49 protein-coding genes (1 of these 49 cut by a window edge) are annotated in these 55,771 nt (G+C 66.7%); 31 read left to right on the forward strand and 18 right to left on the reverse strand.

The genetic code is table 11. The features are described 5' to 3' along the window. Nucleotides 1–278: 278 nt before the first annotated feature. The gene (locus AB7E35_RS03510; protein WP_428167086.1) at nt 279–920 is read right to left on the reverse strand and encodes a phosphoribosyltransferase; all 642 of its coding nucleotides are present in this window, start codon (nt 918–920) and stop codon (nt 279–281) included. After that, on the reverse strand, nt 917–1,483 hold the full coding sequence (locus AB7E35_RS03515; RefSeq protein WP_428167087.1) for a bifunctional pyr operon transcriptional regulator/uracil phosphoribosyltransferase PyrR: 567 nt from the start codon (nt 1,481–1,483) through the stop codon (nt 917–919). The genes AB7E35_RS03510 and AB7E35_RS03515 overlap by 4 nt, the downstream gene beginning before the upstream one ends. A gap of 201 nt (nt 1,484–1,684) precedes the next feature. Here AB7E35_RS03515 and AB7E35_RS03520 point away from each other — a divergent pair, with 201 nt between their 5' ends. Further along, nucleotides 1,685–2,485 (forward strand): MetQ/NlpA family ABC transporter substrate-binding protein, encoded by an 801-nt coding sequence (locus AB7E35_RS03520; RefSeq protein WP_428167088.1) that lies wholly within the window; start codon nt 1,685–1,687, stop codon nt 2,483–2,485. A 105-nt stretch (nt 2,486–2,590) separates the two neighbouring features. On the opposite strand, the gene AB7E35_RS03525 is transcribed toward AB7E35_RS03520, so the two are convergent. After that, a complete protein-coding gene (locus AB7E35_RS03525; RefSeq protein WP_428162938.1) occupies nt 2,591–3,241 on the reverse strand; it encodes an FMN-dependent NADH-azoreductase in 651 nt (216 codons plus the stop codon). A 281-nt stretch (nt 3,242–3,522) separates the two neighbouring features. On the opposite strand from AB7E35_RS03525, the gene AB7E35_RS03530 reads away from it, so the two are divergent. The 8 genes from AB7E35_RS03530 (at nt 3,523) to AB7E35_RS03565 (ending at nt 11,481) form a co-directional block, all read left to right on the forward strand. Continuing rightward, nucleotides 3,523–4,389: an HDOD domain-containing protein gene (locus AB7E35_RS03530; protein ID WP_428167089.1), complete on the forward strand. Its 867-nt coding sequence runs from the start codon at nt 3,523–3,525 to the stop codon at nt 4,387–4,389. A 213-nt stretch (nt 4,390–4,602) separates the two neighbouring features. Next, on the forward strand, nt 4,603–5,610 hold the full coding sequence (locus AB7E35_RS03535; protein ID WP_428162940.1) for a sulfate ABC transporter substrate-binding protein: 1,008 nt from the start codon (nt 4,603–4,605) through the stop codon (nt 5,608–5,610). Nucleotides 5,611–5,625: 15 nt separating this feature from the next. Next, the gene (gene cysT / locus AB7E35_RS03540) at nt 5,626–6,507 is read left to right on the forward strand and encodes a sulfate ABC transporter permease subunit CysT (protein WP_428162941.1); all 882 of its coding nucleotides are present in this window, start codon (nt 5,626–5,628) and stop codon (nt 6,505–6,507) included. Continuing rightward, entirely contained in the window at nt 6,504–7,415 is a 912-nt protein-coding gene (gene cysW, locus AB7E35_RS03545) for a sulfate ABC transporter permease subunit CysW (protein ID WP_428162942.1), read from the forward strand. The genes cysT and cysW overlap by 4 nt, the downstream gene beginning before the upstream one ends. 13 nt (nt 7,416–7,428) lie before the next feature. Continuing rightward, entirely contained in the window at nt 7,429–8,556 is a 1,128-nt protein-coding gene (locus tag AB7E35_RS03550) for a sulfate/molybdate ABC transporter ATP-binding protein (protein WP_428162943.1), read from the forward strand. A 51-nt stretch (nt 8,557–8,607) separates the two neighbouring features. Further along, a complete protein-coding gene (locus AB7E35_RS03555; RefSeq protein ID WP_428167090.1) occupies nt 8,608–9,120 on the forward strand; it encodes a disulfide bond formation protein B in 513 nt (170 codons plus the stop codon). A 454-nt stretch (nt 9,121–9,574) separates the two neighbouring features. After that, on the forward strand, nt 9,575–10,621 hold the full coding sequence (locus tag AB7E35_RS03560) for a ParA family protein (RefSeq protein WP_428162945.1): 1,047 nt from the start codon (nt 9,575–9,577) through the stop codon (nt 10,619–10,621). Further along, entirely contained in the window at nt 10,621–11,481 is an 861-nt protein-coding gene (locus tag AB7E35_RS03565; protein ID WP_428162946.1) for an SIR2 family protein, read from the forward strand. Before AB7E35_RS03560 ends, AB7E35_RS03565 begins: the two co-directional genes overlap by 1 nt. Nucleotides 11,482–11,554: 73 nt before the next feature. Here the strand turns inward: AB7E35_RS03565 and AB7E35_RS03570 are convergent, their stop codons facing one another. Both AB7E35_RS03570 and argA read right to left on the reverse strand, forming a co-directional pair. Continuing rightward, a complete protein-coding gene (locus AB7E35_RS03570) occupies nt 11,555–12,274 on the reverse strand; it encodes a glutathione S-transferase (RefSeq protein ID WP_428162947.1) in 720 nt (239 codons plus the stop codon). An 8-nt stretch (nt 12,275–12,282) separates the two neighbouring features. After that, nucleotides 12,283–13,629, reverse strand: coding sequence for an amino-acid N-acetyltransferase (argA, locus tag AB7E35_RS03575; protein WP_428162948.1), 1,347 nt, complete (start codon nt 13,627–13,629; stop codon nt 12,283–12,285). Between the two features lie 439 nt (nt 13,630–14,068). Between argA and AB7E35_RS03580 the strand changes: the two genes are divergently transcribed. Then, nucleotides 14,069–15,991, forward strand: coding sequence for a diguanylate cyclase domain-containing protein (locus tag AB7E35_RS03580; RefSeq protein WP_428162949.1), 1,923 nt, complete (start codon nt 14,069–14,071; stop codon nt 15,989–15,991). Between the two features lie 22 nt (nt 15,992–16,013). On the opposite strand, the gene AB7E35_RS03585 is transcribed toward AB7E35_RS03580, so the two are convergent. Next, complete coding sequence (locus AB7E35_RS03585; protein ID WP_428162950.1) at nt 16,014–16,514, reverse strand: arsenate reductase ArsC; 501 nt, start codon at nt 16,512–16,514, stop codon at nt 16,014–16,016. Nucleotides 16,515–16,772: 258 nt separating this feature from the next. Between AB7E35_RS03585 and AB7E35_RS03590 the strand changes: the two genes are divergently transcribed. Then, nucleotides 16,773–17,747 (forward strand): Bug family tripartite tricarboxylate transporter substrate binding protein, encoded by a 975-nt coding sequence (locus AB7E35_RS03590; RefSeq protein ID WP_428167091.1) that lies wholly within the window; start codon nt 16,773–16,775, stop codon nt 17,745–17,747. A gap of 112 nt (nt 17,748–17,859) precedes the next feature. Here AB7E35_RS03590 and AB7E35_RS03595 read toward each other — a convergent pair whose 3' ends face one another. After that, nucleotides 17,860–18,465: a class I SAM-dependent methyltransferase gene (locus AB7E35_RS03595; RefSeq protein WP_428167092.1), complete on the reverse strand. Its 606-nt coding sequence runs from the start codon at nt 18,463–18,465 to the stop codon at nt 17,860–17,862. 85 nt (nt 18,466–18,550) lie between these two features. Continuing rightward, nucleotides 18,551–19,753 (reverse strand): MFS transporter, encoded by a 1,203-nt coding sequence (locus tag AB7E35_RS03600; protein WP_428167093.1) that lies wholly within the window; start codon nt 19,751–19,753, stop codon nt 18,551–18,553. A gap of 384 nt (nt 19,754–20,137) precedes the next feature. Here AB7E35_RS03600 and AB7E35_RS03605 point away from each other — a divergent pair, with 384 nt between their 5' ends. The 3 genes from AB7E35_RS03605 to AB7E35_RS03615 are packed head-to-tail and all read left to right on the forward strand — an operon-like array spanning nt 20,138 to nt 22,201. Further along, nucleotides 20,138–20,965 (forward strand): energy-coupling factor ABC transporter ATP-binding protein, encoded by an 828-nt coding sequence (locus AB7E35_RS03605; protein WP_428167094.1) that lies wholly within the window; start codon nt 20,138–20,140, stop codon nt 20,963–20,965. A gap of 15 nt (nt 20,966–20,980) precedes the next feature. Next, entirely contained in the window at nt 20,981–21,574 is a 594-nt protein-coding gene (locus AB7E35_RS03610; protein ID WP_428167095.1) for a CbiQ family ECF transporter T component, read from the forward strand. Between the two features lie 42 nt (nt 21,575–21,616). After that, entirely contained in the window at nt 21,617–22,201 is a 585-nt protein-coding gene (locus tag AB7E35_RS03615; protein WP_428167096.1) for a biotin transporter BioY, read from the forward strand. An 81-nt stretch (nt 22,202–22,282) separates the two neighbouring features. On the opposite strand, the gene AB7E35_RS03620 is transcribed toward AB7E35_RS03615, so the two are convergent. Next, nucleotides 22,283–23,467, reverse strand: coding sequence for a metallophosphoesterase (locus tag AB7E35_RS03620; RefSeq protein ID WP_428162957.1), 1,185 nt, complete (start codon nt 23,465–23,467; stop codon nt 22,283–22,285). A 182-nt stretch (nt 23,468–23,649) separates the two neighbouring features. Between AB7E35_RS03620 and hrpA the strand changes: the two genes are divergently transcribed. Next, the gene (gene hrpA / locus AB7E35_RS03625) at nt 23,650–27,696 is read left to right on the forward strand and encodes an ATP-dependent RNA helicase HrpA (RefSeq protein ID WP_428167097.1); all 4,047 of its coding nucleotides are present in this window, start codon (nt 23,650–23,652) and stop codon (nt 27,694–27,696) included. A 154-nt stretch (nt 27,697–27,850) separates the two neighbouring features. On the opposite strand, the gene AB7E35_RS03630 is transcribed toward hrpA, so the two are convergent. Together AB7E35_RS03630 and lexA are read right to left on the reverse strand one after the other, a co-directional pair. Next, entirely contained in the window at nt 27,851–28,219 is a 369-nt protein-coding gene (locus AB7E35_RS03630; RefSeq protein WP_428162959.1) for a hypothetical protein, read from the reverse strand. A 160-nt stretch (nt 28,220–28,379) separates the two neighbouring features. Then, entirely contained in the window at nt 28,380–29,054 is a 675-nt protein-coding gene (gene lexA / locus AB7E35_RS03635; protein ID WP_428162960.1) for a transcriptional repressor LexA, read from the reverse strand. A gap of 76 nt (nt 29,055–29,130) precedes the next feature. Between lexA and AB7E35_RS03640 the strand changes: the two genes are divergently transcribed. Continuing rightward, nucleotides 29,131–30,144: an asparaginase gene (locus AB7E35_RS03640; RefSeq protein WP_428162961.1), complete on the forward strand. Its 1,014-nt coding sequence runs from the start codon at nt 29,131–29,133 to the stop codon at nt 30,142–30,144. Nucleotides 30,145–30,215: 71 nt separating this feature from the next. On the opposite strand, the gene AB7E35_RS03645 is transcribed toward AB7E35_RS03640, so the two are convergent. Continuing rightward, nucleotides 30,216–30,890, reverse strand: a complete 675-nt coding sequence (locus tag AB7E35_RS03645) for a DUF1566 domain-containing protein (protein ID WP_428167098.1) — start codon at nt 30,888–30,890, stop codon at nt 30,216–30,218. A 245-nt stretch (nt 30,891–31,135) separates the two neighbouring features. Here AB7E35_RS03645 and AB7E35_RS03650 point away from each other — a divergent pair, with 245 nt between their 5' ends. Further along, nucleotides 31,136–32,560 (forward strand): MFS transporter, encoded by a 1,425-nt coding sequence (locus AB7E35_RS03650; protein ID WP_428167124.1) that lies wholly within the window; start codon nt 31,136–31,138, stop codon nt 32,558–32,560. Next, entirely contained in the window at nt 32,557–34,041 is a 1,485-nt protein-coding gene (locus AB7E35_RS03655; RefSeq protein WP_428162964.1) for a cryptochrome/photolyase family protein, read from the forward strand. Before AB7E35_RS03650 ends, AB7E35_RS03655 begins: the two co-directional genes overlap by 4 nt. A gap of 73 nt (nt 34,042–34,114) precedes the next feature. Here the strand turns inward: AB7E35_RS03655 and AB7E35_RS03660 are convergent, their stop codons facing one another. Both AB7E35_RS03660 and AB7E35_RS03665 read right to left on the reverse strand, forming a co-directional pair. Then, nucleotides 34,115–35,167, reverse strand: a complete 1,053-nt coding sequence (locus AB7E35_RS03660) for a DUF72 domain-containing protein (RefSeq protein ID WP_428167099.1) — start codon at nt 35,165–35,167, stop codon at nt 34,115–34,117. A gap of 3 nt (nt 35,168–35,170) precedes the next feature. Further along, nucleotides 35,171–35,575: a hypothetical protein gene (locus tag AB7E35_RS03665; RefSeq protein WP_428167100.1), complete on the reverse strand. Its 405-nt coding sequence runs from the start codon at nt 35,573–35,575 to the stop codon at nt 35,171–35,173. Between the two features lie 76 nt (nt 35,576–35,651). Between AB7E35_RS03665 and AB7E35_RS03670 the strand changes: the two genes are divergently transcribed. Both AB7E35_RS03670 and AB7E35_RS03675 read left to right on the forward strand, forming a co-directional pair. Further along, complete coding sequence (locus AB7E35_RS03670; protein ID WP_428167101.1) at nt 35,652–38,057, forward strand: Tex family protein; 2,406 nt, start codon at nt 35,652–35,654, stop codon at nt 38,055–38,057. A gap of 91 nt (nt 38,058–38,148) precedes the next feature. Then, on the forward strand, nt 38,149–38,973 hold the full coding sequence (locus AB7E35_RS03675; protein WP_428162968.1) for an HDOD domain-containing protein: 825 nt from the start codon (nt 38,149–38,151) through the stop codon (nt 38,971–38,973). A 69-nt stretch (nt 38,974–39,042) separates the two neighbouring features. Here AB7E35_RS03675 and AB7E35_RS03680 read toward each other — a convergent pair whose 3' ends face one another. Beyond that, nucleotides 39,043–40,179: an iron-containing alcohol dehydrogenase gene (locus tag AB7E35_RS03680; RefSeq protein ID WP_428167102.1), complete on the reverse strand. Its 1,137-nt coding sequence runs from the start codon at nt 40,177–40,179 to the stop codon at nt 39,043–39,045. 51 nt (nt 40,180–40,230) lie between these two features. Here AB7E35_RS03680 and AB7E35_RS03685 point away from each other — a divergent pair, with 51 nt between their 5' ends. The 3 genes from AB7E35_RS03685 to AB7E35_RS03695 all read left to right on the forward strand — a co-directional run bounded on the left by AB7E35_RS03685 (nt 40,231) and on the right by AB7E35_RS03695 (nt 43,238). Further along, nucleotides 40,231–41,106 carry a 2-keto-4-pentenoate hydratase gene (locus AB7E35_RS03685; protein ID WP_428167103.1) on the forward strand — a complete coding sequence of 292 codons (876 nt, stop codon included), beginning with the start codon at nt 40,231–40,233 and terminating at the stop codon, nt 41,104–41,106. A 251-nt stretch (nt 41,107–41,357) separates the two neighbouring features. Then, on the forward strand, nt 41,358–42,350 hold the full coding sequence (locus AB7E35_RS03690; RefSeq protein ID WP_428167104.1) for an alpha/beta hydrolase: 993 nt from the start codon (nt 41,358–41,360) through the stop codon (nt 42,348–42,350). A gap of 21 nt (nt 42,351–42,371) precedes the next feature. Then, on the forward strand, nt 42,372–43,238 hold the full coding sequence (locus AB7E35_RS03695) for a YbgC/FadM family acyl-CoA thioesterase (RefSeq protein ID WP_428167105.1): 867 nt from the start codon (nt 42,372–42,374) through the stop codon (nt 43,236–43,238). A gap of 72 nt (nt 43,239–43,310) precedes the next feature. Here AB7E35_RS03695 and AB7E35_RS03700 read toward each other — a convergent pair whose 3' ends face one another. Next, nucleotides 43,311–44,258: a YgfZ/GcvT domain-containing protein gene (locus AB7E35_RS03700; protein WP_428167106.1), complete on the reverse strand. Its 948-nt coding sequence runs from the start codon at nt 44,256–44,258 to the stop codon at nt 43,311–43,313. Between the two features lie 45 nt (nt 44,259–44,303). Between AB7E35_RS03700 and mltG the strand changes: the two genes are divergently transcribed. From mltG to AB7E35_RS03730, 6 genes are all read left to right on the forward strand, one after another. Beyond that, on the forward strand, nt 44,304–45,305 hold the full coding sequence (gene mltG / locus AB7E35_RS03705) for an endolytic transglycosylase MltG (RefSeq protein ID WP_428167107.1): 1,002 nt from the start codon (nt 44,304–44,306) through the stop codon (nt 45,303–45,305). A gap of 4 nt (nt 45,306–45,309) precedes the next feature. Next, a complete protein-coding gene (tmk, locus tag AB7E35_RS03710) occupies nt 45,310–45,966 on the forward strand; it encodes a dTMP kinase (RefSeq protein ID WP_428167108.1) in 657 nt (218 codons plus the stop codon). Beyond that, nucleotides 45,963–46,961, forward strand: coding sequence for a DNA polymerase III subunit delta' (locus tag AB7E35_RS03715; protein ID WP_428167109.1), 999 nt, complete (start codon nt 45,963–45,965; stop codon nt 46,959–46,961). The genes tmk and AB7E35_RS03715 overlap by 4 nt, the downstream gene beginning before the upstream one ends. 32 nt (nt 46,962–46,993) lie before the next feature. Next, nucleotides 46,994–47,353, forward strand: coding sequence for a PilZ domain-containing protein (locus AB7E35_RS03720; protein ID WP_428162976.1), 360 nt, complete (start codon nt 46,994–46,996; stop codon nt 47,351–47,353). A gap of 78 nt (nt 47,354–47,431) precedes the next feature. Beyond that, nucleotides 47,432–48,238, forward strand: a complete 807-nt coding sequence (locus tag AB7E35_RS03725) for a TatD family hydrolase (RefSeq protein ID WP_428162977.1) — start codon at nt 47,432–47,434, stop codon at nt 48,236–48,238. Then, nucleotides 48,235–48,912: an ankyrin repeat domain-containing protein gene (locus AB7E35_RS03730; protein ID WP_428162978.1), complete on the forward strand. Its 678-nt coding sequence runs from the start codon at nt 48,235–48,237 to the stop codon at nt 48,910–48,912. The genes AB7E35_RS03725 and AB7E35_RS03730 overlap by 4 nt, the downstream gene beginning before the upstream one ends. A gap of 58 nt (nt 48,913–48,970) precedes the next feature. Here the strand turns inward: AB7E35_RS03730 and AB7E35_RS03735 are convergent, their stop codons facing one another. Next, nucleotides 48,971–50,914, reverse strand: a complete 1,944-nt coding sequence (locus AB7E35_RS03735; protein ID WP_428162979.1) for a diguanylate cyclase domain-containing protein — start codon at nt 50,912–50,914, stop codon at nt 48,971–48,973. Nucleotides 50,915–51,119: 205 nt separating this feature from the next. Here AB7E35_RS03735 and AB7E35_RS03740 point away from each other — a divergent pair, with 205 nt between their 5' ends. After that, nucleotides 51,120–52,622, forward strand: a complete 1,503-nt coding sequence (locus AB7E35_RS03740; protein WP_428167110.1) for an ABC transporter substrate-binding protein — start codon at nt 51,120–51,122, stop codon at nt 52,620–52,622. Between the two features lie 50 nt (nt 52,623–52,672). Here the strand turns inward: AB7E35_RS03740 and msbA are convergent, their stop codons facing one another. After that, on the reverse strand, nt 52,673–54,469 hold the full coding sequence (gene msbA, locus AB7E35_RS03745) for a lipid A export permease/ATP-binding protein MsbA (protein WP_428162981.1): 1,797 nt from the start codon (nt 54,467–54,469) through the stop codon (nt 52,673–52,675). A gap of 122 nt (nt 54,470–54,591) precedes the next feature. Here msbA and tolB point away from each other — a divergent pair, with 122 nt between their 5' ends. Continuing rightward, a protein-coding gene (tolB, locus tag AB7E35_RS03750) for a Tol-Pal system beta propeller repeat protein TolB (protein ID WP_428162982.1) crosses the window boundary here: on the forward strand, nt 54,592–55,771 show its 5' portion. Its footprint extends 152 nt past the window's final position; the window shows 1,180 of its 1,332 coding nt (coding positions 1–1,180); the start codon lies at nt 54,592–54,594; its stop codon lies off the right edge, out of view.

Below are 55,771 nucleotides of genomic sequence, written 5' to 3' on the forward strand. Positions count from 1 at the left end.
CCAACCCGTTCCTGGGGGACTTGCTGGGCCATTTGGACGATGCCAGCCGTAAGCTGGTCTCGGCCAGTCATCCGCTGGACTTGACCAGCCTGCCCCTGCCCGAGCTTGTCCAGCGCATGCACGGCGATTTCGGGGTGTGACCCGGTCTTGGCGGGGTAGCGGTGCTGACAAGGAAGGCCGTGGCCCGGCACACCGCCGACTGGTTCGTGAACTATCTGCCGCCTGTTGCGGCCAAGGACAAGCCATGAACACGCCGTTGGGGCACGGTGGTTGCTTTCTCACCGGAGCAGGGCAATCACCTCATCGTCCTCGACCTGCTCAAAGTCCCGGTAGAACTGGCCCACGGCCCGAAAGTCGGCGGGCGCCTGCAGGCACAGCACTTCGTCGGCCAGAGGCCGCACCATGGTGAGCGCTTGCGGCGAGGACACGGGCACGGCGCAGATCAGCCTGGCGGGATGGCGCTGGCGCAGGCCGTGCAGCGCGGCCACCATGGTGGCCCCGGTGGCCAGGCCGTCGTCCACCACGATGACGGTGCGGCCTGCGGGGTCCAGGGGCTGGCGGATGGGCGTGTACTGCGCGCGCCGCTGGCGGATGAGTTCCAGCTGGCGGCTTTTTTCGGCGGCGATGTAGTCCGCGTCCGCGCCGGCTGCCGCGGCGTGCGGCGACAGGTAGGTCCAGCCGCTTTCATCGACTGAGCCGATGGCGAACTCGGGCTGGAAGGGCGCGCGCAGCTTGCGCACCAGAACCACGTCCAGGTCGCCCTGCAGTGCCGCCGCCAGTGCTTTGGCCATGGGCACCGCGCCGCGCGGGATGGCCAGCACCAGCGGCTGCCTGCCGCGATAGGCGATCAGTCCGTCCGCCAGTCGGCGGGCGGCGTCCAGGCGGTCGCGAAACACGATGGGCTGGCTGGCGGGCTTCATGATGCGTGCCCGGGTTGCACCAGATCGATCTGAAAGTCGGATTCGTACGGCGGCACATGGCAGTCGATGATGCTGCCAGGGGCCATTTGCAGCCGCGCGCCCACCACGTCGGCATGCACCGGCAGGCGGGCCACGCAGCGGTCCACCAGCACGGCCACCCGGATTTGCTCGGGCTGCTTGAGGGCCAGGTACTGCAGCACGCGCAGCAGCGAGTGACCGTGGTAGAGCACATCGTCCACCACTAGCAGCTGGTGGCCGCGCAGGTCCAGGTCGGCATGGCTGGCGGGTTCATCCAGCCGTGTCTCGGGGTGCAGCAGCGTCAGGTCGTCGGCGTAGCGTTTGACGGCCAGGTCCAGCCGCAGTGGCGGCGCGATGCCGTGGCGCTGTACCAGCAGATCGGTCAGGCGCTGGGCCAGCGGCGCGCCGCGCCGCAATATGCCGATGATGGCCAGGGGCTGCTGCGGTTGCAGCAGGGCGGCCGCTTGGCTGGCCATGGCCTGGAGTACCGCCTCCAGTTCGGCGCTGTCGTACAGACGGCTTCGCACTTGTGCGGGTGGATGCATGGCAACCTCCGGGTGGGTGGCCGTCGGGGCGCGGCCAGCGGGCCAGTGTCGGCAAGCGTGGGGCGCAAGTCAATGCACTGTTCTGGACCTTCTGCAGCATGCCACTGGGTTGTTTGGATATGGATAAATCTTTGTTCTGGTTATGAGGCAGCAGGCCTACCATCCGGCATGTTTATCCGTCTTTGAAAGAAAGGTTTTTTCATGATTTCTAAACGTGCCGTGCTGCGATTGCCCTTGGCCCTGTCACTGGCCGCCGGATTGCTGGGGAGCGCCCTGGCGCAAGACAAGCCGCTGAAGATCGGCGTGACGGCTGGCCCGCACGCGCAGATTTTTGAGCAGGTCAAGAAGCTGGCCGATCAGCAGGGCCTGAAGCTGCAGATCGTCGAGTTCAGCGACTATGTGCAGCCCAACGCCGCCTTGCATGCGGGTGACCTGGACGCCAACAGCTACCAGCACAAGCCTTACCTGGACGCGCAGATCAAAGACCGCGGCTACAAATTTGCGGTGGCGGCCAACACGGTCAACTTTCCTATCGGGCTGTATTCCAAGAAGGTCAAGAAGCTGGCCGACCTGAAGGAGGGCGCGCGCTTTGGCATTCCCAACGACCCCACCAATGGCGGGCGCGTGTTGCTCTTGCTGCAGGCCCAGGGCCTCGTCAAACTGAAAGACGGCGCGGGCCTGAAGGCCACGCCGCTTGACGTGGTGAGCAATCCCAAGAAGCTGCGGTTCGTGGAGCTGGACGCGGCGCAGCTGCCGCGCTCGCTCGATGACCTGGACGCGTCGGCCATCAACACCAACTTTGCCATTTCGGCGGGGCTCAACCCCAAGTCTGACGCCATCGTGCTGGAGGCGGCCGATAGCCCTTACGTGAATCTGCTGGTGGTGCGCGAGGCCGACAAGAACAAGCCCTGGGTGGCGCAGCTGGTCAAGGTGTATCAGAGCGAGGAAATCCGCCGATTTATCGACACGCAGTTCAAGGGGTCGGTGCTGGCGGGCTGGTGATGCCGGTTTGCCCCCGGTAGTGACGGCCGGGGGGGTTGCGAGCTGAAAAAAACCCGCTGCGGCAGGCACCGCAGCGGGTTTTGTTGTGACGCGCAGCGCCGGGGCTTATGCAGCCTGGCTGACGCTGGCCTGGTTGGCGGCGCCAGCGCGCACTTCGGCCTGGATGGCCTGGGCGGCGCTTGCCAGTGCCTGGGCCTTGGCGTCGCCGCCCATGGCCACGCCTTCAGCGCGCACGAAGCGCACATCGGTCACGCCGAAAAATCCCAGCACGGTCTGCAGGTAGCTTTCCTGGTGCTCCATGGCGCGGCCGCCCTCGCTGGTGGAGTACACACCGCCGCGGGTGGAGGCCACGATCACCGTCTTTCCCTTGGCCAGGCCTTCGGGGCCATTGGCGGTGTAGCGGAAGGTGCGGCCGGGCTGGGCGAGGCGATCGATCCAGGCCTTGAGCTGCGTGGGAATGGCGAAGTTGTAGAACGGCGCACCGATGACCACCACGTCAGCAGCCAGGAACTGGCTCACCAGACGCTCGGACACGGCGTTCTCGCGCTGCTGCGCTTCGCTCAGGCCGTCGGTCTGGCCGGTGCGCGGTGCCATGGCGTCCATGGTGAAGTGGGCTGGCGCGTCGGCCACCAGATCCAGGTAGCTCACCTGGGTGCCGGGGTGGCTGGCCTTCCAGGCCTCGACGATCTGGGCGGTAAGCTGGCGAGAAACGGACTGGTCGCCAGTGATGGCGGAATCGATGTGCAGCAGTTGCATGAAGAATCTCCTGTGTCAGTAAAAACCCTGAATGAGGGCGGCTTGAGTATTGTCGTTTTGTATTGAATCTTTGATAAGACCGCCTATTCGCGATAGATTGTCCTGAATTTGTGATGAAAGTTGCTGCCGCGCAGCGCCACTGCTCGCTACAGGCGCGCGGTGTGGTTGTGCGGCTGTATTGCAGGGCCTTGACGGTCGGCCAAGGCATTTGCCGCCACAATGCAACAGATTGAAACATTGCGGTGCAATGCGGGGTTGCACTTCTTGCGTTGGAGCCAGCCTTGACCACTCATCCCATCGACCAAGACATCCAGCAAGCCCGCGTGGCGCCGGCCGTGCGGGCCATCGTGATTCCGCCGTGCCCCGAGGCGCTGCAGCGCCTGCAGGCCATCATGGCTGCGCCTGAACTGGACACGGGCGCCATTGACCAGCTGGCCAGCTCTGATGTGGCCATGGCCGCGGCGCTGATACGCCAGGCCAACAGCCCCTTGCACGCCCTGGCCCAGCCGGTGCAGACGGTGGGCATGGCGCTGACGGTGCTGGGCCTGCGCCCGGCGGTGCAGCTGCTGTCGGCCTTCATCACGCGCCATGCGCTGCAGGTGCGATCGCCGCTGCTGGAGCATTTTTGGGAAAGCTCGCACAGACGCGCCATTGCCTGCGAGCACGTCGGGCGCCTGCTCTACAGCTTTGACCCCGGCCTGGGCTACAGCTTCGGCCTGTTTTTGCATGTGGGCATGCCGGTGCTGGTGAAGGCGGTGCGCGGCTATGCCGGCACCGTCACCGAGGCGTTGGCGCGTCAGGATCGCACCTTCACCCAGACCGAAAACGCCAGCCACCGCACTGACCACGCCGTGGTGGGCGCCATCGTGGCGCGCACCTGGCATCTGCCGGGCGATGTGGCGCAGGCCATCTGGCTGCACCACGACTTCAGCTGCCTGCAGGATGAAAAGTTCAGTCCCACGGTGCGCCAGCTGGTCGCGCTGGGCCTGCTGGCCGAGTACCTGGTGCACCATCACGAGGGCCTGGCGCCATCGCGCGAGTGGGGTCAGCACGGCGCGGCGTGCATGGAGTTTTTGCAGGTCTCGCATGACGAGCTCAACCACTGGGTGGACGAGCTGTACCCGGCATTAGAGGCGGCGGGCTTCTGAGTTTCAGGGCTGCTGGGCTGCTGGGCGTCAGCGGGGCCAGTGCGGCGTAGGCGCTTTGGCATATGGGCGCCGGATAGTCACGAAAACCGGCTGATCCAGCCGGTCAAGTCTTCTTTATAACGAAATCACGATATTTTTAAAAAAATATATTGGTTTGAGTTTTAAGTGACATTTCGCAGAATGCTGCTTCTTTTGATCAATCCGGCTACGACCATGACCTCGCTGACCCTCAAGACCCTTTTGGCCTCGCTGGCCCTGGCTGCCAGCGGTCTGGCCTCGGCCCAGGCCAATTCGCTGCTCAATGTTTCCTACGACGTGGCGCGCGAGTTCTACAAGGACTACAACCAGGCTTTCGTGGCCCACTACAAAAAGACCAAGGGCGTGGACGTCAAGGTGGATCAGTCCCACGGCGGCTCCAGCGCCCAGGCGCGCGCCGTGAACGACGGGCTGGCCGCGGACGTGGTGACCTTCAACACCACGACCGACGTGCAGTTTCTGGCCGACAACGGCGCCGTGGCCAAGGACTGGGCCAAAAAATTCCCGCACGACGCGTCGCCCACCACGTCCACCATGCTGTTTCTGGTGCGCAACGGCAACCCCAAGAACATCAAGGATTGGGATGACTTGATCAAGCCCGGTGTGCAGGTCATCGTGGTCAATCCCAAAACCGGCGGCAACGGCCGCTACGCCTATCTGGCGGCCTGGGGCAGCGTGCGCGAAAAAGGCGGCACCGATGCCCAGGCGGCTGAATTTGTGAAACAGCTGTACAAAAACGTGCCAGTGCTGGGCAAGGGCGGGCGCGATGCCACGGCCATCTTCTTGCAACGCAACATTGGCGACGTGCTGATCACTTTCGAATCTGAAGTGCTGTCGATCGACCGCGAGTTTGGCAAGGGCAAGGTCGATGCGGTGTACCCATCGTCCAGCGTCGTGGCCGAGAACCCTGTTGCCGTGGTCGAGCGCACCGTCGCCAAAAAGGGCACGGGCGAACTGGCCAAGGCCTACCTGGACTATCTGTACTCTGAAGAAGCGCAAGAGATTGCGGCCAAACACGCGCTGCGCCCGCGCTCGGAAACCGTGCTGAAAAGGCATGCCGCCACCTTCAAGCCGTTGCAGCAGTTCACCGTGGCCAAGTACTTCGGCTCGCTGGGTGAGGCGCAAAAAGTCCACTTCAACGACGGCGGTCAGTTCGACAAGCTCTACACCCCGGGCGCCAGGTAATTCATGAGCACTGCCATGTCTTCCGCGCCGCTGGCTGCGGTGGGCGCTACGGTGCCCCGGCGTGCGCCCGGCAAGGCCAAGCGGGTGCTGCCCGGCTTTGGCCTGACGCTGGGCTACACGCTGTTTTACGTGAGCATCATCGTGCTGATCCCGCTGCTGGCACTGCTGCTCAAGACGTTCACGATGACCTGGCCCCAGTTCTGGGACGCGGTGACTGCCCCGCGCGTGATGGCCTCGTACCGCCTCACATTTGGCGCATCCTTCATCGCAGCCTGCGTGAACGTGGTGTTTGGCCTGCTGATTGCCTGGGTGCTGGTGCGCTACCGGTTTCCTGGCAAGAAGATTGTCGATGCGCTGGTGGACTTGCCCTTTGCGCTGCCCACGGCCGTGGCGGGCATCTCGCTGACGGCGCTGCTGGCGGGTAACGGCTGGATCGGCCAGTATTTCGAGCCGCTGGGCATCCAGCTGGCCTTCAACCCCAACGGCATCGTGATCGCCCTGATTTTCATTGGCCTGCCTTTTGTGGTGCGCACGGTGCAGCCGGTGCTGGAAGACAGCGAGAAAGAACTGGAAGAAGCCGCCACCAGCCTGGGCGCCACGCGCTGGCAGATTTTTCGCCACGTCATCCTGCCCGCCATCACGCCCGCGCTGCTCACCGGCTTTGCCATGGCGTTTGCGCGTGCGGTGGGCGAGTATGGCTCGGTCATCTTCATCGCCGGCAACATGCCCATGATTTCCGAGATCACGCCGCTCATCATCATCGGCAAGCTGGAGCAGTACGACTACGCGGGCGCCACCGCCGTGGCCGTGGTGATGCTGGTGATCTCGTTCATCCTGCTGCTGGTCATCAACGCGCTGCAGGCCTGGCAGCGCCGCAGTGCAGGAGCACTTGCATGAGCGCCGCCGTGTCTCAACGCACCGCGCGACGCGCACAGGCGGGCACCACCGAGGCGCCCTGGGTCAAGTGGACGCTGATCGCCATTGCCATGGCGTTCATGGTGCTGTTTCTGGTGTTGCCGCTGGCTGCAGTGTTTGCCGAAGCGCTGCGCAAGGGCTTTGCTGCCTATCTGGAGGGCCTGCGCGAGCCCGATGCCTGGTCGGCCATCCGGCTCACGCTGATCACTGCGGCCATTGCCGTGCCCCTGAACCTGGTGTTTGGCGTGGCGGCGGCGTGGTGCATTGCCAAGTACGAATTCAAGGGCAAGGCGTTTTTGACCACGCTGATCGACCTGCCGTTTTCCATCTCGCCGGTGGTGGCGGGGCTGATGTACGTGCTGGTGTTTGGCGCCCAGGGCTGGCTGGGCCCGTGGCTGGCGGCGCACGACATCAAGATCATCTTTGCCGTGCCGGGCATCGTGCTGGCCACCATTTTTGTCACCTTCCCGTTCATTGCCCGCGAGCTGATTCCGCTGATGCAGGCCCAGGGCAACGACGAGGAGCAGGCGGCCATCGTGCTGGGCGCCAGCGGCTGGCAGACCTTCTGGCACGTGACGCTGCCCAACATCAAGTGGGGCCTGCTGTACGGCGTGATCTTGTGCAACGCCCGGGCGATGGGCGAATTTGGCGCGGTGTCGGTGGTGTCGGGCCACATCCGCGGGCAGACCAACACCATCCCGCTGCACGTCGAGATTTTGTACAACGAATACCAGTCGGTCGCCTCGTTTGCCGCGGCATCGCTGCTGGCCTTGCTGGCGCTGGTCACGCTGGTCATCAAGTCGGTCGCCGAATGGCAGAGCGACAAACAGGCCAAAGCCGCGGCTGCCATGCCTCCAGAACGGCCCCAGGGCACACCCAGCAAGCGCTGAAAGCTATAGATTTATGAGCATTGAAATTCGCAACGTCAGCAAGCAGTTCGGCAGCTTCCAGGCGCTGCGCGACGTGAGCCTGGACATCCAGTCCGGCGAGCTCATCGCGCTGCTGGGGCCATCGGGCTGCGGCAAGACCACGCTGCTGCGCATCATCGCCGGGCTGGAGACTCCCGACGTGGGCAGCATCCACTTCAGCGGCGAAGACACCACCGACGTGCACGTGCGCGAGCGCGGCGTGGGCTTTGTCTTCCAGCACTACGCGCTGTTCAGGCATATGACGGTCTTTGACAACGTGGCCTTTGGCCTGCGCATGAAGCCGCGCAAGGAGCGCCCGTCCGAGGCAGTGATCAAGGACAAGGTGATGCGCCTGCTGCAACTGGTGCAGCTGGACTGGATTGCCGACCGCTACCCCTCGCAACTGTCGGGCGGCCAGCGCCAGCGCATTGCCCTGGCGCGCGCGCTGGCCGTGGAGCCCAAGGTGCTGCTGCTCGACGAGCCCTTTGGCGCGCTGGACGCCAAGGTGCGCAAAGAGTTGCGCCGCTGGCTGCGCCGCCTGCACGACGAACTGCACGTGACCAGCATTTTCGTCACCCACGACCAGGAAGAAGCGCTGGAAGTGGCCGACCGCGTGGTCGTCATCAACCAGGGCAAGATCGAGCAGCAGGGCACGCCCCAGCAGGTGTGGGACAACCCGGCCAGCCCGTTTGTCTATGGCTTCCTGGGCGACGTGAACCTGTTTCACGGCCGCGCCAACGACGGGCGGGTGTATCTGGACGGCGGCACGCAGATCGACAGCCCCGACGCGCAGCATGCCGACGATGCGCGCGCGTTTGCCTACGTGCGCCCGCACGACCTGGACGTGGAGCGCTATTCACCCGGCCAGGCGCTGGACGCGCAGGGCCGCCCGCGCGGCATCGTGGTGCAGCTGGCGCGCTCCATCGTGGTGGGGCCGATCGCGCGGCTGGAACTAATCCCCGAAGGAGACACCCAATCGGCGGACAATGCGGCTTCGGACGCGTTGATCGAAGCGCAGATCCCGGCGCAGCAATTTCATGACATGGGGCTGCGTGACGGCGAGACGCTGGTGGTGACACCGCGGCGCGCCAAGGTGTTTCTGGACGAAGCCGCCGGCATCTGAGCGCCGCCCTTGCAGGGCACGCCGGGCGTCGGCCCTGCAAGGACGACAAAAGTGTTTTTACTGAACTGGATTGATACCGCCCCGCGCCGCATTTTGGCGCTCATCAGTGCCGCCTGTCTGGCCATGCTGGTGTTTGGCATTTTTCTGCAGCATATCGTGGGGCTGGAGCCATGCCCGATGTGCATCGTGCAGCGCTATGCACTCATAGGTGTAGCGGTCTTCACAGGACTGGCGGCGGTTCGCAGCCAAAAAGGCTGGTGGATGAGCTGGACCGCGCTGGCCCTTGTGACCGCGGGCTTTGGCGCCTTCACGGCTGCGCGCCAAAGCTGGCTGCAGTGGTACCCGCCCGAGGTGGCCACTTGCGGGCGCGACTTCTACGGAATGATCGAAAGCTACCCCATCAGCCGAGCCCTCCCCATGATCTTTCGCGGCTCGGGCGACTGCTCCGTCGTTGACTGGACCTTTCTGGGCGGCTCGATTGCCAACTGGTCCTTCCTGTGTTTCAGCGCCCTGGCCGTGCTGATGGTGCTGCTGCTGGTGCATACGCTGAGAGGCGGCCGGTAACGTTGGAGTTGCGGAATGGTTTGAAGATCCCAGGCTCGCCCCGGACTGTGCAAAAGGCGCTTTTTGAAGCGCCTTTTGTTTTTCAAGCGATGGATGACCGGCGGGTCTTCGCGCCAAACTGTTGGGATGACTGCTATTTGGTTGCTTTGGGCGGCAGGAACCGACCCAACGCGGAATTCCGGCAAGGTGCGTTTGAATCCTGAAAGCGGTCAATCATCGCATGCCCAACAGGAGGGTACGACGTAGAGACGGATTGCAGCGGGAGTCGGCCCTCAAGCTGTGGTGGCCGGGTTGTCGCTCTCTGCCCAGAGCCAACAGCGCCAACGCGCAAGCAACCACAATAGACTGAAGGCCCTACCCTGACGCAGGGCTCAACCGGGGAGACGCTGTGGTTGCCGTCCAAGCGACGGGGCTGGTGCTCTGTAAGAATGCGAAATAGCTTCTAGGAAGACACATGAAAGTTTTGAGCTTCTTCAACAACAAGGGCGGCGTAGGCAAGACAACTCTGACCTGTAACCTGGCTGCGCATCTGGCACGGCAGGGGCTTCGAATTATTGTGTTGGACGTCGATCCTCAGTGCAATGCAACTATCCTGACGTTAGGGGAAGACCGAGCTGCACCTCTCTACTGGGCAGAGGAGCCCAGCGAAGAGCGTGCTCAGACTACCAACCTCTGGTCTATTCTTGAACCCATTGAGCTTGGCGAAGCAACAGTGATGTCGAATGTGGCGCCAATCCCCGCTTCCACTAATCGCTTTAGCTATGACTTGGTACCAGGACACCCGCGCGTCTCGATCATCGAGGATCGCCTGAGCCAAGCTTGGCGTGATGCTATCGGCGGTGATGTTGGTGGATTGCGCCGTACCAATTGGGTTGTGATGCTGGCTGCTCAACTGGCTCCGCGCTACGACCTCATGATTCTCGATCTGGGTCCCAGTCTCGGCTCACTGAATCGAACTGCGCTCTTAGGGTCTGACTACTTCGTAACGCCCATGGGGGCCGATGTCTTCAGCATCTTGGGGCTACGTAACATTTCCAACTGGCTGCGCGAGTGGACCGACGCCTATTCGCGCGGCGTCGAAAATTGCGAGCGAACTAGTCCTGGAGCATCGGCGCGCTTCGGACTCGCGACGAACCTGCCAATCCTGCACGGCTTTGCGGGTTACACAGTTCAGGCGTATATCGCCAAGTTCAAGAAAGGTGAGAAGCGGCCAACTAAGGCGTTTGAGAGAGTGACGTCCAGTTTCGCGGGCGAGATTCAGGGCAACCTCGAAGGCTTCTTTGTGCCAGGGATGACCATGGAACAGTCCCTGTTGGGAGAGGTTCCCAACATGTACAGCCTGATTCCCTTGGCGCAAACAGCGAATGCTCCAATCATCGACTTGCGGTCGTCGGATGGCCTCGTGGGTTCCCATTACAACCAGGCCAAGCGGTACGTCGGGATTCTTAGTGAAGTCGCCGCCGCCCTTTCTCGTAACCTCGGCTTGGAGGTGCAGAGCTGATGGACTGGCCCGAATCACTAGTAGCGGAGATTGCTGAGCGCCGATGCATCATCTTTTTGGGGGCGGGCGCGTCTGCCGGGTGCGTCGACCCTGCAACAGGAAACCGCCCACCGGGTTGGGAGCAATTGTTGCGGGATGCTCTGGCGACAGTGCGAGATCCAGACATCAACCCGCTTGTGGAGGCCATGCTGACTAAGGAGCAGTACCTGGACGCAGCGGAGGTGGTTTTCTCTCGTATAGAGCCGGCAGACGCACGGAACTTTTTCCGCAGCCGTTTCTACACTCCTCACTATGAGAAGTCCGAGATTCATGAGCTGGTCTTGGAGCTGGACCCGAAAATCGTCATCACTACGAACTACGACGAGATTTATGACGACTACTGCGCTGGCGGCGCAGCTCGCGATGGCTACAGCGTGCGGCGGTACTACGAAGACAACGTGCTCGACGAAATCCGATCAACGGCACGCCTTGTTTTAAAGGCTCATGGGTGTATCACTGACACGAGCAGGATGGTGCTCACCCGGTCACAGTATTTCCACGCTAGAGCCAAGCACCAAGGCTTCTTCTCGATCCTTGAGAGCTTGTTCTTAGTCAACACGCTGCTCTTTGTCGGCTATGGCCTTGCTGATCCAGACATTTCACTGGTGTTGGAATCAGCGCAGCTTTCAATGCCGTCTAGACACCCGCATTACGCGCTCATGGCGTCGGGCCGCCACGAGGCTGTGACCAAGTCAATGCGAGACACCTACAACGTGCGCATCCTTGATTACGACGCACCGGGCGGTGATCACTCGCAGGCGCTAGTGGCTCTGCGAGAGCTTAGGGACTTGGTGAACTCGTATCGGGCGACGTACACGTAGAGTGCAATGTGCGCCGCTCCATAGCAGTCGCTTGCTAAGGACTGTTACTGGCCGAAAACGGAAGCCCTGCCGGTCACAGTGGGTTCCACGCGCTGCTGCCAGGCGCCCAAGTCTCTTCAGAGGGCGGAAATAACACCCCTTCGGTTCCCTCCACCCACGCCGGCAGCTTGTGCATCACGCTGTGCAGCAGGGGGCTGGCCTGCCACTGTGCCAGCCAGGCCTGCAGACGGGGCCAGTGCTGCCGACTCCACCAGTCGGCGTCAATGCCGGCGAACTGACGCACAAACGGGGCTATCGCCATGTCGGCCAGAGCCGCATGGGTGCCAAACAGGTGTGGGTGTTTGGCCAGGCGCGCCTCCAACCCCTGCAACCAGGCCGAGGCCTGGGCGCGCTCGGCCTCGGGGTTGGCTTGCGGGTAGCGGTTGGGGTATTTGCAGCGGTCCAGCGCGTGTTTGAAGGGGCCGTCGCACTGGGCAATCAGCACCCGCATGTCGGCCTGCGTGCCGTGGCTGGGGCGCAGCCAGCCGCCGGGGTCGTGCCGCGCCAAGGCCCACAGCATGATGTCCAGGCTGTGCTCCAGCACTTGCACAGGCGCGCCATCAGATGTGGGCGGCAGCACCAGCACGGGCACCGTGCCTTTGGGCGATGTCTGCAGCAGGCTGGGCGGCTTGCTTTTCAGCACCACCTCGCGCAGCTCGCACGCCTGGCCGCTGATGGCCAGCGCCAGCCGCGCCCGGATGGCATAGGGGCAGCGGCGAAACGAGTACAGAACGGGCAGGGCGCAGGTGCTCACGCGATGGGTCAGAGTTTTTTGACCAGTACCTGGCTCTTGCGATCCCAGTTGTACTTGCGCTTGCGCGCATCGGGCAGCCAGTCAGGGTCCACGGGCGAGAAGCCGCGCTTGATGAACCAGTGCATGGTGCGTGTGGTCAGCACGAAGATGCTGCTCAGCCCCAGCATGCGTGCGCGCTGCTCGATGCGTTTGAGCAGCTTCTCGCCGTCGCCCGTGCCCTGGCTTTTGGGCGACACCGTGACGGCGGCCATCTCGGCCGTGTTGGCCTCAGGGTAGGGGTAGAAGGCGGCGCAGCCAAAGATCACGCCGTCGTGCTCGATCACGGTGTAGGCGGCAATGTCGCGCTCGATCTCGGTGCGGTCGCGCTTGACCAGCGTGCCATCTTTCTCAAACGGTTCAATGAGCTGGATGATGCCGCCCACGTCGTCGATGGTGGCTTCGCGCAGCTCTTCCAGCTTTTCATCGACCAGCATGGTGCCGATGCCGTCGTGCACATAAATTTCCAGCAGCAGCGCGCCGTCCACCGCGAAGGGCAGGATGTGGCTGCGGTCCACGCCGTGCTCGCAGGCGTTGACGCAGTGCTGCAGGTAAAAGCCCACATCGGTGGGCTGCTGCGCGGGCGGCAGGCGGGCCAGCAGCTGGCGCGCTGCGGCCAGGGGCAGTTCGGTGTCGATGGGGTTGTCCTCGCCCTCGGGCTCCAGGGGCTTGATGCGGATGCCCGGCACTTCGGTGAGGAACAGCAGCTTGTCGGCACGCAGCTCGCAGGCCACGCGCGTGGCCACCTCTTCCATGGTCAGGTTGAAGGCCTCGCCCGTGGGCGAGAAGCCAAAGGGCGAGATCAGCACCATGGCTTCGGAATCCAGCGTGCGGCGAATGCCCTCGACGTCCACCTTGCGCACCAGGCCCGAGTGCTGGAAGTCCACCCCATCCACAATGCCCACCGGCCGCGCCGTGAGAAAGTTGCCCGAGATCACGCGCACGCGCGCACCTGCCATGGGCGTGTTGGGCAGGCCCTGGCTGAAGGCGGCCTCGATCTCGTAGCGCAGCTGGCCCGCGGCTTCCTGCGCGCAGTCCAGCGCGACCGAATCCGTCACGCGGATGCCGTGCGAGTAGCGCGGCTCATGGCCCTTGGCGCGCAGCTGTTCATTGACCTGTGGGCGAAAGCCGTGCACCAGCACGATCTTGACGCCCATGGCCTGGATCAGCGCCAGGTCTTGCACGATGCTTTGCAGTTTGCCGGCGGCAATGGCCTCGCCCGTCAGCGCCACCACGAAGGTCTGGTGCCTGAACTTGTGGATGTACGGCGCCACGGAGCGAAACCAGGGCACAAAGGTGAAGTTGAAAACCGTGGACATGGGCAGCGGCAGGCAGTGAGGCAGATGGAAAAAACGGGCCACAAGAACACGCGGGCCGCACCCGTTGCGTTGCCGGAGGACGCAAGGCGGCGCATGGGGCGGGCCAGCGCGGGTGCGCGCAGTGTAGCGGCAGTGCCTGCGGCCCGGGGCATGGCAGGGCAGGTTGATTGTTCACTCAAAAATGGCTTTCTTGCCATATCAGATGTGCGCTGATAGCTATGCTTTGAGGAGCATCTGATTGGAGGCCAGGTTGTGTTCGGGCCGCACCATAGGCTGTAGGCCGGGCTGCATGCCGGTTGTGCCAGCCGAGCTTGTTTTCACCTGGCGCGTCGCATGGGCGTCACATCGGCCACCCGGCTTGGGGGCGTTTGCGCCTGCGGTTTGGCGTAACCCAGGTTTTTCGTGTCAATATGCAACGCGTTGCCTATATTGAAAATCGATGTCCATCCACCACGCCATGCCCGCCGCGTCGGCCCCCGGGACTGCGCCCGGGCCCGGCTCTGCGCCCTCGCTGCCCAGGCGCACGCTAGCCGGGCGGTGGCTGGCATGGCTGATCGTGCTGGTGTGTGCCGTGGCCATTGCAGGTTTGTGGCTTACCACTTTGCAGCGCATCCGCTTTGAGCGCGAGCAGGCGGTCACTGCGGCGCAGCAGGCCAATTCCAACCTGGCGATCGCCTTTGAGCAGCAGGTGTTTCGCACACTGAAGGCGGCCGAGCAGGTGGCGGCCTTCGTGCGCCAGCAGTATCTGCACCATGGGGCCGCGCTGGACTTGCGCCAGTGGACCCGGCATGACGTGCTGCGCGAGTCGATGTTCAACATCATCAGCGTGGTGGATGCCGGCGGCGCCATCGTCGCCAGCAGCTTGCCGTTTGGGGCGGTGAACTATGCCGACCGGGCCTTTTTTCAGGCGCAGCAAGGCGCTACCGTTGACACGCTGTTCGTCAGTCCGCCCGTGCTGGGCCGCGTGACGGGGCGCTGGCAGATGCCGATGTCCATGCGCATCACCCTGCCAGGTGGTGGCTTTGGTGGCGTGGTGGTGCTGTCGGTCGATCCGGTGAGCTTCACCGACTTCTATCGCCATGCCGACATCGGCACACTGGGCCTGCTGGAGCTGACGGGCGCCGACGGCATCGTGCGTGGCCGCAAGTCCGGCAGTCAGACTCAATTTGGTCTGGACGCCCAGCCTTTGCCCTGGTTTCAGCGCTGGGCCGACGCGCCGGAGGGCGCATTGGTGGACGCAGGTCAGGCATTGGATGGCGTGGCGCGCATCGTCAGCTACCGCGCGGTGGAGGGCTATCCGCTGCTGGTGACTGTGGGCACTGCCTACGACGATGCCCTTGCACCGGTGCTGCAGCGGCGCAGTATTTATCTGGTGACTTCTGCCGGCGCCAGCCTGGCGCTGCTGGGCTTGGCATGGGGGCTGATCGCCGTGCTGGCGCGTCAGCGTGCCGTGGCCGATGCGCTGCGTGCCAGCGAGGCGCTGTACAGCGCCACCTTTCACCAGGCGGCCATGGGTATTGCTCACGTTGCGCCGGACGGGCGCATCCTGCGCGCCAATGACAAGTTCTGCCACATGCTGGGCTATGACGCCGATGCGCTGCGCCAGCGCACCATGCATGAGCTGGCGCCGGCAGAGCGGTGCGACGTCGTGCGCCAGTTTTTGGCGCAGCAATGGTCATCGCAAGACGTGCACCATGCGCCCGAGGTCGAAACAAGCTATCGCTGCAAGGACGGGTCTGAGCTATGGGTGAGCGAGGCGCTCAGCGTGGTGCGCGATGCGCAGGGGCAGCCGGCATTCCTGCTGGTCGTGGTGCAGGACATCACCAGCCGCAAGGAACTGCAGGCGCGGCTGTCGCATGACGCGTTGCACGATGCCCTGACGGGCCTGCCCAATCGGGTGATGTTTCATGACCGGCTGTCGCAGGTGCTGGACTCTTCGCGCCGCCACGGCCGGGGCGCGGCCGTGCTGTTTCTGGATCTGGATGGCTTCAAGGAAGTCAACGACAGCCTGGGTCATGCGGCAGGCGACGCCTTGCTCGGACAGGTGGCCTCGCGCCTTCAGGGCTGCGTGCGGGCCGAGGACACCGTGGCGCGTTTTGGCGGCGATGAGTTCGGCATTGTGCTGGCCGCGGCAGCCCAGGCAAGCGATTGCGAGACCGTGGCCCACAAGATTGTGAAGTCGCTGGCCACGCCTTTTGATTTGCAGGGCGCCCGGGTGGGCTTATCGGCCAGCGTGGGCGCCGCGCTGTATCCGCAGCATGGCGACGATGCCGACACCTTGCTGACCCGCGCCGACCAGGCCATGTACGTTGCCAAAGGCCACGGCAAGAACTGCTTCAGCTGGTGGAGGCCCCTGCCGTGAACCGCCCGGCGCGTGCGCGCCATCAGAGTGCGGCCAGTTCGCGTGCCGAGGTCTGCAGCAGGGCTTTGCCCAGCTTTTCGGCGGGCAGGGCGATCAGCAATTCCAGGCGGCGGTGCAGCAGGTGCATCGTCTGGCGGAAGGCCTCCAGGCGGTGGGCATCGTCGATCCTGCTGCCAACCGGGTCTGCATAGCCCCAGTGCGCCGTTGCGGGATGCCCTGGCCAGACCGGACAGGCCTCGCCGGCGGTGTCGTCGCACAAGGTGATGACCAGATCCATGTGAGGCGCGTCCGGCGCGGAAAACTCCTGCCAGCCTTTGCTGCGCAGTCCCTCGGTGGAAATGCCCGCATGCTGCAGCACTTGCAGGGCCATCGGGTGGATTTCTGCGCGCGGGCTGCTGCCGGCGGAATAGGCTTTGAAGCGACCCGCTCCCATGTCGTTGAGCAAGGCTTCTGCGAGGATGCTGCGCGCCGAGTTGTAGTTGCACAAAAACAGTACGTTCAGGGGAGCGTGTGGCGCGGTCATGGCTTTGCAGTGGAGTGGAAAAGGTGGGCGAAAGAGCCGTGAATGTATGCGCATAAACCGCATGCGCGTCGGAATCGTCGCGAGAATCGTCGTGAAAGCCAGGCGGGCTGGCGCCCTGTGAGCGGGCATGCCCCTGGGGCGTAGGACTCCAGGTGATTGACCTCATGGACATATTGTTAAATTCAGGTCTTTCGTAATCGCGAAGTCCCGTACGGGGGCTTTTAACGGCCCGCGAGGGCATTCATCCAAGGAGAGTTCATGTTCCGCAGATCTATTTTGGCCACTGGCGCTGTGCTGGCCCTGGCAGCAACTGCACCCGCGCTGGCCCTGGCCAAGGATGCCTGGCCCGTCAAGACCATTACCCTGGTGCAACCGTACTCGCCCGGCGGCACCAGCGACCTGCTGGCGCGCATCATCGCCAACGAGCTGGAAAAGCGCATCGAAGCCAACGTGATCGTCGAGAGCAAGGCCGGCGCCAACGGCAACATTGCCACCGCCTACGTCAGCCGCGCCAAGCCCGACGGCGGCACCTTTCTGGTGGGCTCCAGCAGCCCGGTGGTGATCTCGCCGACGCTGTACAAAAACGTGCCTTACGACCCGGTCAAAGACCTCACCCCCATCACCCCCATCGCCAAGGCGCCGTTCCTGCTGGTGACCGGCGCCAATTCGGGCATCAACTCGATGGATGAGCTGCTCAAGCTCATCAAGGCCGACAAGGTCAATTTCGGTTCGGCCGGTGCGGGCTCGCCCCAGCACATCATGGTGGAAATGCTGCACCTGCAGGCCAAGGCCAAGACCATGCATGTGCCCTACAAGGGGTCGGCCCCGCTGATCCTGGCGGTGATGTCCAACGAGGTGCAGTACGCCATCGACAACCCCGTGCCGCTCAAGCCGCAGATCGACGGCGGCAAGATCAAGGCGCTGGCCATTACCAGCAAGACGGCATCGCCCAAGTTCCCGGGCGTCAAGCCGCTGGCCGAGCAGGGCTTTCCGGGCTTTGACGTGGAGCCCTGGTACGGCATGATCGGCTCGAAGGGCCTGCCCAAGAACCTGGCCGAGCGCATGAACAAATATGTGCAGGACATCCTGGCGCAGGACAACGTCAAGCAGAAAATCTCCGAGCTGGGCGCCGAGGCCTACGGCCTGAGCACGGCCGACTTTTCCAAGCTGATCGCTGCCGACATCCAGAAGTGGGGCGCAGCCGTCAAGGCGTCGGGCGCCACGGCAGACTGACGCGCTGCTGCCTGACCGCAAAAGGCCGTGAATATCATTCACGGCCTTTTTTGCCTCCAGCCCTTGTATATCAAGCGCTAGAAGCTATCAATAAATGAGTGACTGCAGCGGGCTACCAGCCAGGTGCCTCCAGCGCAAACAGCGGCACCTGCGCCTGGCGGCTGAGCCAGAGCCCGCCGCCCATGTCGATGAAGTGCCGCTCCAGCCCCTGCCGGTACGTCTGGGCGCGGTGCCGGTGCTGGCGCGGGTCGGTCAGGCCCTCGTCGATGGTGCCGCGCTCGTAATCCTCGTGCGTGACGGCCTCCAGGTACAGGGCGCCACGGCACAGGCGCCCCAGGTTGTCCAGCGCGCGGCGCAGGTCCTGCGCGCTCAGGTAGGGCAGCACGCCCTGGCAGATCACAAAGTCAAAGGGCTCGGGCGCTGCGTAATCCACCACCGAGCCGCGCTGCCAGCCATAGCGCTGGCACAGATAGGCGCTGTACTCCACGCCCTGGTAGCACGCGCCGGGCAGGTGGCGCGCCACCATGCCTTGCCACAGGCCAATGCCGCAGCCCATGTCCAGCACCCGCTGCACTGGCACGCGCAGGTACTGCAGGTAGCTGCAGACAAACGCGCCCAGCCGATCGGCATGGGCGGGGTCGACCACCCGGGTTTTCTTGTCGAAGTAATAGCGCTGGTAATACGCCTCGTCAAACCACTGCTCGCTGGCTGATTGCACGCATGCTCCTGAAACGGCCGGCGCCAGAACGGGCGCCGCAACCGCAAGAGTATGGCCCACGCCCCAGGCGCTGGCAGCTGTCAGATCAGACGTGGCTGGACTGCCGGCGCTGGCGCAGGCTCTGCCAGCCCAGCAGCGCCAGCACCATGCCCACCATGGGCAGCATGCCGGCGTTGATGCCGCCCCAGCCCACGCTGTGCAGCAGCTGGCCCGATCCGAATGACGCCACCGCCACGGTGCCGAACACCAGAAAGTCGTTCAGCGCCTGCACCTTGGCGCGTTCGGCCGGGCGGTAGCAGTCGGTCAGCAGCGCCGTGGCGCCGATGAAGCCGAAGTTCCAGCCCACGCCCAGCAGCACCAGCGCGCCCCAGAAATGCGTAAGCGCCAGCCCCGTCAGCGCCAGCAGGCCCGATGCGGCAATCAGCACCAGCCCCAGCGCCGTGACGGTGCGCTTGCCCCAGCGCGCGATCAGCCGGCCGGTGAAAAAGCTGGGCGCGAACATGGCCAGCACGTGCCACTGGATGCCCAGCGCCGCCTCGCCTACGCTGTGCCCGCAGCCCACCATGGCCATGGGCGCGGCGGTCATCAGAAAGGCCATCAGCCCGTAGCTCACCACGCCTGCAGTGGCAGCCACGATGAACTGCGGCGTGCGCGCGATCTGGGGCAGTGGCCGCGCGCCTTGCGCTTGGGTGCGCGGCGGCGCCGGCGGCAGGCGCAGGGCCAGCAGCAGCGGCAGCGCTAGCAAAGCAAGGGCTGCCTGGCTGTAAAAACTGCCCGCAAACGGCGTGGCGGGCAGGCTGTCACGCGTCCAGATCACCACCTGCGGGCCGATGATGGCGGCGATCAGCCCGCCCACCATCACCCGCGAAATGGCGCTTGCATGGCGCGATGGCTCGGCCACCGCGTCGAGGGCGGCGAAGCGGTAGCTTTGCACGCAGGCGCCATAAAAGCCCGCCAGCGTGGTGCCCAGGCAAAACAGCATGAAGTCCGATCGGCTGATGCCCCAGGCGGCCACCAGGCCCGACAGCACCCCCAGCACCGCCCCCAGCAGATACGCCGCACGCCGCCCGGCGCGGTGCATCAGCCATGCGGCAGGCAGGGTGGACAGGGCCAGGCCCAGCTGGTACAGACTGACGGGCAGCGTGCTGGCGGCGGGCGTGCTGGCCAGCATCTGCCCGACCAGGCCACCCAGCGAAATGATGATGGGCGGCGAGGCACCGCCCAGTGATTGCGCGGCCACCAACAGGCCGAGGTTGCGGCGCTCCAGTGCGCAGGGGGATGGGCTCATGAGAAAAACGGGCGGATGTATTGCCGATATCAAGCAGAGGGCGCCTATTGTGATGTCGGAGCCCAGCCCTCGGTTGGCGGACGGTGCCTGAAGCCGGCTTGGCGCCCAGCGCCTGGCACGGCGGCTTGGATTGGCTTGCAAAAATGCCGCTTTAAGTCGAAAGAAGCGTGCATGAACACTGCATCAAGAGGGGCGTTGCTGCTTCTGGCGTTAGTTGATGGTATCGGCCTTCATTACGCATCATTTTTGCTGTCAATTGGGTGCGTTTGCGGCAAATTTTTATGCGCAAGATAAAAGAAGTTGCCAGAAAAAGAAGGCATTTGAATGCGTTAATCGTGACTTTTGGCTGGTTAGAATCTGCCGCTGCTCTGCCTGCCATGCCGCATGCCTTCCATCGCCCCCCACCCAGCCGCCGACCTGCCAGACCCCGCCGCCCCGTTGCTCGAATTGCGGCAGGTGCGCCTGCGCCGGGGCGCGACGCAGGTGTTTGACGGCCTCAGCCTGGCGCTGGCCGAGCCCCGCATCGGCTTGATTGGCCACAACGGCGCGGGCAAGACCAGTCTGCTGCGCCTGCTGTGTGCGCTGGATGTGCCGGCCAGCGGACAGGTTTTGTCGCAAGGGCACAACCTGCACGCGCTGCCGCAGGGCCAGCTGCGCGCCCTGCGCGTGGGCATGATGTTCCAGAACCCTGACGACCAGATCATCTTCCCCACGGTGCAGGAGGAGCTTGCCCTGGGGCTGCAGCCGCAGGGCCTGCCCCGGCGCGACGCGCAGGCGCGGGCCCGCGACTTTCTGGCCGGGCGCGGCCTGGCTGGCTGGGCAGAGCGTGCCGTGGCCACCCTGAGCCAGGGCCAGCGCCAGCAGGTGTGCTGGCTGGCGCTGCTGCTGGCCGGGCCGCGCACCCTTCTGCTGGACGAGCCCTATGCCAGTCTGGACCTGCCTGGCCAGGCCCGGCTGGCCGACGACATTGCCGCCTGCGACCGGCAGGTGCTGGTGTCCACCCATGTGCTGGACCATGTGCGCGACTATCCGCGCGTGATCTGGCTGCACGAAGGCCGCGTGCAGGCCGACGGGCCGGGGCGCGAGGTGTGCGCCGCCTACGAAGCCGCCGTGGCGCGGCAGGTGGCGCAGGCCCGCGCCGGTGCCGCCGAACGCAATGGCGGCGTGGGGTGTGATGGCTGCGGTCAAGCCGATCCGGGCCAGGCGGCGTAAAGGCGGGCAGGGCGCATGGGCAGCCTCTACAGCGACCATCTCACCTGGCTGCACCGCTGGCCCGCGGGTGCCAAACTGGGCTGCATGGCCGTGCTGGGCACGCTGCTGTTCGTGCTGTCGGCGCCCTGGGCGCTGGCGGCGGCGGGCCTGGGCTGCGCGCTGTTGTGGTGGAGCCTGGGGCCGGCCACGCGCGTGGCGCGGCGGCTCATCGTGGCGGCGCTGGTGGCAGCGGTGCTGGTGGCGGGTTTCCATTGGTGGATGGGCCGGCCCGATGTGGCGGCCGTGAGCGCGCTGCGCCTGGCCTGCGCCTCCACCCTGGGCGTGGCGCTGACCGTCAGCACGCGCCCCACCGACATGCTGCAAGTGCTGGACGCGCTGCTGCGCCCCTTGGCGCGCCTGGGGCTGCGGCCCGAGCGCGTGTCGCTCCAGCTGGCCCTGATGCTGCGCTTCACCGAACACTTCTTCGTGCAGTGGACCAAACTGGACGAAGCCCACCGCCTGCGCACCGGGCGCCCGGGCGGTCTGCGGCTGATTGCCCCGCTGGCGGTGCAGATGCTGCAGACTGCCCAGCGCGTGGCCGATGCCATCTACGCCCGCTTGGGCGGATGAGCGGTTTTTTCTCTTGTGGATTCTTTGAACTCAGGACGTTGCATGACCACCGCTGTTTCCCGCAGGGCCTCTCACTCCATGGCGCTGGTGGCGCTGTTTGCCGCCCTCATGGCGGTGATGGGGCTGATCCCCAAGATTGACCTGCCCATGGGCGTGCCCATCACGCTGCAGTCGCTGGGGGTGATGCTGGCGGGCTGCCTGCTGGGCGCGCGCCGGGGTCTGCAGGCCATGCTGCTGTTTCTGGCAGCGGTGGCGGCGGGGCTGCCGCTGCTGGCGGGCGGGCGCGGCGGGCTGGGCGTGTTCATGGTGCCGTCGGCGGGCTATCTGGTGGGCTACGCGCTGGCTGCGGGCGTGACCGGCGCGCTGATGCGCGTGCTGCCCCACGGCACGCCGCGGCGCACGGCGCTCAGTGCCTTCATCGCATCGCTGCTGGGTGGCCTGGTGTTTTTGCATGCCATGGGCATCGCGGGGCTGATGCTGCTGGCGCAGATGCCGCTGGACAAGGCCATCATGATCGACCTGGCCTTCGTGCCGGGCGATCTGGCCAAGTGCGTGCTGTGCGCCCTGGTGGTGCACACGGTGGCCAGGGCGCTGCCGGACTGGCCGTTTGGCGGGCGTGAGCGTTGAGTGAAGGTTTGAGTTTTTTGTCCGCCAGCGCAGCAAAGACGCTTCACGCCGGCTGATCTCAGTCACGCTTGCAGGCGTGAATTACGGCGCAGCCCCTCGGCGCAGCACCAACAGGTCAATGCTGGGCTGCACGCCCAGGCGCACCGCAAAGCCGGCCCACAGGCCCGCGCCAGCGCTGACAAACAGGCGCATGTCGTCCACTTCGTACAGACCGCGCACAAAGCCGTTGTTGGCGGGGGCGACCAGCCAGCGATCGATGCCGCGGATCAGCCCGCCGTGCGTGTGGCCGGAGATTTGCAAGTCCACGCCCTGCGCGGCGTTGTCGCGCGCCAGCCTGGGCTGGTGTGCCAGCAGCAGGTGAAAGTCGGCCTGCGCCGCGCGGGCCTGCCGCGCCACCGCGGGCACGTCGGGCGGCACGCCCTCGGGCACGCGCGGGTCGGTGTTGTTGTGCGAGGTGCGGCCATACACCGGATCGCCCACGCCGGACAGGGCCAGTCGCGCGCCGTTGATGTCGAGCACCTGCGTCTGGTTGGCCAGCAGGCCCAGGCCCAGGCGCCGGAACTCGGCCATCCATGCGTCGTAGCCACTGTAGTACTCGTGGTTGCCGGGGGCGGCCCATACGCCGTGCGGCGCCTGCAGTTGCGCCAGCGGCGCCGCAAAGGCCGCGCTGGTGCCCACGTTGCCGTCGATCAGGTCGCCGGGCAGCACGATCAGGTCGGGTCGGGCCGCGTGGGTGCGCTCCACCACGCTTTGAATGTAGGCCGTGTGGTTGATGGGGCTGGCATGCAGGTCTGCCAGCACGGCCACGCGCAAACCGTCAAGCGCCGCGGGCAGCTGCGGCAGGTGGATGACCTGCTCGCGCACGGCGGGCGGTGCCAGTCCCTGCGCCGTGCCGAAGCCCGCGGTGCACAGCGCCAGCGCCACGGCGGTGCTGGTCAGCTGGTGGCCGTGCAGCAGCCGCGCGCCAGACCGGCCCCCCAGCCGCTGCACCAGCCAGGCCAACAGCCTTGCCGTGTCGCGCACCAGGATGAAGCCCACGATCAGCACCAGCGCGCCCAGCAGCCAGCCGCCGGGCACCTGCAGATAGGCCAGCGTGGTGTAGTCCAGCGCGCCCGCCTGCAGCAGCTTGAGCAGCAGCGCCGGCGTGCAGCCCAGCACGGCGGTCAGGACGATGGCCAGCACGCGCGAGCGGCGCGACAGGCCGCGCACAGGCCACCAGAGCCAGACGGCCAGCAGCGGAATCACCAATGCAGCAAGAGACACCATGGAATGACGGGAAAGAGGGCAGGAATGGGCGAAACGCGCAGCGCCGGGCGCGGCGCCAGTGGGCCTGGCCGCTGGTGGCCGTGAGCGCGCGCAGGATAACGGCGCCCGCCATTGCCCTGCAGCGCGTGGGGTACTGGCCGCTGCCGGTCGGCAGGGCGCGGGCTGGGATAATCGCCGCCCCTATGCCCCTGACGATCACCTTCCCCGAGCAACTTCCCGTCTCCGGCCGCCGTGCCGCCATCATGGAGGCCATGACCCGGCACCAGGTCATCATCGTCTGCGGCGAGACCGGCTCGGGCAAAACCACGCAGCTGCCCAAGATCGCGCTGGCCCTGGGGCGGGGCAAGTGCAACGCCCCCGAGGGCACGCGCGGGCGCCTGATCGGCCACACCCAGCCACGGCGCATTGCCGCCAGCAGCGTGGCCAAGCGCATCGCCGAAGAGCTGAACACCCCGCCGGGTGAGGTGGTGGGCTACAAGGTGCGCTTTGCCGACACGCTGCAAAAGAGCGCATCGGTCAAGTTGATGACCGACGGCATTTTGCTGGCCGAGACGCAGACCGACCCGCTGCTGCAGGCGTATGACACGTTGATCATCGACGAGGCCCACGAGCGCAGCCTGAACATCGACTTTCTGCTGGGCTACCTCAAGCAAATATTGCCCAGGCGCCCTGATTTGAAGGTGGTGGTGACTTCCGCCACCATCGACGCCGATCGGTTTGCCAAACACTTCGAGGGCAAAGACGGCCCGGCGCCGGTCATCATGGTGTCGGGGCGCACCTACCCGGTGGAGATGCGCTACAAGCCCTTCGAGGAAAAGAAGGACTTTGACCTCAACGACGCCATTGCCGATGGCGTGGACGAGTTGTGGGCCGGCGGCAAGGGCGGCGACATTCTGGTGTTTTTGCCCGGCGAGCGCGAAATCCGCGAGGCCGCCGACCACCTGCGCAAGCATTTGCAGCATTCGCCTACGTTGCGCTCCGCCGAGGTGCTGCCGCTGTTCTCGCGCCTGTCGCAGGCCGAGCAGGATCGGATTTTTGACGGCCACACCGGCCGGCGCATCGTGCTGGCCACCAACGTGGCCGAAACGTCCCTGACGGTTCCGGGCATCAGATACGTCATAGACGCAGGTACAGCGCGCGTGAAGCGCTATTCTTTCCGCAGCAAGGTGGAGCAGCTGCTGGTCGAGCCCATCAGCCAGGCCGCGGCCAACCAGCGCGCCGGGCGCTGCGGGCGCGTGGCCAACGGCATCTGCATACGCCTGTATGGCGAAGACGACTTCAACCAGCGCGACCGCTTTACCGACCCCGAAATCCTGCGCTCGTCCCTGGCGGGCGTCATCCTGCGCATGAAGTCGCTGGGGCTGGGCGACGTGGTCAACTTTCCGTTTCTCGAAGCGCCCTCGGGCCGCGCGATTGCCGACGGCTACCAGCTGCTGGCCGAACTGGGCGCCGTGGACGAGCGCGGCAACCTGCTGCCCATGGGCCGCGAGCTGGCCCGCCTGCCGCTGGACCCGCGCGTGGGCCGCATGATTTTGGAGGCACGCGGGCGCGGCGCCCTGGCCGAGGTGCTGGTCATCGCGTCGGCCCTGTCGGTGCAGGACGTGCGCGACCGGCCGCTGGAGGCGCAGCAGCAGGCCGACCAGCAGCACGCCAAGTTTGACGACGAGAAAAGCGAGTTCACCGGCTACCTGCGCCTGTGGAAGTGGCTGCAGGACGCGCGCGGCGGCAAGGTGGTGGCCAAGACGCGCAAGGAAATGGCGGCGCAAAGCGCACCCGTGGCCAAGCTGCGCAATGTGGCCTTTTTGCCCGTCAGCCAGCGCAGCAGCGGCGCGCAGGCAGCCGGCGCCGTGGACGCGCCCGAACGCATCGCTGCCTTCAATCCTGCCGACGCCGACGAGCCCACGCACAAGCTCAGCAACCGCCAGTGGGAGCAGCTGCTGCGCCAGAACTACATCAACATCCGCCGCGTGCGCGAGTGGCGCGACATTCACAGCCAGCTGCTGACCGTGGTGCGCGAGCACCAATGGCAGGTCAACACCGAGCCCGCGGGCTACGAGGCGGTGCACCTGTCCATGCTGTCGGGCCTGCTGGGCAACATCGGATACAAGGCCGAGGAGAGCGAGGCCTACCTGGGCGCGCACGGCATCAAGTTCCACCCGCATCCGGGCGCGCACCTGAGCAAGAAGCCCGGTCGCTGGATCGTGGCGGCCGAGCAGGTCGAGACTTCGCGCCTGTACGGTCGCGGCATTGCCGCCATCGAGCCGCAATGGCTGGAAGAGGTGGGCGGCCATCTTTTAAAGAAGCAGCTGCTGGAGCCGCACTGGTCCAAGAAACAGGCCGACGTGGTGGCGCTGGAGCGCGCCACGCTCTACGGCCTGGTGGTCTATGGCGGGCGCCGCGTGAGCTATGGCCGCGTGGACCCGCACGAGGCACGCAGCCTGTTCATCCGCCAGGCGCTGGTGGAGGGCGAGTGGGACACGCATTGGCCTTTTTTGTCCGCCAACCTCAAGCTGGTGCGCAAGGTGCAGGACCTGGAGCACAAGAGCCGCCGCCAGGACGTGCTGGTGGACGACGAGCTGATCTTTGCCTTTTATGACCAGCAGATTCCGCAGGATGTTTACAGCGGCGCCAGCTTTGACAAATGGTTTCGCACCGCCAGCAAGGGCAACGCCGGCCTGCTGCTGCTGACGCGCGACGAGCTGATGCGCCACGAGGCCGCGGGCATCACCACCGACAACTTCCCCAAGGTGGTCAAGCTGGGCGGCGTGGACTGCACGGCCGCCTACCTGCACAGCCCGGGCGACGCGCGCGACGGCATCACGGTGACGGTGCCGCTGTTCGTGCTCAACCAGGTCAGCGAAGAGCGCGCCGAGTGGCTGGTGCCCGGCATGCTCAAGGACAAGATACAGGCCCTGCTCAAGAGCCTGCCGCAGCGCCCGCGCAGCCGCTTCGTGCCGCTTCCGGAAAGTGCTGCGCGGCTGGCGGCGCTATTGACCGGGGAGGAGCGTTGGGCCCAGGGGAGCTTGATCGACGCGCTGCTCAAGCAGGTGCGCGACGAAACATCGCTGGATGTGAAGCGCGCGGACTTCAAGCTGGACATGCTCAGCCCGCACCTGTTCATGAATTTCCGCGTGACGGATGAGCACGGCCGCCAGCTGGGCCAGGGACGCAATCTGGGCGCGCTCAAGGCCGAGTGGGGCGCCAAGGCGCGCGGGGCGTTCCAGGCGCTGGCCTCGCTGAAGCTGGCTACCCGCGCTGAAGTGCCGGTCGATGCCGACCAAAAAGTGGCACAAACCCCTGTGAAGCAAGCGCGAACAGCTATCAAAAATGAAGCTGCAGCCCCGCCTGCATCCGCCGCCAAGCAGGACACCCGCAAGCCGGATACGCGCTACACGGACTGGAGCTTTGGCGAACTGCCCGAGCTGATGGAAATCACCAAGGGCAGCCAGGCGCTGATCGGCTTTCCGGCGCTCATCGACCAAGGCGACGCAGTGGGCATCGAGGTGTTCGACGAGCCCGAGGTGGCCGCGGCGCGCCACCGCGTCGGCCTGCGCCGGCTGTTTGCGCTGCAGGTCAAAGACGCGCTGAAGTACCTGGAAAAGAACATCCCCGATCTGCAAAAGATGGCCGTGGCCTACATGCCCCTGGGCACGCAGGAAGAGCTGCGCGCGCAGATCATCGACGTGGCCATTGACCGCGCCTTTTTGCAGGAGCCCCTGCCTACGACCGAGGCGCAGTTCAAACAGCGCGTGCAGGACGGACGCGGCCGCCTGACGCTGATTGCCAACGAAGTGGCGCGCATGGCAACTGCCATCCTGACCGAATACGCCGCTGCGGCGCGCAAGATAAAGGACACCAAAAATGCCGCCGAAGCCACGAAGGACGCCAGCGAGCAGCTACAAAAATTGATGCCAAAGCAGTTCATTGCAGCCGCACCGTGGGCGCAGTTGCAGCACTTTGCGCGTTATCTGAAGGCCATCACCACGCGTCTGGACAAATACCGCGCCGACCCGGCACGCGATGCCGCCCGACTGAAAGAGCTGCAACCGCTGGAGCAGCGCTACTGGCGCCTGGTGGCCGAGCGCAAGGGCCAGCAGGACGCGCGCATGCACGAATACCGCTGGATGCTGGAGGAGCTGCGCGTGAGCTTTTTTGCCCAGGAGCTGCGCACGCCTTACCCGGTCAGCACCAAGCGGCTGGACAAGCTGTGGTCGCAGCTGGTGTCTTGAGCCAAGGCTGGCGGCAGGCCGGTGTTTCGATGATTCGCAGGCCATCTTCAGACCAGTTGCAGGTGATCTTTAGACCGGTTGCCAGCGCTGCTTTGGCCACGCACGCACGGTTTGCCAGCGCAGCGCAGTGGCGCGGTGGTCGGCGCATGGCGGGTCAGTTCAGCGCAAGGCGGTTCAGCTCGGCGCACACATCGGCCATGCGCCCGGAGATCACCAGCCGGCAGGCTTTGTCTTCATGGCGGTTGACGATCACGCGCAGCGGGCGCGCTCGCGCCGTGGCCGGCGCTGGCCGCAGCGCGATGGCGGCACCGGCCCGGGGGCCATGCCAACCGGCGGCCGTGTGGCAGGGATGGACCGGGCTGGCCGTGCGCCGCGGGTCGTTGTCGGCCTGCGCGGTGCGCTGGGGCGCGGCGTCAGCGCGGACTGCCAGCGGGGCTGGGCATGTCGCGCGCGGGCGCATGGACATGGCGATGCTGCGCAGGGGCTGAAGGAACGAGGTGAAAACAGGAAGAGCAAATCCCATGTGAAAACTCCGGCATGCAGGGCATGAAGGTGGAACACAGGCAGGATTGCCAAGTAAGAAGGCGCGCATCCGCAGGGTTGGCACGCGCCACCCGCCGGGCGCAAGGCCCGTGGTGCTGCATGCCATACGCCCGCCACCTGCGGCGGCGCCAGGCGTTGGGCTACATCAGCATGGTGTTGCGGATCAGGCCGACGGCCAGGCCTTCTATCTCGAAGGGCTCGCCGGGTTCGACGCGGATCACGGGGTAGTCGGGGTTTTCGGGCAGCAGTTCGATGGCGCTGCCAGTGCGGCGCAGGCGCTTGACGGTGACATCGTCGCCCAGCCGGGCCACGATGATCTGGCCGCTGCGCGCCTCGCGCGTGGCCTGCACGGCCAGCAGGTCGCCGTCCATGATGCCGGCGTCGCGCATGGACATGCCGCGCACCTTGAGCAGGTAGTCGGGCTTGTGCGCAAACAGGCTGCCCTCCAGCGTGTAGGTCTGGTCCACGTGCTCCTGCGCCAGAATGGGCGAGCCTGCGGCAACGCGCCCGATCAGCGGCAGCGTGAGCTGCGACAGGCCGGGAATCGGCAGACTGAACTGGGTGCCGCGCGCGGCGTTGATGTTGCGCACGGCTTCGCTGCACAGCCGTATGCCGCGCGAGGTGCCGCTGACCAGCTCGATCACGCCCTTGCGTGCCAGGGCCTGCAGGTGTTCTTCGGCTGCGTTGGCGGATTTGAAGCCCAGTTCTGCCGCGATCTCGGCGCGCGTGGGGGGGGCGCCGGTGCGCGCAATGGCGGTCTGGATCAAGTCCAGAATCTGCTGCTGGCGGGCGGTGAGCTTGGGGCGGTCGAGCATGGTGCGATCCAGTGCGGTGGGTATGAACAACTGTTTTTTAATCCAGTATCTGTATTTTTGAACAGTTTTTGAAGAGGTGCAAGAGGTGGCGCAAAGAAAAATCGTGGTGCTGGGCACCGGGGGCACGATTGCGGGCAGTTCGCCCGTGCGCGGCGCCAACGTGGGCTACGTGGCGGGGCAGATCGGCGTGGATGAGTTGCTGGCCGCGGTGCCGGGGCTGGCGCAGGCGGCGGGCGGCACGCTGGTGGCCGAGCAGGTCGCGCAGTTCGATAGCAAGGACATGGACTTCGCCACCTGGGCGCGGCTGGCGCAGCGCTGCGCCGCACATCTGGCCGACCCGGCGGTGGCGGGCATCGTCATCACCCACGGCACCGACACGCTGGAGGAAACCGCCTGGCTGCTGCACACGCTGCTGGATGCGAGCCGGCCAGTGGTGTTGACCGGTGCCATGCGCCCCGCCACCGCGCTGTCGCCCGACGGGCCGCAAAACCTGCTGGACGCCGTGACCCTGGCGGCCGACAGCACCGCGCGCGGCGTGCTGGTGATGGTGGCTGGCGCGGTGCACGGCGCGCGTGATGTGCGCAAGGTGCACCCGCTGCGGCTTGACGCTTTTGACAGTGGCGACGCCGGGCCGCTGGGGTGGGTGGAGGCGGGGCAGGTGCGCTGGGCGCATGACCGGCCGCCCGGCGCCGCCTGGGCCGGGCAAGCCGCGCATGCGGCGCTGGTGCCCGTGCTGGGCAGACTGCCATGGCCTCGCGTGGAGATCGTCATGAGCCATGCTGGCAGCGACGGCGCGCTGGTGGACTGGCTGGTGGAAAAAGGGGTGCACGGCATCGTAGCGGCCGCCACGGGCAACGGATCGCTGCACCGTGCGCTGGAGGCTGCGCTGGCGCGCGCGGCGCATGCCGGCGTGCGGGTGCGCGTGGCCTCGCGCTGCCCGCAGGGGCGCATGCTGGAGCTGGCGGGCGCGCCCTGGCGGCACGCGGCCGGCCTGAGCCCGGTGAAGGCGCGGATCAGCCTGCTGCTGGAGCTGATGGCGGACAGCGCTGGCGCCAACAGGGTAAAAAGTGGCCTTGAGCCTTTTGAATAAAGCGCGTGAAGCTATTTAATCTATAGCAGATCAGGTGCGACCCTGACTGATTTGCGCCGCACGGCACGGGTTCAAGGCGCGGGGCGCACCAGCCGCACCGCCAGGCGTGTGTGGCGGCCCATGTCGCCGCGGGCCTGGCCGCTGGTCATGTCCACAGCCCAGCCCTGTTGGGGGTACAAGGTGTTTTCGCCCGAGCCGCCGCGCGTCACGTTGTCGTAGGCGTAGGGATTGACGGCGTGGACGTTGATGCTGGCCGTGCCCGTCCAGTGCCATTCGGGTGGCGAGGACGGAAACAGCCGCGCATCCACCGCCGGTGCAGGCGTGCTGCGGTTGAGCAGGCGGCGCAGCTCGTTTACGCGCGGCAGGCGCCAGCGCACGTCCTCGGCCTTCCAGCGTTTGCGGGCCAGGGCCTGCGCTTCGTTGTAGCTCAGCAAGTCGGGGGCGCCGATGCAGTCGCTGCCGTTCCAGCGCATGCCCTCCACGCAGCGCGGCCAGGCCAGGCGGGCGCGAATGTCCAGCACCAGCGTTCCGTCGGCCGACAGGGTCAGCGCGGGCTGGGCGGGCGTGGATGCCGGTGCAGATGGCGGTGCGGTGGGCTCGTCATCGTCATCGTCATCGTCACCCACTTGCGCGCACGCGATGACGGGTATGGCAAGTGCGGCGGCGCACAGGGCCAGCGCGACTGCCGGGCGGCGGCGGGCCGGCGATAAGGTCAGGGCCGGGGACGAGGGCTGTTGCGAACGCATGACGGTATGTTCTGGTCAAAAAAGGCTTGCAGCAAGAGGTTTTGTCATGGGATTGTCAGCGCACTGGCTGCGTGCAAAGGCGCGATCAGCACGGGCATGCGGGCCTTGATGGCGCCGCCAGCGTGGCGCGGCGACTGTGTGGACAATCGGTTCATGGTCATGACTGTCTTTTTTCATCCGTTCGCCCCGCCTTGGCGGGCTGGCGCCTGGGGTATCTGGTGCGCTGCACCGCAGCGGGGCGCACGATGAGCGCCGGCCCCGCACACACACCCAAGCTCACGCCCGCCGCTGCCACCGACATGGACGGCCTGCCGCAGCCCGCGCGCCGGCAGGCCATGCTGGTCATCGTTTTGGGGCTGACGCTGGCCGTGCTCGACAGCAGCCTGGTCAACCTGGCCCTGCCCGACATTGCCCGCCAGCTGCAGTCGGGCGCGGCGCAGACGCTGTGGGTGGTCAACGCCTACCAGCTGGCCGTTTTGGTGGTGCTGCTGCCGCTGTCCGCGCTGGGTGAGCGCGTGGGCTATCGGCGGGTGTATCTGATGGGCATTGCGCTGTTTGCCGTGGCGTCGCTGGGGGCGATGTGGGCGTCCAGCATGCCGGCGCTGATTGTCGCGCGGGCGCTGCAGGGGCTGGGCGCGGCGGGCGTCATGTCGGTCAACGCGGCCCTGGTGCGGCTGATTTACCCGCGCGCGCAGCTGGGCCAGGGCATGGCCGTCAACTCGCTGGTGGTGGCCACCGCTTCCATGACCGGGCCGACGGTGGCCGCGGCTATTTTGTCGGTCGCCTCGTGGCCCTGGCTGTTTGCCATGAATCTTCCGCTGGGCCTGGGCGTGTGGTGGCTGGGGCGGCGCGCGCTGCCGGCCAACCCGCCTTCGCCACACCAGGCGCCGCGCTTTGCCGCGCTGGATGTACTGCTCAACGCCGCCATGTTCACGCTGCTGTTTCTGGGCGGCTCGCAGCTGGGCGCGCGCGGCGGGGCACAGGCTGGCGGCGCGGCTTCGGGCTGGCTGCTGCTGGCCGCGGGTGTGGCGGTAGGCGCTGTGTTTTTGCGGCGCCAGTGGGGGCTGGCAATGCCGCTGTTTCCGGTGGACTTGCTGCGCATACCGGTGTTTGCGCTGTCGATGGGCTCGTCGGTGGGGGCTTTTTGCGCGCAGATGCTGGGTTTTCTGGCGCTGCCGTTTCTGCTGCTGGAGGCGCAGGGCCGCAGCCACCTGGAGGCAGGCCTGCTGATCACCGCCTGGCCGCTGGCCACGGCGGTGGTGGCGCCGCTGGCGGGGCGCCTGATTGGCCGCTACCCCGACGGCCTGCTGGGCGGCATCGGCATGGCCGTGTTTGCGGCCGGACTGCTGTCGCTGGGCCTGCTGCCGGCGCAGCCTGCCGACTGGAACGTGGTCTGGCGCATGGCGCTGTGCGGCGCGGGGTTTGCGCTGTTTCAGTCGCCCAACAACCACACCATCGTCACCTCGGCCCCGCTGCACCGCAGCGGCGCGGCCAGCGGCATGCTGGGCACGGCCCGGCTGACGGGCCAGACCCTGGGCGCGGTGCTGCTGGCGGCCATCTTTGTGCTGCGGCCGGGGCACGATGGCAGTGCCGAGTCGCTGGCGCTGCTGGTGTCGGCGGCCTGTGCGGTGGCGGCGGGGGTGTGCAGTTCGCTGAGGGTCAAGACATGACGGATACCGCAAAGGCAGGCACCGCCTGCGCCCTGGTATGGCTGCGGCGCGACCTGCGCTGGGACGACCACGCCGCCCTGTACCACGCGCTGCGCCGCTACCCGCGCGTGCACTGCGTGTTTATCTTTGACACCGACATCCTGGGCGCCCTGCACAGCCGCCAGGATAGGCGCGTGGAGTTCATCCACGCCAGCGTGCAGGCACTGGACCAGGAGCTGCGCGCGCTGGCGCAGCGCAGCGGCGCACCCGGCGGCGGGCTGATCGTGCGCCACGGCCCGGCGGCGCAGTGCATCGTGCAGCTGGCGCAAAGCCTGGGTGTGCAGGAGGTGCTGGCCAACCGCGACTACGAGCCAGGCGCCATCGCCCGCGACCGGCAGGTGGCCCAGGCGCTGCAGGCCGCTGGCATCGCCTTCAGCGACTACAAAGACCAGGTGCTGCTGGAACAAAACGAGGTGCTGACCCAGCAGGGCCAGCCCTACAGCGTGTTCACCCCCTACAAGCGCGCCTGGCTGCAAAAGCTGGATGCCTTTCAGCTCAAGCCCTATCCGGTGGAGCGTTATGCACGCCACCTGGCGCCGCCCCCGGCGGGCGAGGCATTGCCCACGCTGCAGGTTCTGGGGTTTGAAGCCACCAACTTGCGGCAAATGGCGTTGCCCACCGGCATGCAGGGCGCGCAGCAACTACTGCAAGACTTTGTGCCGCGCATGGCGGCGTACAAGGATGCGCGCGACTACCCGGGCCGCAGGGGCGTGTCCTACCTGTCGGTGCACCTGCGCTTTGGCACGGTGTCGATCCGCCAGCTGGCCGCCCTGGCCGCGGCGCAGGCCGCGCAGGGCTGCGAGGGCGCGCAGACCTGGCTGTCCGAGCTGGCCTGGCGCGACTTCTACTTCATGATTTTGTGGCACCACCCGCAGGTGGTCACGCAGTCTTTCCGCCCCGAATACGACCGCGTGCAGTGGGACGACGCGCCCGAGCTGTGGCGGGCCTGGTGCGAGGCCCGCACCGGCTACCCGCTGGTCGATGCCGCCATGCGCCAGCTGCTGCAGACCGGCTACATGCACAACCGCCTGCGCATGGTGGTGGCCAGCTTTCTGACCAAGGACCTGGGCATCGACTGGCGTCGGGGCGAGCGCTTTTTTGCCCAGCACCTCAACGACTACGACCTGGCCGCCAACAACGGCGGCTGGCAGTGGGCGGCATCCACGGGCTGTGATGCGCAGCCGTGGTTTCGCATCTTCAACCCGGTGACGCAGTCGCAGCGCTTCGACCCTGATGGCAAGTTCATCCGCCGCTATGTGCCCGAGCTGGCACGCGTGCCCGACAAGCACATCCACTTTCCCGCTGCGATGACGCCGATCGAGCTGCAGGCCTGCGGTCTGCGCCTGGGGCAGGACTATCCGCTGCCCGTGGTCGATCACGCCAGCGCGCGCGAGCGCACCTTGATGCGCTTTCACTTTTTGAGTGCCAAGGCAGGCGCGTAGGCCGCGCCGGTGGTAGCCTTTGGATGGTAGTGTTTTAAGGCTGTAGCGCTTGTGTGGAAAGCGCTGGCAGCTATTAAGTCAATAGCATTTGCGCCGCAACCTGCCCGGCCAGCGTGCGCACGGTCAGCGGGGCGCAGCCCTCGGCGTGGTTGCTGATGGTGACATACGCGTTCTGCCCGCGCCCGCACACCCCAGCCAGCGTGCGCGCCAGCAGCGCGTGGTTGTCCGGGTCGGGGTGGTGGATGCGGTCGTAGGGGGCGTACAGCCGCTGCGCATCCTCGTAGCCGTGCGGGCCATGCACCGGGTGCAGGTTCCAGCGGCACACCAGCGGGCCGGGCCACAGCCGGCGCAGCAGCGGCAGTTGCTCGGCCAGCGGCGGCATGCGCGCATGCAGGCCCAGGCAGTAGGTGGCGCCGCTGCTGCGCAGCACGTCGGCAAAGTGCGGCAGGTGCTCGGGGGCCAGCCATTCGGGGTCGCGCACCTCCACGGCCAGCACGGCGTCGGGCGCGGTGGGCTGCAGCGCGGGCTGGGCCTGCAGCATGGCGCGCAGCCGCTCCAGCACCTCGGGCAGACGGTCCAGCATCGTCCAGGGCAGGGGGCTGAGCTGGAACACCAGCACGCCGGTCAGGGCGCCCAGGCCTTCGAGCGCCGGCGCCACAAACTCCTGCGCCGCGAGCTGCGGGCTCAGAAAGGCCGAGTTGGGCTCGCGGCCCCGGCCGTCCTCGCTGCGCACCAGCGCGTCGGTGACCAGACTGGGCGCCTTGACCACGAAGCGGAAGTCCGCCGGCACCTGCGCCGCGTAGCGCGCATAGTCGCTGGCCGTGAGCGGGCGGTAAAAACTGCGGTCGATGCTCACGGTGCGCAGCAGCGGGTGCTGGGCATAGACCGGCAGGCCCTGCTTGGCCAGCAGTTGCTCGGAATGCGCGCCTTCCCACACAAGGCCCTGCCAGCCGGGGTAGCTCCAGGACGAGGTGCCCAGGCGCAGTGTGGGTGGCAGCCGGGCGGCGAGGGCACGCAGGTCGTCGCCCCAGGCGGCAGGATGGACGCCAGCGCGGCGCGGTGGAACCTTGTCGGGAGGTGGCGCGGGCGGCGGCGAGGGCAGCGCGCCGAACAGGTCTTCCTGCATGGACTACAGGCCCTCGAACAGGCCGCCCTCGTTGAGCAGATCCCAGGCGATCTGCGGGCGGTGCTCCATGCTTTTCTTGATGGCGGCGGGGATGGCCTGGCGCGTCTTGCGGCACAGGCCCGGCTGCTCCTGGACCAGCACGGTGATGCCGCGCAGGCTGCGTACCTCGTGGGGGCTGGCGGCGATGGTCAGGCGCACGCCGAGCTGCTCGAACAGGCGCTGCTCCATGTGTCGCAGGTCGGCCAGGCTGGTGAGGTTTTCCAGGCGCTGCACCAGGCGTTTTTCTTCTTCGCGCGTAAGAAGCAGGATGCGCGTGTCACCGCCAGGCGTGCGCAGCAGCGCATCGCGCTCGCACACGCAGGCGCCGGGCGGGCATTCGGTGCGGATGGGGAAGGGCAGGGCGGACATCGGCAGTTGCAATTTTAGGGAGCAGGCCCTGTGGCAAACTCCCGCGCTTCGTGTTTTGACCCGTCACAGAAGGCACATGCAGCAGATCGTTCGGCAGTTGGCCGCAGAAATCAAGATCACCGAATCCCAGGTCCGCGCAGCGGTGGAGCTGCTCGATGGCGGCGCCACCGTGCCCTTCATCGCGCGCTACCGCAAGGAGGTGACCGGCGGGCTGGACGACGTGCAGCTGCGCGAGCTGGAAGCGCGCCTGTCCTACCTGCGCGAGCTGGAAGACCGCCGCGTGGCCGTGCTGAAAAGCATCGACGAGCAGGGCAAGCTCACGGATCAGCTCCGCGCTGCGATTGCCGCCGCGCCGACCAAGCAAGAGCTGGAAGACATCTACCTGCCCTTCAAGCAAAAGCGCCGCACCAAGGGCCAGATTGCCAAGGAGTTTGGCATCGAGCCGCTGGCCGACAAGCTGCTGGCCGACCCCACGCTGGACCCGCACGAGCAGGCCCAGGCCTTCTGCCAGCCCGCCACCCTGCTGGACGACGGCAAGCCGGGGCCCGATTTTTCGACCACCTTCGCCGTGCTCGACGGCGTGCGCGACATCCTGTCCGAGCGCTGGGCCGAGGACGCCGTGCTGGTGCAGTCGCTGCGCGAATGGCTGTGGGCCGAGGGGCTGCTGCGCTCCAAGAAGGTGGACGGCAAGAACGAGAACGACCCTGAGGTGGCCAAGTTCCGCGACTACTTTGACTACGACGAACCCATCGGCCGCGTGCCCTCGCACCGCGCGCTGGCGGTGTTCCGCGGCCGCGCGCTGGAGATTCTGGAAGCCAAGCTGGCGCTGCCAGAGCCGCAGGCGAATTCCACGTTCAAGCCGGAGCCGGGCCAGCCCAGCATCGCCGAGGGCAAGATCGCCCTGCACCTGGGCTGGAGTCACCAGGGCCGCAAGAGCGACGACTTGCTGCGCAAGTGCGTGGCCTGGACCTGGCGCGTGAAGCTCAGCCTGTCCACCGAGCGCGACCTGTTCTCGCGCCTGCGCGAAGAGGCTGAGAAAGTGGCCATCAAGGTGTTTGCCGACAACCTGCGCGATCTGCTGCTGGCTGCGCCCGCCGGCCCGCGCGCCGTGATGGGGCTGGACCCGGGCATCCGCACCGGCGTGAAGGTGGCCGTGGTGGACCGCACAGGCAAGCTGGTGGAGACCGCCACCGTCTATCCGCACGAGCCGCGCCGCGACTGGGACGGCAGCCTGGCCACGCTGGGCCGCCTGTGCATGAAGCATGGCGTGCAGCTCATCGCCATTGGCAACGGCACCGCCAGCCGCGAGACCGACAAGCTGGCGGCCGAGCTGATCAAATTAATGCAAAAACAGGCGGTAGATCAGGCAGGACAAGCGCTGCCAGCTATTGAAAAGATAGTGGTGAGCGAAGCTGGCGCCTCGGTGTATTCCGCCAGCGAGTACGCCAGCCAGGAGATGCCCGACGTGGACGTGAGCCTGCGCGGCGCTGCCAGCATTGCCCGGCGCCTGCAAGACCCGCTGGCCGAGCTGGTGAAGATCGAGCCCAAGAGCATCGGCGTGGGCCAGTACCAGCACGACGTGAACCAGAGCGAGCTGGCGCGCACGCTGGACGCCGTGGTCGAGGACTGCGTGAACTCCGTGGGCGTGGATCTGAACACCGCCAGCGCGCCGCTGCTGGCGCGCGTGTCCGGCCTGTCGGGCAGCGTGGCCAAGGCTGTGGTGCGCTGGCGCGAGCAGCACGGCGCCTTCAAAAACCGCAAGCAGCTCATGGAAGTCAGCGGCCTGGGGCCCAAAACCTTCGAGCAGGCGGCGGGCTTTTTGCGCATCCGCGATGGCGACAACCCGCTGGACATGACCGGCGTGCACCCCGAGACCTACCCCGTGGTCGAGCAGATCATGCAAAAGACCGGCAAGCCCGTGGCCGAGCTGATGGGCCGCGCCGAGATGCTCAAGACCCTCAAGCCCGAGCTGTTTGCCAACGACAAGTTTGGCGTGATCACCGTGCGCGACATCCTGGGCGAGCTGGAAAAGCCCGGCCGCGATCCGCGCCCCGACTTCAAGGTGGCGCGCTTCAACGAAGGCGTGGAAGACATCAAGGACCTGAAGGAAGGCATGGTGCTGGAGGGCACCGTGAGCAACGTGGCCCAGTTTGGCGCGTTTGTCGATCTGGGCGTGCACCAGGACGGACTGGTGCACGTGAGCCAGCTGGCGCACAAGTTTGTCAACGACGCGCGCGAGGTGGTCAAGACCGGCGACATCGTCAAGGTCAAGGTGCTGGAGGTGGACGTGGCGCGCGGGCGCATCAGCCTGACCATGAAGCTGGACGCCGCGCCCGCCCGCAGGGACGGCCCGCGCGACAACCGCTTTGAAGGCGCGGGCCGTGCTGAACGGGGCTACGCCCAGCCGCAACGCCGCGCAGCGGAGCCCGCGCCGCAGTCGGCCATGGCCTCGGCCTTCGCCAAGCTGCAGGGCAAGCGCTGAGAGGCTGGCGGCCTGTGTAAACAACGGTAAGCGTTGCACGGATAATCCGGCAACCTTTCTGACTGAGGGCCTTTTGCGGGCGATCCCAACCATGGAGCTGAATGCACTGCTGGAGCAGCCCATCACACTGCCCAGCCTGCCACGCACGGTGGCGCTGCTGATGAATGAGCTGGGCAGTGCCGAGCCCGACCTGCGCCGCCTGAACCTGCTTTTCGGCGCCGACCCGGCGCTGGCGGCACGTTTGCTGCAGGAGGCCAATTCCGGGCATTTCGGCGCCCAGCGCCAGGTCTGCGGCATTGCCGAGGCGCTGGTGTTGCTGGGCATGGCCCAGTTGCGCACGCTGGTGACCACGGCGCCGCTGGGCACCACGTCGCGGTCGGTGCCGGGCATCCAGCTGCAGCAGTTCTGGCGCTACAGCCTCAATACAGCCAAGCTGGCCCGCGCGCTGGCGGGGCTGGTGCATCAAAGCCAGATTGCCGCCTACACGGCCGGACTGCTGCACGGCGTGGGAGAACTGGCGCTGCACATGGTGGACCCCGAGCGCATGCAGACGGTCAACAACCTGATGGCGCCGCTGGACATACGCCGCGCCCTGCTGGAGCAGCATTTGTTTGGCTATTGCTATGGCCAGGTCAGCGCGGGCATGGCGGTGCGCTGGCGGCTGCCCGAGGCACTGGTGGATGCGCTGCGCCACCACCATGCGCCGTTTGACAACGACGTGTACGAACCCCTGGCCGGCGTGCTGCATCTGGCTGCCTGGCGCGCCCGCGCCCGCGAGGCGGGGCTGGGTGAGCGCGAACTGGCCGTGACCTTCCCGGGCGAGGTGGGCGTGGTGCTGGGCCTGGACATCGACACCGTGCTGCAGCAAGACCCCATCGACTGGAAGGCGTGCCCCGAGGCGGATGATTACGTGTGACGGCCGGGCACGCGATAACGCCCCCCGGCCGCCATGTCCGCGCAGGCGGGCGCCCCGCGGCCGCCACCGCTACAGGGACTGCGTCAGCATCTGCCGGTAGTCCTCGGGTGTGGCCGGGCGTGGGTTGGTGGCGTGGCAATGGTCGGCCAGCGCGCCGCGGATCACGTCGTCGAACATGCTTTCGGTCACGCCCAGGGCGGCCAGGCCGGTAGGCAGGCCCAGGCGGGCGTTCATGTCGCGGATGGCGTCGGAGATGTCGCCCGCAAACGCCAGGCCCATGGCGTGGGCCATGCGCTCCAGGCGGCGCTCTTTCTGGATGGAGTCGGCCTGCGCGTTGAAGCGCACCACCGCGGGCAAGAACATGGCATTGAGCGTGCCGTGGTGCAGGCGCGGGTTGATGCCGCCCAGGCTGTGGCTGAGCGAATGCACGCAGCCCAGGCCCTTCTGGAATGCCAGGGCGCCCTGCATGCTGGCGCTCATCATCTGCAGGCGTGCCTCGCGGTCGCTGCCGTCCCGGGTGGCGGCTTCGATGTAGGCCCAGCCGCGCTGCAGGCCGTCCAGCGCAATGCCGTCGGCCGGCGGGTTGAAGGCGGCGGACATGAAGGTCTCCATGCAATGCGCAATCGCATCCATGCCGGTGGCGGCCGTCAGCTGCGGCGGCAGGCTCAGCGTCAGGCCGGGGTCGCAGATGGCGGCCCTGGGCACCAGGTGCCAACTGTGAAAGCCCAGCTTGCGGCCGTCGTCCACGATCACGATGGCGCCGCGCGCCACCTCGCTGCCCGTGCCGCTGGTGGTGGGCACGGCGATCAGTGGCGCGGCCGCGGCGGTGATGCGCGGCGAGCCGCCCTCGATGGTGGCGTAGTGCGTCAGCGGGCCGTCGTGCGTGGCGGCAATGGCAATGCCCTTGGCGCAATCGATGGCGCTGCCGCCGCCCACGGCAATCAGGCCGTCGCAGCCCTGGGCCTGGTAGAGGGCGACGGCGGCGCGCACGGCGGCCTCGGTGGGGTTGGCGGGCGTCTGGTCGAACACGGCCAGCGGCATGCCGGGCACGGCGTCCAGCGCCTGCTGCAGCACGCCGGCGGCCTTCACGCCGGGGTCCGTCACCACCAGGGGGCGGGTGATTCCGATGCGCTGGCATTCCTGCGGCAGCAGGCGCACGGCGCCAAATTCAAACTGGATCTGGGTGACGTAGTTGATAAAAGCCATGGTGTGCGAGACGGTTACGATCAGGCACAACACTACAACCAGGAGACCCGCATGACCATGAAGCAAACCCTCATCGTATTGGCGGCAGTGGCAGCTACGCTCGCAACCACCGGCGCGCACGCCGAATGTCTGAGCGACGCGCAGGTGGCGGCGTTGGCCGCGCACTACGAGGCCAAGACGCCCGCACCCAACTTCCCAGCGCTGTCGGATGTGGACGGTGCCTGCACGCGGGCCAAGCTCAATAGCTTGCTGGCGCAGCGTCTGGGCAAGGTGGTGGGCTACAAGGCTGGCCTGACCAACCCTGCGGTGCAAAAGCGCTTCAACACCGACAAGCCCGTGTGGGGCAAGCTGTACGAGGGCATGGTTCAGCCCAGTGGCTACACCACGCCCACTGCCTTTGGTGCCCGGCCCTTGTTCGAGGCCGACATGCTGGTGCGCGTGAAGGATGCAGCCATCCATCAGGCCCGCACGCCTTATGAGGTGCTGCAGCATATCGATCAGGTCATCCCTTTCATCGAGCTGCCCGACCTCATGGTGCAGGCGCCGCCGCAACTCAATGGCCCGGGCGTGGGTGCCATCAACGTGGGCGCGCGCCTGGGTGTGGCGGGCCAGCCGATTGCGGTGCCGGCGACGCGCGGCGAGCGTTACGCGCTGCTGGACGCGCTGGAGCGCATGACCGTGGAGCTTGCCGACGCTTCCGGCGCGCTGCTGGCCAGTGGCAAGGGCAGCGATATCCTTGGCCAGCCGCTCAACGCCGTGGTCTGGCTGGCCCAGGCGCTGCAGCAAGAGGGCATCACCTTGCAGCCTGGCGACCTGGTCAGCCTGGGGTCGTTCTCGCCGCTGCTGCCCCCCCGCCCCGGCCTGAGCGTCACCGCCACCTATTGGGGCCTGCCCGGCGCGCAGCCGGTGCAGGTGCACTTCAAGTAACCCTAGAAACGGCAGTTGACCGCTTGCCACCTTCAGGAAAGCTGCATGCACATTGACTTCTTCTGCTTCGTTAAGGTCCACCTGTGTGGTGACCGCGCTACGCACTCGCCAGCACCGCGCTCGCCGCGCCATGCGGCGTTGCTTCTCCTTGCGGGCATTAGCCCGCTGCGTCGTCGCGCCTTGCCTGACACGCCGATCACGGCACTGGCAAGCGCGTCCAACTGCCGTTTCTAGGGTAAAGGACTGCTCTTTTGACGACGACCGGCACTGCTTTTCATGAATCATCCCCCCACCACGCGCGGCTGACCCCGCAGATGCGCGGCGTCATCGACGCCATGGCGCGCGCCGGTCGCCCGCCCCTGCACACGTTGACCCCCGCCCAGGCCCGCGCCGCCTACGAGGTGGGCGCGGGCGTGCTGGAGGTGCCCAAGGCCGCTTTGCCCCGGGTGGAAGACCTGCATATCCCCGCGTGCGACGGCACGCCGCTGCCCGCGCGGCTGTACGCGCCCACGGCCGCTGCCACGGGCGCGGCCCTGCCGCTGCTGCTGTACCTGCACGGCGGCGGCTTCACCATCGGCAGCGTGAACACGCACGACGTTCTGTGCCGCGAGCTGGCCAGGCTGGGCGGCTGCATGGTGGTGTCGCTGGACTACCGGCTGGCGCCTGAGCACCCGTTCCCCACTGCCAGCAACGACGCCTGGGACGCGCTGGCCTGGCTGGCGCAGCACGCGGCCACGCTGGGCGCAGACCCCGCGCGTCTGGCCGTGGGCGGCGACAGCGCGGGCGGCACGCTGGCGGCGGTGTGCGCCATTCAGGCGCGCGACGCGGGCCTGCCCCTGGCGCTGCAACTGCTGATCTACCCCGGCACCACGGCGCACCAGGACACGCCGTCGCACACCGAGTTTGCGCACGGCCTGGTGCTGGAGCGTGCGGCCATCGGCTGGTTTTTTGACCAATACATCCCCAGCCGCGCCGAGCGCGAGGACTGGCGCTTCGCCCCGCTGCTGGCGCCCGACGTGGACGGCGTGGCGCCTGCCTGGATCGGCCTGGCCGAATACGACCCGCTGGTGGACGAGGGCCTGGAATACGCCGACAAGCTGCGCGCCGCGGGCGTTGCCGTGGATCTGGAGATCTACCGCGGCGTCACGCACGAATTCATCAAGATGGGCCGCGCCATCCCAGAAGCGCGCCAGGCCCATGCCGACGCGGCTGCCGCGTTGCGCAGCGCCTTCCGGTCCGACTGACCCATCAAACACATACAGGCCATGCAACGCTCTGACTTTCGCTGCTTTCACCGCCTGCGCGTGCGCTGGTCGGAGGTGGACATCCAGAAGATCGTCTTCAACGCCCATTACCTCACCTACGCCGATTGCGCCATGACCGAATACTGGCGTGCGCTGGCCTTTCCCTACGAAGCAGGCATGCAAGCGCTGGGCGGCGAGGTGTATCTGAAGAAAGCCAGCATCGAATACCACGCATCGGCCCGGCTGGACGACCTGCTGGACGTGGGCATGCGCTGCGCGCGCGTGGGCACCACGTCGCTGGTGTTTCAGGCCGCCATGTTCGCGGGCGAGCGGCTGCTGGTCACGGTGGAATTGGTTTATGTGTTTGCCGACCCCGCCACGCAGACCAAGCGCGCCGTGCCGCCCGCGCTGCGCGCCATGATCGAGCACTTCGAGGCGGGCGGCGAGATGGTGGAGCTGCATGTGGGCAGCTGGGCTACCCTGGGCCGAGACGCCACGGCCCTGCGCATGGCAGTGTTTGTGCAAGAGCAGGGCATAGACCCCGCGCTCGAACTGGACGCGCACGACGCCGCGGCCGTGCATGCCGTCGCCTACAACCGCCTGGGCCAGCCCGTGGCCACCGCCCGCCTGCTGTACGAGGCCCCGGGCGACGCCCGCATCGGTCGCATGGCCGTGCACCGCGTGCTGCGCGGCCAGCGCTGGGGTCGCCTGGTGCTGGATGCGATGGTGCAAGCGGCGCGCGAGCGCGGCGATGCGCAGGTCACGCTGCACGCCCAGCGCAGCGCCGAGCCGTTTTACCGCCACGCCGGCTTCGAGGCCGTGGGTGAGCCGTTTGACGAGGTGGGCATACCGCACATCACCATGCGGTGCAGCCTGCGGGGCGGATGACTGCCAGGGTCGATTGCTTCGCTATTGATAGCTGCCAGCGCTTTATTTATAAGCGCTAGAGGCTGTTTTGCCTTAGATATCTTCCAGGAGCGCGTAGGGCAGCGGCAGCAGTGTGATGGGCACGCCATCCGCCGCGCCCACCTGCAGGGCACCACTGGCGGCTGCAATTTGCAGCGACACCAGCGCATCCATGCCGCCACCGGGCGCGTCAGCAGCCTGCACTACGGTGCCCACGGGCTGCTCGGCGTCGCCGTTGGCAAACACCTCGGCGCCCACGGTGACGGGTTCGGTTGCGTGCGCCAAATAAGTGCGGCGCTTGAGCGTGCCGCGGAACTGGCTGCGCGCCACCACCTCCTGCCCGGGGTAGCAGCCCTTTTTGAAGTTGACGCCGCCCACCGATTCGTAATTCAGCATCTGCGGCACATAGGCATCGGCCACGGGCGCGGTGACGGTGGCAATGCCGCTGCGCACTTCAGTCCACAGCCACAGCGCTTCGGATACAGGCTCGCCCGCGGGGGCGCTGCTGCCGGCAGGCGCCAGCCACAGCGCGCGCGGCTGGCCGTCTGCGGGGTACAACTGCACCACGCTGGCGTCGCCCACGTCGGCCTTGGCCCACGGCTCGGCCGCAGGGATGGCAGAGGGCATGGCTGCACGGGCCGCGTCGCCCAGCAAGCCATACAGCGCAAAGTCGGCGGTGGCATCGGTCAGCCTGGCCTTGGCGCGCAGCACGAACATCGACAGGCGCTTGAGCGTGGGCGCCAGCAGGTCGCGCGGGCACACCAGCAGCACCTCAGTGCTGCTGCGCTTGAAGGCGATGAAGCTGGCCAGCATGCGCCCCTTGACCGACAAAAAAGCGGCCAGGCGGGCGTGGTGCAGATCCAGCAGCGCGAAGTCCTGCGTCAGCTGGCCGTGCAGAAATTTGGCGGCGTCTTCTCCGGCCACGCGGATCACGCCCAGGTGAGACAAGGGGGTTGCGCCGCCCGCGGGCGCGGGCAGGGGAACGGGCTTGGTGTCTGTCATGGCTGAATTATGATGCCCGGCTTCTTTCTTAAAGGCTGCAGGGTTGTGCGTCGTTTGCTCGCGTGGGTGTTGCTGATCGTGATCGTGGCGGGCGCTGCGGCGGCCTGGTGGCTGCAGGCGCCCATGCCGGTGCGCGCCGGCTTGCCGGCCGATCAGCCGCTGGAGCTGGAGATCGAGCACGGCACCACGCCGCGCGGTGTGGCCCGCGCGGTGGTGCAGGCAGGCATGGACACCGATGTCCGGCTGCTGTTTCTGTGGTTTCGCCTGTCGGGACAGAGCCGCGAGATCAAGGCCGGCAACTACGAAATTCCCCAAGGCACCAGCCCTTATGCGCTGCTGCAGAAGCTGGCGCGCGGCGAGGAGGCGCTGCGCGCCGTGACGCTGGTGGAGGGCTGGACCTTTCGCCAGGTGCGCCAGGCGCTGGCACGCGCCGAGCAGCTCAAGCCCGACACCCAGGGCCTGAGCGATGCGGACATCATGGCCCGCCTGGATCGGGCGGGCGTGGCCGCCGAGGGGCGGTTTTTCCCCGACACCTACACCTACGCCAAGGGCAGCAGCGACCTGGCCGTGCTGCGCCGCGCGCTGCACGCCATGGACCGGCGCCTGGAGGCAGCCTGGGCGCAGCGCGCGCCCGACACGCCGCTCAAGTCGGCCGACCAGGCGCTGATCCTGGCCAGCATCGTCGAAAAGGAAACCGGCCGCGCCCAAGACCGCGCCGAGATTGCCGGTGTGTTCACCAACCGCCTGCGCACGGGCATGCTGCTGCAGACCGACCCCACGGTGATCTATGGCCTGGGCGACAAATTTGACGGCAACCTGCGCCGGCGCGACCTGACCACCGACACGCCGTACAACACCTACACCCGCGCCGGCCTGCCGCCCACGCCTATCGCCATGCCCGGCAAGGCGGCGCTGCTGGCCGCCGTGCAGCCCGCCGCAACCCGCGCGCTGTATTTTGTGGCGCGAGGCGATGGCACCAGCCACTTCAGCGCCACGCTGGATGAGCACAACCGCGCCGTGAACCGGTACCAACGTGGGCAGAAATAGAGCAATGACGCAGGGTCTTTTCATCACCTTCGAGGGCATCGACGGCGCGGGCAAGTCCACGCACATCGGCACCTTGGCCCAGGCCCTGTGCGCTGCGGGGCACACCGTCACCCTCACGCGCGAGCCCGGCGGCACGCCGCTGGCCGAGAAGCTGCGCGACATGCTGCTGCACGACAGCATGGACGCGCTGACCGAAACGCTGCTGGTGTTTGCCGCGCGGCGAGACCATCTGCGCTGCGTGATCGAGCCGGCGCTGGCGCGCGGCGAAGTGGTTTTGTGCGACCGCTTCACCGATGCCACCTTTGCCTACCAGGGGGGCGGGCGTGGTTTTGATCTTCAGGTGCTATCGTATATGGAGCGTCTGGCGCAGACAGGTATTGGGCTACAGCCTGATTTGATGCTTGAACCCCACCTGACGCTGTGGTTTGACGTGCCGCCGCAGCTGGCCGCGCAGCGACTGGCGGGGGCGCGTGCGCCCGACCGCTTCGAGTCCCAGTCCGTGGAGTTTTTCACCCGCGTGGCGCGCGGCTACGCCGACCGTGCCGCGGGCGCGCCGCAGCGCTTTGCACGCATCGATTCGGCGCAGCCGCGCGAGCAGGTGGCTGCACAGCTGCAGGCCGTTCTGGCTGCGCGCGGCTGGCTGCCCGGGGTGGCGCCATGAACGCGGCTGTGCCCCCCTGGATCGCCGCGCAGCGCCAGGCACTGCTGGCCCAGCGGGGCCACGCCTGGCTGTTGCAGGGGCCTTCGGGCCTGGGGCAGTACCAGCTGGCGCTGGAACTGGTGCGTGCCTGGCTGTGCGATGCGCCCACCGCGCACGGCGCCTGTGGCCAGTGCGCCAGCTGCCACGGCATTGACGTGCACACCCATACCGATTTGTTCGTGCTGATGCCAGAGACGCAGGCGCTGGCCCTGGGCTGGCCGCTGCCCGAGAAGGCGCAGGCCGAAATCGACGACAAAAAACGCAAGCCCAGCCGCGAGATCCGCGTGGAGGCCATGCGCGACGCGGTGGAGTTTGCCCAGCGCACCAGTGGGCGTGGGCGCGGCAAGGCGGTGCTGGTGTACCCGGCCGAGCAGATGAACCACGTGACGGCCAACGCGCTGCTCAAGACGCTGGAGGAGCCGCCGGGCGACGTGCGATTCGTGCTGGCCACCGAGGCTGCGCACCAGCTGCTGCCCACCATCCGCAGCCGATGCCTGGGCCATACCTTGCAGTGGCCCGACCCCGAGCAAAGCCAGCAATGGCTGGTGGAGCAGGGCGTGGCGCCCGACGCGGCCCAGGCCCTGCTGCGCGCCGCAGGTGGCCGACCCGATGATGCGCTGGCCCAGGTGCGCGCGGGCCGCAGCCCGCATGCCTGGGCGCTTTTGCCCCAGGCGGTGGCACGCGGTGACGTGACCGCGCTGGCCGGCCTGGAGCCTGCGCAGGCTGTGGATGCGTTGCAAAAACTCTGCCACGATCTGCTGGCGCTGCGCGTGGGCGCGCAGCCGCGCTACTTTGCGGGCGCCGACCTGCCTGCGCCGCCCGGCGTGGGCCCTCTCACGCGATGGTCGCGCGCGCTTGCCAAGGAGGCGCGCACGGCAGAGCACCCCTACAACGCCGGCCTGATGCTGGAGGCGCTTGTGGCCCAGGCGCGCCACACACTAAACTCCCGCCATTGACAGCCGCCAAGCCTTCCAGCCCGATACGTCCTATGAGCAGTCCATCCACAGCGCCGCGCCCCAGCGTGATGCAGCTGAACATCAAGGAAAAGGCCGCCCTGTACGCGGCCTACATCCCGTTCTTCGAAGGGGGCGGCATTTTCGTGGCTACGCCGCGCGAGTACAGGCTTGGCGACGACGTGTACGTGTTGCTCACGCTGCCCGACGACCCGCAGCGCTACCCCGTGGCCGGCCGCGTGGCCTGGGTGACGCCCGCGCGTGCTTCAGGCAACCGCACGCAGGGCGTGGGGATTCAGTTCCCCAAGGATGAAAAGTCCCGCCAGCTCAAGCACAAGATCGAAGAAGTGCTGGGCACCGCGCTTGGGTCAGAGCGGCCCACGCAGACCATGTGAACCGGCGGCACCGCCGGGCGCCAACGTGTGTGCCGACCGTTGCTACAGGTCGGCTTTTTTGTTTTTTTGATTTGCACCATGTTTGTTGACTCCCACTGCCACCTGAACTTTCCTGAGCTGGCCAGCCAGCTGCCGCAAATCCGTCAGGCCATGCAGGATGCGCAGGTGGATCGGGCGCTGTGCATCTGCACCACGATGGAAGAGTTTGCCGCCGTGCACGGCCTGGCGACTGCGTACGACAACTTCTGGGCCACCGTGGGCGTGCATCCTGACAACGAAGGCGTGACCGAGCCCACTGTGCAGGACTTGCTCGATCGCGCCGCGCTGGCGCGCGTGGTGGCCATTGGCGAGACCGGGCTGGACTACTACGGCATGGAAGACCGCAAGGGCGGGCGCACCATTGCCGACCTGGAGTGGCAGCGCGAGCGCTTTCGCACCCACATCCGCGCCGCGCGGGCCTGTGCCAAACCACTGGTCATCCACACGCGCAGCGCGTCTGCTGACACCCTGGCCATCCTGCGCGAGGAGGGCGAGGACGGCCCCGGCAACCGCGCCGGCGGCGTGTTCCACTGTTTCACCGAGACCGCACAGGTGGCCCGTGCAGCGCTGGATCTTGGTTTTTACATCTCGTTTTCCGGGATCATCACCTTCAAGAATGCGCAAGACCTGCGCGACGTGGCGGCCTTCGTGCCCCTGGATCGCCTGCTCATCGAGACCGACAGCCCCTACCTGGCGCCCGTGCCATACCGGGGCAAGACCAACAACCCGTCCTACGTACCCTTTGTGGCGCAGCAGATCGCGGCGGTGAAGGGGCTGCCGCTGCAGGACGTGGCGCAGGCCACCAGCCGCAATTTTGAGCAACTGTTTTTCCGGGAGGCCGCATGACCGTCATGCAACGCCGCAGCGCAATGGCCTGGCTGGCCCTGGCCGCAGTGGCCGGGCCGGCATGGGCCGATTCTTACGATGATTTTTTTCGTGCCGTGGCCCTCGACGATGCAGGCACCGTGGCTGCCTTGCTGCGCCGCGGGTTCGACCCCAACGCGCGTGACACCCGCGGCCAGCCAGCGCTGGTGCGCGCGCTGCACGAAGAGGCCCACAAGGTCGCCGCGGTGCTGATCGAGGCCAAGGGCCTGCAGGTAGAGGCGCGCAACGCCAAGGACGAGAGCGCCTTGATGATGGCTGCGCTGCGCGGCAACATGCCAGCGGCGCGTGCATTGATCGCACGCGATGCCGATGTCAACAAGACCGGCTGGGCGCCGCTGCACTACGCGGCGTCCTGCACCACGCAGGATGCACCCGCCATGGTGGCGCTGCTGCTGGAGCATCACGCCTACATCGACGCGGCATCGCCCAACGGCACCACGCCGCTGATGATGGCCGTGCTCTACGGCACGGGCGACGCGGCGCGTTTGCTGCTGCGAGAGGGTGCAGACCCCACGCTGAAGAACCAGCTGGGTCTGTCCGCAGTGGACTTTGCCATGCGCGCCAATCGCCAGGACATGGTGCAGCTGCTGGCCGAAGCGGTGCGCCAGCGCCAGCCGAATCGGGGCAAGTGGTAGGTGGCTGGGAACTGGGGCGCGGATGGCCGGGGGCGCGGCGCTTGAAGGGGGAGTGAGTTCAGGCGGCTGCGCAGGCCACTGCGCGGTCTCGCCCAGCTTTTTTGGCAGCATAGAGGGCCACATCGGCCTGCTCGAACAGGGTTTGGGCCGCTTCGGTGGCGCTGGGCCGGTTCGATGCTGTGGCCGCCGCGGCGTGGGCCGGGTGTATGCACGCCGCCCCGATGCTGATGGTGACATGCCCGCGCCCCTGTGCGGCCGAGTGCTCGATATCCAGCGCGCGTACAGCTTTCAGCATGCGTTCGGCCAGGGCCTGCGCCTGGGGAGCGTCGCATTCGGGCAGCAGCACGGCAAATTCTTCGCCGCCGTAGCGCGCCACCAGCTCGCCTTCGCGGCCTGCCGATTCGGCCAGCGCCTGCGCTACCTGTTGCAGGCAGCGGTCTCCCGCCAGATGGCCGTATTGATCGTTGTAGGCCTTGAAGTGATCCACATCGATCATCAATAGCGACAGCGCTGCGCCGCTGCGCAGGCTGCGATGCCACTCGCGGGCCACGGCCTCGTCCAGCGCCCTGCGGTTGGCAACCTGTGTCAGGGGGTCCAGGCGCACCTGGGCCTCGAGGGCCGCGCGGTAGTGGGCCAGCTCTTGTTCGGTCTGCTTGCGCGCGGTGATGTCTTGCACCGTGCCGGTCATGCGGGCGATGTCGTCGTGCCCGGCGTCGGTTTCGTATTCGCCCCACACCTGTATCCAGCGCAGTTGCTGGTCCTTGGCGCGGCGAATGCGGTATTGGGTGTGCAAAGGGGTGCGCTGTTGCATGGCCTGCTGGTGCGTGGCCAGTACCTGTGGGCGCTCGTCTGGCTCCAGCAGTTGCACCCATTGGCGCAGCGTCATGGTGCGGTCTGGGCTCATGCCGAAAATCTGGCTGGCCATGCGGGACATGAGAAATTCCTGACGGCCAGGCTCATAGGCGAAGTAACCGATGGTTGCGGCTCTCTGGCCGTTTTCCAGCCAGCGCATGTGGCGCTCCAGATTGGTTTTCAGGGCGCGCTCGCGCCGCCAGGCGTTCCATTGCCAATACGCCGCCACCAGGCCCGCCAGCAGTAGCGCCAGAACGATGGGCAGGCTCAGGGACAGCCATTCGCGCGTGCGCACATCGCCAAAGGCCTCGTCCACGTCCACCTTGGAGATCACCAGCCAGGGCGAGTCGGCCACGGTGCTGATCACTGCCAATACTTCTGCGCCGCGATGGTCACGCCCGTACAGTACGCCGCGCTCGCCGTTGGCAGCCTGCACGGCCGGGTTGTCACGCTGGCGCAAGGGCAGACGCAACGGCAGCAGGTCTTCGCCGCGCTGGCGCACGGGGCTGAGAAATTCGACCGCGTCGCCGCTGCGCAGCACCAGGGCGGATTCGGCAGTTTTGCTGGGCGTGGGCCAGTCGTGCAGCAAGGGGTAGAGCGTGGCGCGCACATCGCTGACCAGCCACACAGCGCCCACGGGCTCGACCCCGTCATACAGCGGCGCCACCATGCCAAAAAACGGAAAGGCAAAAAATGCGTCGCGGCGCGGCTCGACCGGCGTGGCCTGAGCCTGCGCGATGGCGCGCTGCAGGGCCTGCAGATCGGGTGCGGGCAGGCTGGCACCCTGAGCACCATCGCTGGGCGACAGGCGCAAGCGCCCCTGCAAGTCCACCAGGTGGACGGCGCTGTAGCGGGCACGCTCTTGCAAAATGCGCAGCCTGTTGAGCACGGGTGCTGCTTGCGCGTCGGTGGGTTGGGCCAGCCAGCGGGCCACCGCCTGAGCGTAGGCCGCATCGTCGGACAGCGCCATTGCGTCTGACCAGCGCCGCTCGCGCCACTCGGCCACGCTCTTGGTCTGCAACTGGTTGATGGCCTGCAGCTCCCACTCTGCCTGGTGGCGAAAGGCGATTTCGCGCTGCTGGTAGATGGCCTGCAGGCTCCAGCCCACGGCGCACAGCACCAGCAGGGCCAGCAAGACCAGCAGCGGCATCACGTGCGGACCTCTGCGAAGGGCTCGCCGTCGTGGCGCTTTGGTGGGCGAGGGCGCGGGCATGATGGGAGCTGTGGCAGCTTTGGTAGTCGGCAGCGAGTAAGGAAACTATGGAACTATGTCAGACTTTGTGACTTCCGTAGTGCTTCGAGATGTTTGCCGAGGTGGCCTAATTGTCTTGCGGCACTGCCCAATAGGCTTGTCTGTGTTTCCTTCGCGTCCGTTCATTCTGACTTGTTGCCTGGCCTGTCTGGCCCTGTTGCTGGCTGCCCTGGCACCGCCAGCCCAGGCCCAGGCGGCGCGGCGTGGTTTGTCCGTCAACATCTCGCTGGAGCCCGACAGCCTGGATCCCACGTCTTCGTCGGGCGCCTCGGTGGCTCAGGTGGTTCACACCACGGTGCTCGAAGGCCTGATGAAGGTCGAAGAAAACGGCGCCACCACGCCCTTGTTGGCGCAGTCCTGGAGCCAGGACAAGGATGGAAAAGCCTACACCTTCCAGCTGCGCCAGGGGGTGCGCTTCCATGACGGCTCGCCGCTGGACGCTGCTGCCGTCAAGTTCTCGTTTGAGCGCGTCAAGGCGCCAGGATCGACCAACAAGGCGCGCAGGGCGCTGTTTGACAACATCGTGCGCATCGACATTCCCGACCCGCACACCGTAGTGCTGGTGCTGGCAAGGCCTGATGCCAATTTGCTGCTGCGCCTGGGCGAGAGTGGCGCCGTGGTGCTGCACCCTGACAGCGCCGCCCGGGCTGCCACCCGGCCCGTCGGCACCGGGCCGTACCGTCTGCAGGAGTGGGTGCCTGGCAGGCACATCACCCTGGTCAAGGCCGATACCTACCGCGAGCCGGACAAAGCACGCATCGATCGGGTGACCTTCCGCTTCATTCACGACCCGGCGCAGCAGGAGGCGGTGGTACGCACCGGCGAGATCGACCTGATTTTCAACTTTGCCACGCACAACGTGCGTCGTTTCCAGGGCGACAGCCGCTATCACGTTCTGGTGGGCACGTCGGGCGGCAAGGGTCTGCTGGCTTTCAACCACCGGCGGGCGCCGCTAGATGATGTGCGCGTGCGTCGCGCCATTACGCACGCCATCGACCGCGAGGCCTTCATCCGCAACGTGCTGGAAGGCCGGGGCAGTGCCATCGGCAGCCACGCCAGCCCCACCGAACCCGGCTATGTGCACCTGGCCGGCCAGTACCCCTACGACCCCGAGCGTGCCCGGGCCCTGCTGCAAGAGGCCGGCATCAAACTGCCGCTGCAATTGACGCTGAGCCTGCCGCCCACCCCCTACGCCCACATGGGCGGCCCGGTGCTGGCGGCCTACCTTGCCAAAGTGGGCATCGAGGTCAAGCTGGAAAAACTCAGCTGGGCGCAGTGGCTGTCCGGGCCGTTCAGGGGGCAGTTTGACCTGACGTTGATCAATCACGTCGAGCCGCTGGACTACCAGATCTATGTCGACCCGCAGTACTACTTTGGCTACGACAGCGCGGCGTTTCGCGATCTGATTCAGCGCCACGCCAGCAGCGCCAATGCGCGCGAGCGCCAGCTGCTGTTTGCGCAATTGCAGCGACATCTGGCCAACGATGCCGTCAATGCCTGGATTTTTGCCCCCCAGGTGGCTACCGTGGCCCGCAAGGGGCTGCGCGGGGTCTGGATGAACTACCCCATTTTTGTGCACGACGTTGCAGCCATGTGGTGGGAATGAAGTCCTGCCCGCCGGGCTTTTGAGGCGGCCGGCGGCCAGCGCTGCTGCCCTCAGTGCGTACCCGTGTGGCTTTGCAGCCGCGCATACAGGCCGCCGCGGGCCAGCAGTTCGGTGTGCGTGCCTTGCTCGGCGATGCGGCCGCGCTCCATGACCACCACGCGGTCGGCGTGTTCGATGGTGGACAGCCGGTGCGCAATCACCAGCGTGGTGCGCCCGCGCATCAGGCGCTGCAGGGCGTCCTGCACCAGACGCTCGGACTCGGTGTCCAGTGCCGACGTGGCCTCATCCAGTATCAGGATGGGCGCGTCTTTGTACAGCGCCCGCGCAATCGCCAGCCGCTGGCGCTGCCCGCCCGACAGTTGCGTGGCGTTGTGCCCTACCACCGTGTGCATGCCCTGGGGCAGTGCGGCCACGTAATCGGCCAGGTTGGCAGCTTGCAGGCAGCTTTGCACCCGCTGCTCATCGACTACAGCGCCCAGCGCCACGTTGGCGGCAATGCTGTCGTTGAACATCACCACGTCCTGGCTCACCATGGCAAATTGCGCGCGCAGGCTGGGCAGGGCCCATTGCTCGGCCGGGACATCGTCCAGCAGCACCTGACCATTGGTCGGCGCAATGAAACGCGGCAGCAGGTTGACCAGCGTGGTCTTGCCCGCACCCGATGCGCCGACCAGCGCCACTACCTCGCCAGGGTGGATCTCAAGGTTTACCCCGTCCAGCGCGGGCGCGTGCTCGGCGTTGAAAGACACGGTCACGTCGCGCAGGGCCAGGGCGCCCTGGGCCCGCTGCACGGCATGTGTGCCGCCGGATTCGGCAGGCGCGTCGTTCAGCAGCGCCAGGCCGCGCTCCAGCGCCGCCACGCCGCGGGTGATCGGGTTGGCCACGTCGGCCAGGCGGCGAATGGGGGAGATCAACATCAGCATGGCGGCGATGAAAGACGCGAAGCCGCCCACGGTCACATTCTGGGCACCCTGGGCGCCCTGGCCGTGGCTTTGCCATAGGGCGATGCAGATCACCGCCGACAGCGCGCCTGCAGCCAGCAACTGCGTGGTGGGCGTCATGGCGGCGGAGGCAATCGTGGACTTGATGGCCAGTCGGCGCAGGCGGCGGCTGAGTTCATCAAAGCGGCCGGCCTGCGCGGCCTGCGCACCGTGCAGGCGCACCATGCGGTGGGCCAGCACGTTCTCCTCGACCACATAGGCCAGGTCGTCGGTGGCCTGCTGGCTGCTTTTGGTGACTTTGTACAGACGCCGCGACAGCGTCTTCATGACCCAGGCCACGCCGGGCACCAGCACGGCCACGATCAGCGTGAGCTGCCAGTTCAGGTAGAGCAGGTAGCCCAGCAGCGCGATCAGCGTGAAGCCGTCGCGCGACAGGCTCATGAGTGCCTGCACCAGCGAACTGAAGCCTGTCTGCACCTCATACACCACGGTGTTGGACAACGCGCTGGCCGATTGGCGTTGAAACAATCCCATGTCGGCGGCCAGCAGTCGCTCGAACAGTGCGGTGCGCAGCCGCAGCATTCCCTCATTCGCAATCCGCGTGATGGCGTACTGGGTGGTGAACTGCGCCAGCCCCCGCACCACAAACACGCCGATGATCGCCACGGGAACCATCCACAAGTCCAATGATCCTTCCGTGAAACCCTGATCCAGCAAGGGTTTGAGCAGTGCAGGAATCAAGGGCTCGGTGGCCGCGGCCACCACGGTGGCCAGCAAGGCAATAGTCCAGGCCAGACGCTGGTAGCCAAAGTACACATGAAGACGCCGCAGCCGCGCCAGCAGGGGAGGTTGTGGCGTGCTATCGGGCGGCGAGGTCTTCGTGGTGCTAAGGTTCGGATCTTGCATGGGGCGCGGATTCTACGTTTGGACGGGTGCGGGCAGGCACAGTTTGTCACAGGGCCTGCTACGCTATGTGTAACATGCAAGGCTGCGTTTGCCAGCATTTGACGGCTATTTGATGGTTGCCAATGACGATTGACCGAACTCCCAACTTATCCCACTCTTTCCCGGACGGCGCCCGCGGTCTGCGCGTCACGCGGCGCCATGCAGTCGCCGCCGTCACCTGCGGAGCCGCCGCGCCCGCATTTGCGCAGTTTCGCGTCGAGATCACGGGCGTGGGCCTGACACAGCTGCCCATCGCCATTGCGCCCTTGCGCGGCGAATCGCAGTCGCCGCAGAAAATCTCCGCCATCGTGCAGGCCGATCTGGAGCGCAGCGGCCGCTTTGTCGGCGTGGATGCCGCGGGCGCGGCGCTTGACGAAACCGCACGCCCTGACCTGTCGCTGTGGCGCCAGCGCAAGGCCGATGCGCTCAGCACCGGCAGCGTCACGCGTCTGGCCGATGGCCGCTTTGACGTGCGCTTTCGGCTGTGGGACGTGGTCAAGGGCCAGGACCTGGGCGGGCAAAGCTACGTTGTCACCCAGGGCGATCTGCGCCTGGTGGCCCACCGCATCGCGGACTTCATCTACGAAAAGCTCACCGGTGAGCGCGGTATTTTTTCTACCCGCATTGCTTATGTCACCAAGACCGGCTCGCGCTATAGCCTGTGGGTGGCCGATGCCGACGGCGAGAACGCGCAGTCGGCGCTGTCCAGTCCCGAGCCCATCATCTCGCCGGCCTGGTCGCCCACCGGCGCGCAACTGGCCTATGTGTCTTTCGAGTCGCGCAAGCCCGTCGTTTATGTACATGACGTAGCCACCGGACGCCGCCGGTTGATCGCCAACTTCCGCGGTTCCAACAGCGCGCCGGCCTGGTCGCCCGATGGTCGCACGCTGGCCGTTACGCTCAGTCGCGACGGCGGCTCGCAGCTCTACACCATCGACGCCAATGGCGGCGAGCCGCGCCGCCTGATGCAAAGTAGTGGCATCGACACAGAACCCACGTTTTCCAGCGACGGGCGCAGCATCTACTTTGTGAGTGACCGCGGCGGCTCACCGCAGATCTACCGTGTGGATGCCAGCGGAGGCAATGCCCAGCGCATCACGTTCAATGGCAACTACAACATCTCGCCCAGCGTCAGCCGGGACGGCCAGTGGCTTGCCTACATCTCGCGCGTCGGCGGCGGCTACAAACTGCACGTGATGGATCTGCAGTCGGGCGCCGTGAACGCGGTGACAGACACAACTTCAGACGAAAATCCAAGTTTTG

This window comes from Diaphorobacter sp., from assembly GCF_050251835.1.
Lineage (GTDB): Bacteria > Pseudomonadota > Gammaproteobacteria > Burkholderiales > Burkholderiaceae_C > JBFXIE01.

What these genes read in the sequence shown, in the direction of transcription:
- AB7E35_RS03615 (WP_428167096.1), top strand. Translation starts at nt 21,617, where the DNA reads ATGACCACCGCTGTTTCCCGCAGGGCCTCTCACTCCATGGCGCTGGTG.
- AB7E35_RS03520 (WP_428167088.1), top strand. Translation starts at nt 1,685, where the DNA reads ATGATTTCTAAACGTGCCGTGCTGCGATTGCCCTTGGCCCTGTCACTG.
- AB7E35_RS03590 (WP_428167091.1), top strand. Translation starts at nt 16,773, where the DNA reads ATGTTCCGCAGATCTATTTTGGCCACTGGCGCTGTGCTGGCCCTGGCA.
- AB7E35_RS03700 (WP_428167106.1), bottom strand. Translation starts at nt 44,258, where the DNA reads ATGACAGACACCAAGCCCGTTCCCCTGCCCGCGCCCGCGGGCGGCGCA.
- AB7E35_RS03675 (WP_428162968.1), top strand. Translation starts at nt 38,149, where the DNA reads ATGGAGCTGAATGCACTGCTGGAGCAGCCCATCACACTGCCCAGCCTG.
- AB7E35_RS03580 (WP_428162949.1), top strand. Translation starts at nt 14,069, where the DNA reads ATGTCCATCCACCACGCCATGCCCGCCGCGTCGGCCCCCGGGACTGCG.
- AB7E35_RS03620 (WP_428162957.1), bottom strand. Translation starts at nt 23,467, where the DNA reads ATGGTGTCTCTTGCTGCATTGGTGATTCCGCTGCTGGCCGTCTGGCTC.
- AB7E35_RS03685 (WP_428167103.1), top strand. Translation starts at nt 40,231, where the DNA reads ATGACCATGAAGCAAACCCTCATCGTATTGGCGGCAGTGGCAGCTACG.
- AB7E35_RS03670 (WP_428167101.1), top strand. Translation starts at nt 35,652, where the DNA reads ATGCAGCAGATCGTTCGGCAGTTGGCCGCAGAAATCAAGATCACCGAA.
- AB7E35_RS03525 (WP_428162938.1), bottom strand. Translation starts at nt 3,241, where the DNA reads ATGCAACTGCTGCACATCGATTCCGCCATCACTGGCGACCAGTCCGTT.
- AB7E35_RS03515 (WP_428167087.1), bottom strand. Translation starts at nt 1,483, where the DNA reads ATGCATCCACCCGCACAAGTGCGAAGCCGTCTGTACGACAGCGCCGAA.
- AB7E35_RS03695 (WP_428167105.1), top strand. Translation starts at nt 42,372, where the DNA reads ATGCAACGCTCTGACTTTCGCTGCTTTCACCGCCTGCGCGTGCGCTGG.
- AB7E35_RS03550 (WP_428162943.1), top strand. Translation starts at nt 7,429, where the DNA reads ATGAGCATTGAAATTCGCAACGTCAGCAAGCAGTTCGGCAGCTTCCAG.
- AB7E35_RS03725 (WP_428162977.1), top strand. Translation starts at nt 47,432, where the DNA reads ATGTTTGTTGACTCCCACTGCCACCTGAACTTTCCTGAGCTGGCCAGC.
- AB7E35_RS03645 (WP_428167098.1), bottom strand. Translation starts at nt 30,890, where the DNA reads ATGCGTTCGCAACAGCCCTCGTCCCCGGCCCTGACCTTATCGCCGGCC.
- AB7E35_RS03735 (WP_428162979.1), bottom strand. Translation starts at nt 50,914, where the DNA reads ATGCCGCTGCTGGTCTTGCTGGCCCTGCTGGTGCTGTGCGCCGTGGGC.
- AB7E35_RS03665 (WP_428167100.1), bottom strand. Translation starts at nt 35,575, where the DNA reads ATGTCCGCCCTGCCCTTCCCCATCCGCACCGAATGCCCGCCCGGCGCC.
- AB7E35_RS03605 (WP_428167094.1), top strand. Translation starts at nt 20,138, where the DNA reads ATGCCTTCCATCGCCCCCCACCCAGCCGCCGACCTGCCAGACCCCGCC.
- hrpA (WP_428167097.1), top strand. Translation starts at nt 23,650, where the DNA reads ATGCCCCTGACGATCACCTTCCCCGAGCAACTTCCCGTCTCCGGCCGC.
- AB7E35_RS03600 (WP_428167093.1), bottom strand. Translation starts at nt 19,753, where the DNA reads ATGAGCCCATCCCCCTGCGCACTGGAGCGCCGCAACCTCGGCCTGTTG.
- AB7E35_RS03630 (WP_428162959.1), bottom strand. Translation starts at nt 28,219, where the DNA reads ATGGGATTTGCTCTTCCTGTTTTCACCTCGTTCCTTCAGCCCCTGCGC.
- AB7E35_RS03655 (WP_428162964.1), top strand. Translation starts at nt 32,557, where the DNA reads ATGACGGATACCGCAAAGGCAGGCACCGCCTGCGCCCTGGTATGGCTG.
- AB7E35_RS03565 (WP_428162946.1), top strand. Translation starts at nt 10,621, where the DNA reads ATGGACTGGCCCGAATCACTAGTAGCGGAGATTGCTGAGCGCCGATGC.
- AB7E35_RS03730 (WP_428162978.1), top strand. Translation starts at nt 48,235, where the DNA reads ATGACCGTCATGCAACGCCGCAGCGCAATGGCCTGGCTGGCCCTGGCC.
- lexA (WP_428162960.1), bottom strand. Translation starts at nt 29,054, where the DNA reads ATGCTCGACCGCCCCAAGCTCACCGCCCGCCAGCAGCAGATTCTGGAC.
- AB7E35_RS03610 (WP_428167095.1), top strand. Translation starts at nt 20,981, where the DNA reads ATGGGCAGCCTCTACAGCGACCATCTCACCTGGCTGCACCGCTGGCCC.
- AB7E35_RS03680 (WP_428167102.1), bottom strand. Translation starts at nt 40,179, where the DNA reads ATGGCTTTTATCAACTACGTCACCCAGATCCAGTTTGAATTTGGCGCC.
- argA (WP_428162948.1), bottom strand. Translation starts at nt 13,629, where the DNA reads ATGTCCACGGTTTTCAACTTCACCTTTGTGCCCTGGTTTCGCTCCGTG.
- tmk (WP_428167108.1), top strand. Translation starts at nt 45,310, where the DNA reads ATGACGCAGGGTCTTTTCATCACCTTCGAGGGCATCGACGGCGCGGGC.
- AB7E35_RS03660 (WP_428167099.1), bottom strand. Translation starts at nt 35,167, where the DNA reads ATGCAGGAAGACCTGTTCGGCGCGCTGCCCTCGCCGCCGCCCGCGCCA.
- AB7E35_RS03715 (WP_428167109.1), top strand. Translation starts at nt 45,963, where the DNA reads ATGAACGCGGCTGTGCCCCCCTGGATCGCCGCGCAGCGCCAGGCACTG.
- AB7E35_RS03510 (WP_428167086.1), bottom strand. Translation starts at nt 920, where the DNA reads ATGAAGCCCGCCAGCCAGCCCATCGTGTTTCGCGACCGCCTGGACGCC.
- AB7E35_RS03585 (WP_428162950.1), bottom strand. Translation starts at nt 16,514, where the DNA reads ATGACCGCGCCACACGCTCCCCTGAACGTACTGTTTTTGTGCAACTAC.
- AB7E35_RS03560 (WP_428162945.1), top strand. Translation starts at nt 9,575, where the DNA reads ATGAAAGTTTTGAGCTTCTTCAACAACAAGGGCGGCGTAGGCAAGACA.
- cysT (WP_428162941.1), top strand. Translation starts at nt 5,626, where the DNA reads ATGTCTTCCGCGCCGCTGGCTGCGGTGGGCGCTACGGTGCCCCGGCGT.
- AB7E35_RS03720 (WP_428162976.1), top strand. Translation starts at nt 46,994, where the DNA reads ATGAGCAGTCCATCCACAGCGCCGCGCCCCAGCGTGATGCAGCTGAAC.
- cysW (WP_428162942.1), top strand. Translation starts at nt 6,504, where the DNA reads ATGAGCGCCGCCGTGTCTCAACGCACCGCGCGACGCGCACAGGCGGGC.
- AB7E35_RS03535 (WP_428162940.1), top strand. Translation starts at nt 4,603, where the DNA reads ATGACCTCGCTGACCCTCAAGACCCTTTTGGCCTCGCTGGCCCTGGCT.
- msbA (WP_428162981.1), bottom strand. Translation starts at nt 54,469, where the DNA reads ATGCAAGATCCGAACCTTAGCACCACGAAGACCTCGCCGCCCGATAGC.
- AB7E35_RS03650 (WP_428167124.1), top strand. Translation starts at nt 31,136, where the DNA reads ATGAGCGCCGGCCCCGCACACACACCCAAGCTCACGCCCGCCGCTGCC.